A 56,746-nucleotide genomic window follows, 5' to 3' on the forward strand; every position below is an offset into this window, starting at 1 on the left:
GAAGTCGCTCTGGTACCCCTGGATCCTGGAACAGATGTCGACCGTCGTCGACGCGCTGAGCGGGCGCTCCCGGACAGTATCGAAGCCTGCACGGAGCGCCGACCGATATCGGAGTGCTTCGCGGGTCGCGGGATTCGTCGCGCCTTGCTCGTCCTCCGCCCACCGGAATAGCTCATCGGTCGTCGTGACGACGTTCTCGATCTCGGAACTCGCTTGCGCCTCGAGCAGTGGGATCGCGTTGATGAGCACCGTCGGGTCCGGCAGGGCTCGTGCCGCCTCGTCCAACCGAGCGAGTTCGGCGCGTGCCGCGATCGTCGCTTTCAGTACCCGCTTCGACTCGAGGTCGACGGGTGGGGGCAATGCGGGAAGCGCGTTGTACGGCTGCTCCGGCCACCAGATCCCCACTCCGCGAGGATACCGACCATGTAAACTTTTGGGTCATTTGTTTACAACCGGTGGAAGTGTTGTAAATCTTCTTGGCGCGACCTGCGCCCTCTGTTCAGGGCCGGTGGAACGTGAGGGCAGCCAGCGTCTGGCGCTCCTCGCCGCTGCTCGCTTCGATGTCGGCCGCCGTCGGGTCGCGCCCCAGATTGCGTGCGGCGCGGAGGTATGCGTCGAGCCCCTCGCGACGGCCGACCGCGATGGGTTGGACCGCCACGACCCTGAAGGCTGCTCGACCGGAGCCAGTAGACCAGCCGGAACCGAGGCTTGATGTCCCTCCGTCGGGGTCGCCGGTAGTGCGCTAGAATTCTGTACATGACCACGTTGTCAACCGCGGATGCCCGCGCCGGGTTCTCGAAGCTCGTGGAATCCGCTTCCACGACGCACGAGCGGTTCGAAGTCACGAGGAACGGTGCGCGCGCCGCAGTGATCCTCGGTGCGGACGACTACGACGCGCTGATCGAGACGATCGAGGTGTTGTCGGACCCGGATACGGTGCGCGACGTGCGCCGCGCCCTCGGCGAGTTCGCGTCAGGCGACACCGTGTCCAGCGATGAGATGCGTGAGCGGATGAAGGCCGCCGGACGCCTCCGGCAGTGACCGGTCCGTACGAAATCCGACTCTCGTCCTCGGCAGCCCGTGCGCTGGAGCGTGACCTGCCGGAGGCGGTGGCCGCCGCGGCGTGGGAGTTCATCGACGGCGCGCTACGGGCCAATCCGCAGCGGGTGGGGAAGCAGCTTCGCGAGCCGCTCTTCCCGCTGTACTCGGCTCGACGCGGTGAGTACCGCGTGGTGTACCGCATCGAAGAGCGGGTCCTGCTGATCGCAGTCGTCCGGATTATGCACCGCCGAGACGCCTACCGCGGTTCTTGAACCGGCCGGAGGGTCGAATGATCCCGCCTGGTGGTCTCGGTGTCGAGACTCACGCGTCGTCGCCTCGGTACGCTCGTCAGCGATGAGCGCGCCCGACACGGAGTCCACCGCCGGCGGCCCGGATGGCGGCAGCGGAGTGTCCGGCGAGCCGAGTCGGCGCCGCATCCGCGTCGCGCTGGTCTTCGGCGGGCGGTCCAGTGAGCATGCGATCAGCTGCGCCACCGCTGGGGGTGTGCTGTCGGCGATCGACCGCGACCGGTACGAGGTGGTGCCGATCGGTGTGACGCGCGAGGGGGCGTTCGTGCTGGAGCGCGACGACCCGGCGGCGTTCGCGCTCGATCCGGCCGCCCTGCCCGAGGTTCGCGACGACGGGTCGCGGGTACGCTGGCCCGCCTCGATCGCCGAGCGGGAGCTCATGCTCGAGGCGCCGGACGGGTCGCGGCGCTCGCTCGGGTCGGTCGATGTTGCATTCCCCATACTGCATGGACCATTCGGTGAGGACGGCACGATTCAGGGCATGTTCGAGCTGATCGGCGTCCCCTATGTCGGCAACGGGGTGCTCGCCTCCGCCCTCGGCATGGACAAGCACTTCACGAAGACGCTGCTGGAAGCCGCCGGCGTGCCGGTCGCGCCCTGGGTCACGCTCGGCCCCACGGACCGCACCGGCGACTCCGCCTATCTGCGCCGCCGGGTGGAGGGGCTGGGGTACCCCGTGTTCGTCAAGCCGGCTCGTGCGGGATCGTCGGTCGGCGTGACGCGGGTGACGGGGGAGGAGGGGTTGGACGCAGCCCTCGACGTGGCGTTCGCCGAGGACTCCCGGGTGCTCGTGGAGCGGCAGATGGTGGGGCGCGAGATCGAGTGCGGGGTGCTCGGCGACCTGGCCGGCGGCGCACCGCGGATCTCCGTCGCCGGCGAGATCGTGGTCACCGGACGCGATTTCTACGACTTCGACGCCAAATACCTGGACGCTCCCGGCGTCGACCTGGTGTGCCCCGCGTCGCTCACCGACCGCGAGCACGCGGAGTTGCAGCGCATCGCTGCGCGAGCGTTCCAGGCGATCGACGGGCGCGGGCTGGCGCGCGTGGACGTCTTCCTCACCGAGTCCGGATTCGTCGTCAACGAGATCAACACGATGCCGGGCTTCACTCCGGTGTCGATGTTTCCGCGGTGCTGGCAGCAGTCGGGGGTCGGCTATCCCGAGCTGATCGACACCCTGATCCGCCTCGCGCTGCTGTGATCCGGCCGCCGCACCGCCGTCTGCGCCGTCTGCTGCTCGCTCCGCTCGCCGTCGCGTCTCTGCTGCTGCTGACCGCGTGTGCACCGACGGTCAGCCTGCCGACCGCGCCCCATCAGACCGCCAAGGGCTGCGCCGCGATCAGCGTCCGGCTGCCGGCGACGGTCGGCTCGGCGGCGAAGCGGCTGACCGATCAGCAGGGCACGGCGGCCTGGGGGACCGGGAATCCGCCGAGCGTGGTGCTGCGCTGCGGAGTGACCCCGCCCGGCGCGACAACGGACCAGTGCCTCGAGTTCGGGGGCGTGGACTGGCTCGCCCGTCCCGTCCCTGGGACGCAGCAGTACGTCGTCACCACCTTCGGGCGCACCCCTGCCGTGCAACTGGTCATCGACACCGCGAGGATCGGCAGCAGCGTCGCACTCCCACCGATCTCCGATGCGATCAAGTCCGCCATCCCGACGCAGACGGCCCGCTGCGTGGCGGCCGACCCGGCGACTCCGACTCCGGCTCCGACGCCGACTCCGGCCCCGACGCCGTGAGCGCTGCTCGGATCTCGACGGACTCGGTCGGAGCCGTGGGGGAGCGGGCGGCGCTCGCCCGGATCATCCCGCGCCTGCCGACCGGCGTCGCGACCGTGCTGGGGCCGGGCGATGACGCCGCGGTGCTCGCGGTCGCCGACGGCCGCGCGGTGCTGACCACCGACGTGATGGTGGAAGGGCCGGACTTTCGCACTGCGTGGTCGACCCCGGAGGATCTCGGCCGCAAGGCGGTGGCGACGAACTTCTCGGACATCGCCGCGATGGGCGCGGTTCCGGTCGCCCTGATGATCGCGCTCGCCGTTCCCGCGCCGACGCCGGTGCCGGATCTGGAGGCGTTCGCGGACGGGGTTGCGGCGGCCTGCCGGGACCTGGCTCCGGAGTGCGGTGTGGTCGGCGGCGACCTGACCGTCTCGCCGGTCTTCACGATCGCGGTCACCGCCGTCGGGTCGTTGCAGGGCCGCGAGCCGATCCGCCGTGACGGGGCGCGGGCGGGCGACGTGCTGGCCTATTCGGGCCGGCTCGGCCTGGCCGGCGCCGCGCTGCACCTGCTCTTCGCGCGGGCTGTCGATGAGGACGGGAACCCCGACGTCGCATCGGCTGCCGCCCTTCGTGCCGAGAACCCGGACGCGCTCGCGGCCCAGCTCGCTCCTCGCCCGCCGATCGGGGACGGCCCGCGCGCAGCCCTGGCCGGAGCGACCGCGATGCTCGACGTCTCCGACGGCCTGCTGATCGACGCCGGACGGATCGCGCGGGCGAGCGGCGTGGTACTCGATCTGGATGCGACCGCCTTATCGGAGCACGCGTCGGCCGTCGCCGCTGCGCTCCCGGATCTGGGCGAAGAGCCGATGCGGTTCGTCCTGGCCGGCGGCGAGGACCACGGCCTGCTCGCCTGCTTCCCTGCGGAGGCGACGCTGCCCGGCGGATTCCGCCTGCTGGGTGTTGTTCGTGCGGGGGAGCCCGAGGTGCGGATCGACGGTGTTACACCGCCTTCCGGCCGTGCCGGCTGGGACTCCTTCACAGCCTGACTGGTACTGCGTCTTGCCCTGTGTCCAACCCCGCACTGAGGGCCGTTGTGGAGGAGTCGACGCGCCGGTCGCTGAGGTGCGATTCCGCTGATTGAGGACGGATCTCAGTCCCGGAGGGAGTGTCGGTGGTGGGTGGTTGAGTGCAGGTATGCACACCGCAGCAGCCGCGACCCGCGAAGCGCTGGACGGCGCGTTCGCTGCGGTGCTCGCTGCACCCGTCCTGCCGCGGACTGCGACGGATGGCGAGGTGCTTGCTGCGGTGGAGGGGTGGGAGGCGATCGGTCGGGTCGTCGATGCCCGCCGGGTCCGTGCCGCCGCGGAGGTGGAGTGGCGGTCCCGGGTGCAGTTGAGCCCGAATGGTCTCGCCGAGCAGTACGACGCCCGCGATGGCGCGGACCTGGTCTCCACGGTCGCCCGGATCGGGACGAAGGAAGCGAAGCGTCGGATCGGGGTCGGCACCGCCCTAATGCCCCGCCTCGGCCTGACCGGCGATGAGCTGCCCGGCCGGTACCCGGTGATGACCGCCGCGGTGAACGCGGGTGAGGTGGGTGTCGAAGCCGCCCGGCTGGTGGTGGAGACCCTGAACTCCGTCAGGAAGCGGACCACGATCGACAACCTGGAGATCGCGGAAGCCCAACTGGCTGAAGCCGCCGGGATCCTTACACCGGACCTGCTGCATGTGCAGACCGCGACGTGGGCGGAGTACCTCGATCCGGACGGTACTGAACCCGCTGACGAAGCCCGACGACAGAAACGTGCGTTCCGGCTCGGACGCCTCGGGGTGGATGGATTGACGTCGTTCACCGGACGCGCGACCCCGGAAGTGGCCGCACTCCTCCGGGAAGCGTTACAAGCACACCGGCGTGGGGTGCGGATGACGTACCAGCCTCCCGGCGGTGAGGACGCCGAGGATCTGGAGTCCACCTGGCGGGAAACCGACGGGGACCAGCGGACCACGACGCAATACGACTTCGACACCTTCGCCGCCATCATCACCGCAGGAGTCCAGGCCGAACACGACGGGACCGTCGGGACGAAGGCCGTTCACGAGGTCGTCGTCCACGTCACCGCCACCGACCTGGACGAGCGTTCTGGTGGTGGCTGGCCGGAGGGGATCCTCACCCGACTCCCCGTCCCTACCGTGGAACGGATCGCCTGCGACGGACGCACACGACTGCTGATCACCGGGGAGCAGGGTGAGGCGCTCTACCTGGGGCTCTCGAACCGCCTGTTCACGCCCGCACAGAAGAAAGCCCTCGCCGCACGCGACGGCGGCTGCGCGTGGCCCGGCTGCACCGCCCCGGTCGCGTGGACCGACGCGCACCACATCGCCTGGTGGCACCGCGATCAGGGACCCACCGACATCGACAACGGGGTACTGCTGTGCAGCCACCACCATCATCTGATCCACAACACCGACCGGCACGAGATCCGGCTCCACGCGAAGCGACCGCACCTGGTACCGAAGGGCTGGCGCGGGCCGCCACTACCCCGACACCGCATGCAACGACACCCCATCGACCACGTGCGCGGCGGACCGCCGAAGCGGATGTAGCACCAGCCCGCTCGTCCGCTGTCGAGACTCTTCGCGAGGCGTTCTGAGACAGGCTCCACACCGGATGCAGGACAGAGCTCGAGGTGCGTCCCAGCGCACCGCGCAAGCGTCCTATTAGTCCGGAAGCAGTCCGAGTTCGTCGGTCTCGTGGTTGAGCGGGACCACGGACCCTGCGACCGCCCGCATGCGCTCGCTGTACAGGTCGACATCGAGACCGAACAGGTTCCAGCGCGGCAGGTAGGACAGCAGGAACGCGTTGCTACCCGCGAGGGACAGCTTGCCGACCTCACCGGCGAGCAGCAGCGTCCGCTCCGTTGCCGTCAAGTCGAACTCGTCGAGTGCCGCCTCAGGATCCCTCTGCGCGACGTTGCGAACGCGCTCATCCATAAGACAGGCGCGGCAGAACTTTCCAACCTGGTACGCGCTCATGCGAGACTCCAGAACCCATAGCCGTGCCCGAACTGCGGTTGCATGTCCAGCGTGGTCGGCGTGCCGCCACCGATCGCAGCGATCATCGCCAGCCAGTTCAGCAGCTCACCGCCGACGTTCCCAGCGGCGGCCATGCGCGCGCGTGTCGCAACGCTCAGTAATCGTTCATGGTCACCGGCTGCCAGAAGCAAGTGCACCTGTTCGGCCCAAGCGGGGTCCGGAACGCCGAAGATCTTCTTGGGCTCAATGAAATGGCCGCCTACATCGAGGGAAAAACTGCCGCTCCCGAGTACGACCACGCGCAGGTCTTCGGGCCATCGCCTGATTGCAGCTCCAACGGCCTCGCCGAGGGCCCACGCCCGTCGCGCGGAGGGCAGCGGTGGGATGTGCCCGTTGACGAAGACCGGGACGATGGGCATGTCGGCGGCGGGGCCGAAGAACTGCAGCGGTACCAGCCAGGAGTGGTCGAGTGTGAACTCCTGAGTGAGCGAGATATCGAACCCGGCGAGGATCGACGACACCCGGATGTGCTCGGCGAGTGCCTCATGCACAGCGAGGTCGACGTGCTTGAGGCCCGGGGTCCCATCGTTCGGACCGCTCGTCGACGGGGCGACTCCGACGCTGAGGGTCGGGAAGTTATCGAAGAAGAACGTGTTCAGGTGGTCGGTGGAGAACATCACCAGGACGTCCGCATGCGCGGCGGAGAGTTGATCGGCGATCCCTCGATAGCACCGTGCCGTCTCGTCCGACTCATCGCCAACTCGGACATTCGATGCAAATGCGGGGGTGTGCGGAACACCGATCCCGGCCACGATCTGAGCCACCGCGCCTTCCCTCCGTCGTCGCTCTACGACTATTCTTATACGCAGAATAGCACTCTGCTAGGTAGCGACACTGACCTTCGAGCAGAGGTCAGACACGTCACGCAAGCAGAGGTCCGACTGAGATCGCCGTAGGGCAGATCACAGTGTCCGCCCGGCGACTCAGCGCTCGGGCGGGTCATCCAGCTTGTAACGGTCGACTACGAGGTTCATGATGACCGGCTCCGACTCGACGCTATCGCCAAGAGCCGCGAGCACGGCCGCGAGCGCGGGCGACTTGTCATGTTCATCCGATCCCTGCTGGCCGTCGTAGGTTTCGAACATCGCGACGCTGTCGGGTTCGCCCTCAACCGACATCAGGGTCCACTCGAGCGTGCCAGGCTCGTTCTGTGTGTGCAGTCGATTCACCTCGAGTAGCTGCATGAAGTCCGTCTTTTTTTCGGGACGTACTTTGAGGTAGACGAACTTGGCGAGGTGCTGCATATGATCCTCCATGAGTGTCCTGCTGATCAAGGCTTAGACGTACCGATGAGAGCCGGCGTCGACCGAATAAGCGGCTCCGGTAATCTGCCGAGCAGAATCCGAGGCGAGGAATACCGCCACCGCAGCCACGTCTTCGGGCTCGTTCATACGTCCGAGGGGTAGTTGGCGCAAATCTCGCGCGAAGTAGGTCTTGGTGTCCTCAAAAGTTTTTCCCACCTCGGCCGACATGCTGGTCAGAAAGTCGTCCATCGCGGGGGTCGCCGTCGGTCCCGGTGAAATACAATTCGACCTGATTCCCGATGGACCAAATTCGATGGAAAGACTTTTCGATAGACTGAGGACCGCAGACTTTGTCACTGCGTAATCGACGAAGAAGGGGTCCGGCTGCCGACCGGCATCGCTGGCGATACTAACGATCGCACCTCGTCCCTTTGCCGCCATATGCGGGAGCACTGAACGGGTCGTCCTTACCATGGCGAAGAAGTTGATGTCCATCAGCCTCATCCATTCGGCGTCCGTGACACTGAGGAATCCTGCGCGGTACGGCGCAAGACCGACGTTATTAACTAGTACGTCGATCACACCGAGCGCCGACACCGTGCCCTCAACCCACGCCTCAATCTGGTCGGCATCTGAGAAGTCCACTACCGAGGCAAGGGGTGAGCGGCGGGCTTCGATGGCATCGATCGCCGCGGTGCGCAGGTCGCCCCCGACCACCTGGGCTCCTTCCGCAGCGAACGCGCGAGCAATAGCCAGGCCGATTCCTTGCCCGGCGCCGGTCACCATGACGACTTTGCCCTCAAGGCCAAGCTCCAAAGCCGTGCTCCCCTCCTCAGATGTCCAGCGTCGTCTAGCGCAGGAGCTGACCGCCGTCGATGCTGTAAACCTGGCCAGTAATCCAGGACGCGTCGTCGGACAGCAGGAAAGAAACCGCGGAGGCGATATCCGATGGGAGGCCGAGTCGGGTCGCGTGGATAGAATCCCGTACCTGCTCGTGCCACTCCGGACGCTCGGCAGCCTCCGCCAGGACGACCTCGGTCCGCGTAAGACCCGGCGCTACAGCATTAGAGCGAATACCTTCTTTACCCCACCGAGCTGAGGTGTGCCGCATCAGAGCGGTAACGCCCGATTTTGCGACGCCATAAGCGACGTGCAGTGGCTCGCCCATGAACGCGGCGGTTGACGAGGTGTGCACGATTGCGCCACCACCGCCCGCAATCATCTTCGGAACTGCGTGCCGAACCAAGTAAAGGTGACCTTTCAGCGCGACGTCGAGCGTTCGATCCCAGACCGCGATCGGCACGTTCACGGCGTTGTCGTCGGCGCCGAACGTGGCTGCGCTCAGGTCGGCGGCATTTGCGTGAAGTCCGTCCAGTCGACCGTGTCGAGTGATCACAGTTTCGACGAGGTCACGTACCGACTCCTCATTCGTGATGTCGAACTCGAGAGCGGTCACCTCCCCTCCTAGGTCCCGAAGAGTTGCCGCCGTCTGTTCGGCCCTTGTGATATTCACATCGCCAATAACGACTTCAGCGCCCTCCTCCGCGAGTCGTTCGGCGACTGCGGCCCCTATGCCGGTAGCCCCGCCGGCGACGATGATGACTTTTTCCTGGAGCCCGCGCATGTGTTCACATTCCTTCGTTCGTGCGATCTGATGGTGAGAGTGGTGATGTTATTTGCTAATATTCGCCTTGGCCGGTTGTGCGGTCGACGACTCAGGCGTCGACCGCGAACGCCGGGTTAGCCCTATTCGATCGCCAAGCACGGCGACTATGAGGATTACTCCGGTTACAATCTGCTGCCAGAAGCTCGGCACGCCTGAGATACTGAGCCCGTTCGATAGCACTCCGATGAACAGGACACCCATCGCGGTGCCGATCACGCCGCCAACACCTCCGCTGAGTAAAGTTCCCCCTAGGAGTACTGCGGCTATGGCCTGTAGTGGGAGGTTATTATCCACCTGCGGCGAGGCGACGCCAATACGTGAGATAGCGACGATGCCGCCGATCGCGGCACAGAAGCCCGAGAAGCCATATACCAGCATGATGGTGCGTGGAACTCGGATACCTGAGAGGCGAGCAGCGGTGAGACTGCCCCCGACGGCGTAGACGTCCCGGCCGAAGAACGTGCGTTGCTGGATAAACAAAGTCACGGCGAATAGAATGATCATGATGTAGACAGGCCCAGAGAGCCCAAGAAACCGGGTGACTGCTAGGTCGAGGATAGCGGGTGAGTTAACTGGAATTGACTCGGTATTCGACCAGAGATTCACGATACCTGTGAATCCAGTCATGGTTGCCAAGGTCACGACGAAGAACGAAACGCCGAGTCGACCGATGAGCACGCCGTTGATGAAGGCACCGATAGCGGAGCCGGCGACTAAACTGACGATAATTCCCAGCCACGCCGGGACGCCGGCACCAATTAGCTTTGCGAGCAATATTCCAATGAGCGCACCGACTGGCGCAACGGAGAGGTCGGCGCCAGCGGTGATCAGCACCAGGGTCATCCCCATGGATACAATCCAGAGAACCGACACCGCCGTCAGCAGATTCTGCAGATTAGCGGTGGTCGCAAATGCTGGCTGTGTGACTGCCAGGACGACGAAGACGATAACCAGGACGAACAGGACGGGCCGGAAGGGCCGGGACCCTCGCCAAATCGTCGTCCAGGCGGATGGCCGAGAAGATACTTCAGTGGTCAAGGTGACCTCCCGCTAGACCGGAGAGCAATGCTTCGTCGGCCTCGTCCCTCAGTACCTCAGCGACGATTCGGCCGTGGAGCATGACCGCGATCCGGTCGCAGATCGTGAGTAGTTCGTCGTTCTCAGATGAACTCACCAGCAGAGCTACGCCTCGGTCGGCCAGCTCAGTAAGGATTTGGTGGATCTCCGCCTTCGCGGCGACGTCGACGCCTCGACTCGGCTCGTCGAGTAGCAGTACTTTCGGAGGGTTGACCAGCCATTTGCCGAGAGCGACCTTCTGCTGGTTACCACCGCTGAGGGTGCCAACGGGCACGTTGGCCCCGTTCGCGCGTATCCGCACGCTCTCTGAGACCCGACGGGTCGCCACCACGTCGCGACTTGTGCGCGGAGGTGAGCCACGGAATCGCGAGCTCCCGGCGACCATCATCAGATTGTCGAAGACGGACATGCCGAGTATTACGCCCCCGGTCTTCCGATCGGGAGGCACATATCCGATACCGCGGCTTATCGACGACGATGGATGATCGGACGCCAGCGGGATCCCATCGATGAGGACCGTTCCCGACCGGCCCCTCGAACCGAACACCGCTTCAAGGAGGTCGCTGCGTCCAGCGCCGACCAGCCCCGCCAATCCGACGATCTCGCCACGGTAGAGAGAGAGGTCGACGTTGTGAAGGTCCGGTGCGGACGAGACAGCACTGAGCTTCAGTACGGGATCCGCGTGGCGCTGTCCGTTTCGACCGGAAGATTTACCGCGCGGAACACGCTCGGCCGCCCTCGAATCGCCCACCATTGCGGCCACCAGCGTGTCGGCGTTGAACGACCGTGCCGCCCCGCTTGCAACCGTGCGGCCGTCCCGCAGCACGGTGAGGTCGTCGCAGATCTCGAATAGCTCACTGAGGCGATGCGTGACGAGGATCGTCGACACCCCGCCTGTGCTGAGGTTCCTGATCACCTGGAAGATCGCGCTGACCCCGTCCTCGCTGAGGGAACTGGTGGGCTCATCGAGAATGAGGACGCGTGAGTCCATGGAGAGCGCCCGCGCGATCTCCACCATCTGGCGACGATCCGGACGAAGCGTGCCGACCAGGGCACGCGGATCGTAGTCCAGTCCGAGTCGGTCGAGAATCGAGCTTGCTCGTTCGTGCGAACGGGGCCAATCGATACCGGTCCGTCCTCTGACGAGGCGATGTCCGAGCAGGATGTTCTCGGTCACTGAGAGCATCGGTGCTAGTGCGGTCTCCTGCGACACCATCGCGATGCCGGTGCGCAGCGCATCGACCGGCGACAAGAAATTCACGGGCTTCCCGTCGACCTGCAACGATCCTTCGTCAGGCCGCACCTGTCCAGAAAGGACGCCGAGGATCGTGGACTTACCCGATCCATTTTCGCCGATTAATCCATGGACGGTTCCAGGGCGGTCAATCCTAAGTCGACCGTCCCGCAGGGCGCGGATACCCCCGAAACGCTTGCTGATTCCCTCCAGGTTCAGTAGAGGAGGGACAACCGTCTCGACCGTCACTGGGATGCCGACGAGACGTTTGATTTCGTGATGAACTTCATCGGGGTAGTGACGAAGGGCGGTACCTTTGCCTTCGGACTACCGATGAGCACCATCGCCGCATCCGCCTGATTCGTACCTATCGCCTTGAAGTCGATCTGCGTCACACCCCATAACACGCCGCTCTTCACCCCGGCGATCGCCGCCGGCTGTCCGTCGCTCGCTACGATCCGCACGTCCGTACGTGAAGACCCTCGAGCGGTGGACGAAGCGGCAAGGCCGGTGTTGTCGTTGTAGGCGAAAATTGTTTTCACTGTTGGATATTTCGCAAGGAGTGATCCCGCGGCTGCCGACGCACCCGCTGCGTTGTCAGATTGTGCGTCGACCTCGCCCAGGAACTTGAGCCCAAATTTGTCGGCCCAGTACTTCTGCCGCTTTGCGAAGTACGTCAGACCAGCGACCGGAGCCGCGAGTCCGATGATGGCATACGGACTACCCGGGTCTGCGTTCGCGACCGCCTGAGCACGGAGGAAGGCGTCGTGGTCAAAGCCTTGCACGATGTCCGTACGCAGCGTTGCGATGAGGGGCTGATCCGCGGCGACGGGCGCGTTCTGCGGTATCACAACGATTTGGGCCGCGGCCGCCGCTTTGAAGCACGGAGCCAGCGAGTTCGGATCAAGCGGGTAGAGAAGGATCGCGTTGACCTTCTGCGCGATGAGCTGGTTGCAGTTGTTCACCTGCGTGGTGACGTCGAGCTGGTCGTCCTTCGAGATGAACTTTCCGCTGTGTTTCAGCACCTCGGCCTTCGCGGCTGCCTCGCCGGCTTGCAGCGAAGGGATCGCCGAGTAGATGTTCATGTAGCCGACCGTGAAACCCGTCGGCGGCGTCGACACTCCGGTGTAGGAGGTGGGCAGACCTGCTTCGACGCCGTCGTAAGTCAGTTTCGGCGCACTTGCTGAGGTGCTCGACGATGGCTGAGCACTCGGCCCATCGGTGCTGCATGCAGCAAGAGAGGATACGAGTAGAGCCGAAGCAGTGAGTATAACCGCTCCGCGGACAGATCTTTTCACTGTTGTCCAATCATCTTTGACTCGAGAATTTGTAACGAGCTATATCTTGCGACGCGACGGGGATTGATTGCCATAGACCGATGTGTACCCGGACAGGCCGGAGGAACGCACCGGATCCGTCTACTAGGCGCGGACTAGTCCGCCATCGACCCAAATGGTCTGTCCAGTTACGAACGCGGCGTCCTCGGAGACCAAGAAAGCCATAACTCCGGCAAGATCTTCCGGCCGTTCAACGCGAGGAATCGCCTGCCCCCGAGCGAACTGGACCATCTCCTCGGGGTCCTCGAGCGACGTTGGATCGGCTTGACGGGACATAGTTCCGGGCGTTCGAGTGAGCCCCGGTGCGATCGCGTTGACGGTCACGCCCTGCGGTCCCAACTCCGTCGCAAGCGCGCGCGTGAGTCCGATTACGCCGCCTTTGGAGGCCGTGTAGTGGGTGACGCCGCTGATAACGATTCCGAATACATCGGAGGCTTGGTTCACGACACGGCCCCAGTTCCGCTCGCGCATACCCGGCGTAAAGGCCTTAGCGGTGAGGAACATCGAATCGAGGTTCACGGACAGGACCTTCCGCCAGTCTGAGAACTCGATCTCGTCCCAGGTCTGGAAGGGGTAGATGCCGGCGTTGTTGATGAGGATGTCGCAGCGACCGAGAGTCGAAAGCACATCCTTGCCGAGGTCAGCGACACTGCCCGGGTCACTGACGTCGACGATGAACGACGCCGACGCTCCGTCGAATCCGGCAATCCCGGTTGCAGTGTCGGCCGAGTCGGCGAGATCGGCGAGTGCAACCGTGTAGCCCTCCTTGGCGAGACGAGTCGCATACGCCCGTCCGATGCCTTGAGCCGCACCGGTTACGACGGCGACCTTGCCCTCAGGGTCGTGGTTGGCCATCTTCAGCTCCTTCGCTGTTTCTCGACACGCAGGCCAAGTCGTCGTCCTGATACGCGGCCGCACAATCTGTCCTGCAGAAGATTGTTCTGCACACTGTAGAAGGAGTGACCCTCTCAGTCAAGAAGCGTGTTCAAACGAGGAAGAGGCGCACCGATCCACCAACCCGAACGATGGCGGCACCCGTCCGAGGAGATCTGGGCGATGAGCGACGGAGGTGCTGAAGGCCTGAACCATGTCAGCCCTAAAAAATCTCGCCAGTTAGCGTATGTTTCTGCTGTGCAGAGTTTGCCGTCAGGTGGTGTGGGTCCTGAACCACTCGGCCTGCCGCAGTACCCGATCGAGTCGGTCGACAACGCCCTGAAGCTCATCCTGCTGCTCGGCGAGGAGCCGAACATCCGCCTCACTGACGCCAGCGCGTACCTCGACGTGGCGTCCTCCACCGCGCATCGGGTGCTTGCGATGCTGCAGTACCGTGGATTCGTCCGGCAGGACTCTCAGACCAAGGCCTACGGTCCCGGCCCGGCTTTGACCGGTGTGGCGTTCTCCGTCATCGGACGGATGAACATCAACCAGGTCGGGCGGCCCTTTCTGCAGGAGCTGAACGACTCGCTCAACGAGACGATCCACCTGGGGATGCTCGAGGGCCCGAACGTTCGCTTCATGGACGGGATCGAGAGCCGCAAGGCGGTTCGCGTCGCCTCGCGGCTCGGCAAGTCGCTGCCGGCGCACTGTACTTCGATCGGCAAGGCGATGCTCGCCGAGCTCTCCCCGGCCGAGCTCCACCGGCTCTATCCCGAGGCGACACTGGCGACACTCACGGAGAAGTCGATCTCCGACCGGGCGGAACTCGAGCGCCAATTGGCCAACACCAGGCGCATCGGGTATGCCGTCAATCGAGAGGAGAGCGAGGAGGGGGTGGCGTCCGTGTCGGTCGCGATTCCGACGAGCGTCCCGGGGCTTCGGCTTGCGCTCAGCATCTCCGCTCCCGCGACCCGCCTTCCCGCGCGAGCGGCTCGCGGTATGGCTGACGCACTGTTTCCGGTGGCGAGACGTCTTGGCGAGGCGCTGGGCTGAGGGAGTCCTTGACGGGTCGTCGGGCGAGCCATACAGTTTGCAGAATGCTCTTCTGCAGGACAGACAATGAAGTCGAGTCAGATGCCTGACACATCGGTGGCCGAACGCCCGTGGCGGACGCTGATCGGTGGCGCCCCGCTCGAGCCCGTCGGCGTGTACGCCGTTGAGAACCCGAGCACCGGGCAGCAGCTTGCCGAGGTTCCCGACGCGACCGCCGCCGACGTGGATCGCGCCGTCGAAGCGGCAGCCGCCGCGCAGCTCGCCTGGGCGAGGAGGACGCCGCGCGAGCGGGCGTCACTCGTTCGTCGGCTGGGGACACTGCTTCTGGAACATCGCGAAGAACTCGCTCGACTCGACTCGCTCGACATCGGTGCGCCGCTCCGCTCGACTCGCCTCGATGTCGAGGGCGCGGTCGAATTGATGAACATCTTCGCCGACTACGCGCTCGAACTCGGCGGCCGAACGCTGCCGGTCAGCAACAATCTGCACTACACGACGAGCGAGCCGTACGGCGTGGTCGCTCGTATCGGTGCCTTCAACCACCCGCTGTTCTTCGCCGCTTCGAAGGCCGCCGCGCCGTTGGTCGCCGGGAACGCGGTCATCCTGAAGGCGCCGGATCAGGCGCCGCTGTCGACGCTGCGGTTCGCAGAACTCGCGGCAGAAGTGCTGCCGCCGGACGTGCTCATCGCGATATCGGGCCGCGGCAGCGTGAGCGGTCGTGCGATCGTTCGGCATCCACTCATCCGCCGCATCGGATTCATCGGCTCGGCGGTGACGGGACGAAGCATTCAACGCGACGCGGCCGACGCCGGTGTGAAGCACGTCACGCTCGAACTCGGTGGAAAGAATGCTCAGATCGTCCTCCCGGACGCCGATCTCGCCGCCGCCGCCGCCGGTGCCGTGGCCGGCATGAACTTCACGGCGTCGGCAGGTCAGAGCTGCGGATCGACGAGTCGGCTGCTGGTGCATGAATCGATCGCGACCGACGTGCTCGAGCGAGTCGGAGCGATTCTGGCGGAGATCCGCGTCGGCGATCCGTTGGACGAGTCGAGCGAGATGGGCGCCGTGGTGTCCGAGGCGCAGTACGACAAGTCGATGCACTACATCGAGGTCGGTCTCGGCGACGGTGGACGCCTCGTCGCAGGCGGCGGCCGCCCGGACACGGTCGATGAGCACGGTTGGTTCGTCGCGCCGACGCTCATCGCCGACGTCGGAGCGCACAGCAGGTTGGGTCAAGAAGAGGTCTTCGGCCCGGTGCTCGCCGCAATGACTTTCCGCACGGAGGAGGAGGCGGTTGAGATCGCCAACTCGGTCGACTACGGACTGACCGCATCGGTGTGGACCAGCAACTTGTCCTCCGCGCATCGCATCGCGCGCGAGTTGCATGTGGGACACGTGCTCATCAACAGCGGCAGCCGTCACTTCTGGGGTCTCCCGTTCGGCGGAACGAAGTCGTCCGGTTTCGGCCGCGAGGAATGCCTTGAGGAGCTGCTCTCGTACACCGAGACCAAGACGACGACGGTGATGATTCCGTGAACGATGACGCGAACGAGTCCAGGTGGGGCAGCGATGTCGTCGCCGACTTCCTCCGCGAGACGGGCGTGCCCTTCATCGCCCTGAACCCGGGGGCGAGCTTCCGCGGGCTGCACGACAGCCTCGTGAACCACCTGGGCGCACAGGGCCCGGAGATCCTGATGTGCCTGCATGAGGAGCATGCCGTCGCCCTGGCCCACGGCTACGCGAAGGTGACGGGCACGCCGATGGCGGTCGCTCTGCACAGCAACGTCGGACTGATGCACGCGAGCATGGCGATCTACAACGCCTGGGCCGACCGTGTCCCGGTGTTCATCATCGGCGCGAACGGGCCGGTCGACTCCGCTCGTCGCCGTCCCTGGATCGACTGGATCCATTCATCGGGCGATCAGGCGTCGATCGTGCGCAACTACATCAAATGGGACGACCAGCCCGCGTCCCTCCCGGCTACCGTCGACTCGCTGATCCGGGCGTGGGACATCGTCCGCACTCCTCCGATGGCACCGACTTACGTCGTTCTGGACACCACGGTCCAGGAGGCCAGGCTCGAGCAGCCCGTCGCACTGCCGAAGCCGACGTCCGAGCCGGTCGTCACGCCGCCCGAGGCACCCGCCGGCATCGTCGCCGACGTCGTTGCACGACTCCAGAGCGCTGCGTCCCCCGTGTTCCTGCTTGGACGACTGAGCCGCAGTCCCGAGGACTGGGCACATCGTGTGTCATTGGCGGAGCAGGTCGGTGCTCGCGTCATCACCGACCTGAAGGCCGGCGCCTCGTTCCCGACCACGCACCCGGCGCATGTCCCGGGACCGGCGTTCTTCCTGTCAACCCATGGGCAGCGGGTGCTTGCGGAGGCAGACGTGGTGGTCGCCTTCGACTGGATCGACCTCGGCGGCACCCTCGCTCAGGCACCGGCGGTCGGAGCGCGCTACGTGGTGAACGTCAGCCAAGACGCGCAGTTGCACAACGGATGGAGCAAGGACCACTTCTCCCGCATCCCGGCCGACGTGACCCTGCCCATCAACCCAGATATCGGGGTGGCCCAGCTGGTCGCCGCGTCGTCGGCCGGTGCGCCGCTCCCGTCCGGCTCGGGTGGGTATCGCTCCAAAGCCTCAGGGGGCGCCTCGTCCGTGCTGGAGCGGACCGCGGCGGAAGCCGACGGCGGGCCCGCATCCGACGCGATCACGCTGCCCCTGCTCGCGCAGACCTTAAGAGAGGTTCTGCATGATGTCGACACCACGCTCGTCCGCCTTCCACTCGGCTGGGACGGTGCAGCCTGGCCGTTCGAACACCCCCTCGACTACCTCGGCTATGACGGAGGAGGCGGAATCGGCTCCGGACCCGGCATGCTCGTCGGCGCCGCACTCGCCCTGCGGGGCACGGGTCGAATTGCCGTCGGCGTGCTCGGCGACGGGGATTACCTGATGGGTGTGCAGGCGCTCTGGACTGCGGCGCACAACGCCATCCCGCTGCTGGCGATCGTGTCGAACAATCGCTCCTACTTCAACGACGAGGTGCACCAGCAGAAGGTCGCCGAGACCCGGGGCAGGGACGCTTCGCGCAAGTGGATCGGCCAGCGGATCGACGACCCGGCGCCCGATCTGGCCGGTCTCGCCCGTGCCCAGGGCCTCGAGGGGATCGGGCCGATCAGCGCAGTTCACGATTTGGCGAACGCCCTCCGCACGGCTGTGGACCTGTTCCGATCCGGGCGTCCCGTGGTCGTCGACGTCGTTGTCGAAACCGGATACAGCCCCTCCATGGCCGCCGGCCTCGTCCGCGAAGGATGAGCAGAAGCCGACGATGACGAACGAACAGCCTCCTGAGGAAGGACCTTCAATGTCAGACGATCCACGCGACCTCGTCGCGACGGCATCCCGGATTCTGGGGAACGCCGGGCACAGCGACCTGATCTGGGGCCACGCGTCAGCACGGGACGTGGAGGGACGGGGTGCGTGGCTCAAGTCGGCCCACTGGGGCCTCGAGGAGATCACACCCGACCGCGTCCACCTCGTCGGCTGGGACGGAGCACTGCTCGATGGCGGTGGACAACGGCACAGCGAATACCCGATCCACACCCAGGTCATGGCCGCCCGCCCGGACGTCGGGGGCGTCGTCCATGTCCACAGTCCCTATTCCGTCGCACTCGCATCGTCAGGGGCGTCACTGCGCCCGGTGAGCCACGCCGCAAATTTCTTCGCCCCACACGGTGTCCCGCGCTTCGTCGAGACGACCGACCTCATCCTCACCGAGCAGCTCGGTGACGCAGTCGCTGCGGCACTGGGTGATGCGCGCGCGGTTTTCCTCGTGAACCACGGGATCGTCACTGTCGGAGCGGACGTTCGCGAAGCGACGATCGCGGCGATCCTGCTGGAGATGGCCTGTCAGCAACAGCTCATCACCACCGGGTTCGGCGGGTGGCCGAGTTGGACTTCACCGGAGGAGTCGATCGCGAAGCGCGGGCACATCTATCCGGAGAGCTCCATCCGAGCCGTGTGGGACTACCTGGAACGGGGTCTCACGCCGATCGTGGAGCAGGTGTAGGACGGCGCCGGCTGCGTTACCGCAGATCGAGCTGCAGTATGTCGAGGCCGCCGTTCGCATCGACCACGGCCATCAGGCCATCAGCGGTCACGAAGACATCGTTGGTCTGCCGGACCGCGACCCGACCGGGCCGCGGGTCCAGCAGCGTGCTCGGGGGATCGGCTTCGAATCGGCCCACTTCGGTTGCCTCCCCGTCGGCGGCGACGCGGTAGATGAGCAATCCGGCGCCTTGGTGAGCGCTGAAGACGATGCTGCCGTCCATCCACGCTCCCGCCCGATACTCGTACAGGTTGTGCGGGCCGAACCGCGCACCTGCCACAGGCGACACCTCCGGACTGGGAAGCGTTCCGATACGTCGCGGATCCGATGGATCGTGGACGTCGATCATCGAGACGGACCTTCGCTGGGGCTCACCGGCACTCTCGATGCCTTCCTCGGCCACAGCGACCAACCCCATCTCGGGAAGAGGCAGCGACGTGTGCGCTGCGCTGCCCAGGCCGTCCGGGCCCGGCCAGACCAGGCGCGTCGCGGACCCGAGTGCACCGCTCGTCGCGACCGGCTGCACAGTGATGCCCCCGTCGCGCCACGCGCCGTACACGAAGCCGTCACGAACGATGGGGTGGTGCAGCGAGACCTTGAACTCGTCCGGCCACGTACGCAGAGCCTCCTCGTTCGGGCCCATGCCGGGAATCCAGTACCGGTCGACCTCGAACGGTTCGGTGGGATCGGAGAGATCGAGTACGAGCAGGATCCCCTCGTCGAACCCGTCGGGAAAGGCCGAGACGAAGGCGAGATCCGAACCCTCGAACCAGATCCGGTGCACCCCCTGGCCGCCGACGTCGGCGAACCCGATCTCACGTGGATGACCGGGCTTCGACACGTCGTAGATACGGACGCCCGCGGCGTATCCGCTCACGGATTCGAAAAGCGACCGTCCGGGATCGAAGCCGATCGGCGCGGCCCACATGTCCGGACCGTTCGACACGAGCAGCAGGTCGCCCTGCACCTGCAGGTGGACCGACCAGGAGTTCGGGGGCGCGGCGGTGAAGCTCAGGACTCGAGGGCGCCGGGGGTCGGTGAGGCTGACCTCGGTGAATCCGCCGGAGAACAGATGGGCGATGAAGACGCGATCGCCTGTGCCGACGACCTGGAGACCCTCAGGTCTGCCGTCGAGATCGGAGTGGCCGACGAACTGCACGCCTTCGAGTCGCATCGCCATCATCATACAGAACCTTGATCTGCACGACAGAGAATGAAGTGATACCGGTGACATCATCAGAACTGTTCCCCGCCGACCGACGGTCGGCGCTCGTCCTGCTGCATCTGCAGAACGAGGTGCTCGATCCGGACGGAATCGTCGGCCGGCGCGGTATCGCCGCCGTGGCTGAATCGTCCGGCGTAGTCGAGGCGGTGCTCCGCGCGATGAGCGCGGCGCGAGCCGCCGGCGTACCGATCATCCACGTCGTTCTCGTTGGACGAGAAGGCACCTGCACGTCGACCGCGTTGAACCTGCGGGCCGGGGTGGTCGAGGGCTTCCAGCCGCACAGCTGGGGCGTCCGGGTCGTCGCTCGGCTGGCGGCGGACGACGCGATCGTCATCGAGCACGACACCATGAGCGGCTTCGCGGGGACCGACCTCGCTCCGATGCTCCTCGGACGCGGCATCGACCGAGTCCTGCTCGGCGGCGTGAGCGTGCACCTGGTCGTTGCGGCCACCGCGTTCGCGGCGGCCGATCTAGGGCTGGACGTCGTCCTGCTGCGGGACTGCTGTGCCGCGCCGAATGAGCGCACTTCGGACGCAGCCTTCGCACAGCTGTCCGCTGTCGGAAAGGTGATGTCGACGCTCGAGACGTGAGCTGAACCCTCTGCTCGGCGGAAGCCTTCCCACCGCTCAGCAGCGCGCCCTTGTCCTCACGGGAGCATCCTGACTAACATCCACCCAACAGAGATTGTTTCTGCTTCAAAGAGGAAGTGTTCGCGTGTCGAAGATCGACCTGGGGCGAAAGAGTGCACCCGTGCACGGAGATCCCACACCACGGTCCGACGATCCCACCCGCGACACCCGAGGTGCCGCCGTCCCCAGCACTCGGTCGGCCGCTCGCTCGATCGCCGGGGCCGTGCGGACGTCGTCGCTCTCCGCGCGACTCGGAATCATCGCTGCGCTGCTGATCATCGTCTTCGTGACCGGCGCACAGCACCCGCAGTTCTTGACGGTGACGTCGCTTGCGAACGTGGCGCAGCAGGCGGCGTTCTTCGGGATCATCTCCCTCGGCATGGTCTTCCTCCTCGCGATGGGGGAGGTCGACCTGTCGGTCGGCGGCAACTACATGGTCTGTGCGGTCGTCGGGGCGCTCGCGATTCAGAGCGGACTCGATCCCTGGCTGGCCGGCGTTATCTCGATCGTGCTCGGTGCGGGCCTCGGGTTCGTCAATGGACTGCTCGCGACAGTCCTCCGTGTTCCGGTCATCATCGTCACGCTCGGCACCTTGACGCTCTACATGGGCCTCGGACTCGTCGCCTCCGGCAGCAACTCGATCACCGACAGTCCGTCCGACACGTCGATGTTCGACGTCCTCGGCAGGAGCTACCTCGGCTTCCCCGCGATCGCCTGGGTTCTCGTCATCCTCACCGTCGTCCTCGCTCTGGTCTTCACGCGGAGTCGCTTCGGGTTCGGCGTTCGCGCGATCGGCTCGAACAAGCAGGCTGCGATCCTTTCCGGGTACCCGACGGCACGCATGCTCATGCAGACGACAGCGCTGGTCGGGGGTCTTGCCGGCGTCTCGTCGGTGATGACGGTGAGCTTCTTCGCCGGAGCCGACCCGAACCTCGGCAGGTCCTACGAACTCCTGGTCATCGCCGCAGCCGTCATCGGCGGAACGTCACTCACCGGGGGCTCCGGCACAGTGGTCGGGGCGATGCTCGGCGCGTTCGTCATCGCCGTGATCAATGCCGCCCTGCTCCAATTCGGCGTGTCCGCAGACTGGACGACGCTCGTAACAGGTGCGGTCATCGTCGCCGCGGTGGCCCTCGACGCGATCGTGCGCCGCGTCCGGCGGCAACCGTGAGCATCGCCCCCGCTCCGGCGGAGGTAGCCGAACCGCTGCTGTCGGTGCGCGGCATCGAGAAGCGATTCGGTGGGGTCCACGCCCTCGCCGGCGTGGACCTCGACATCGCAGCAGGCCGAGTGACCGCGCTCGTCGGCGAGAACGGTGCCGGCAAGTCGACCCTGATGCGGATCCTCGCCGGGGCTGAGCGACCCGACGCCGGCAGTCTGCTGCTCGGTGGGGAACCGATCGCCCCCCGAGCGGTCGACGAAGCCAACCGGATGGGCATCTCGATCGTCTTCCAGGAACTCAGCCTGTTCCCGCACCTGTCGGTCGCCGCGAACATCTTCAGTCGGCGTGAGCCCGGCCGCGTCGGCTTCGTCGATCAGCGGTCAATGGCGAGCAGGGCGAAGGTGCTGCTCGATCGGGTCGGCAGCGCTGTCTCGCCGACCACCATCGTCGGCACGTTGAGCCTCGCCGATCGCCAGCTCGTCGAGGTCGCCAAAGCCCTCGCGACCAATGCCCGACTCCTCATCCTCGACGAGCCGAACTCGGCGCTCCGCCCTGCCGAGACGGCCCGACTCCTCGAGGTGGTCGACGACCTGCGCCACCAAGGCGTGGGTATCGTGCTGGTCTCGCACCGCCTCGAAGAGGTCTTCGCCATCGCCGATGAGGTCGTGGTACTCCGTTCCGGCGCTGTTGTGAAGCACACCCTGACGACCGACACGTCGATGGCGGCGGTCGTCGCTGACATGCTGGGCAACCCCTCGGGCGTCGTCGAAGCACCCGCTGCGCGTCAGGCACCCGACCCCCGCGATGAGCGACGGCTCGCTCTGACCAGCGTCTCCGTCGCCGGCCGGATCGACGACGTCTCGTTCGAGGCGCGTCCCGGGGAGATCGTCGGCCTGGCCGGGCTCGACGGGGCCGGGCATGCGGCTGTACTCGACCTGCTGTTCGGCCGGGTCCGCGGTACTGGAACGGTGGTGCTTCCCAACGGCAAGCGGTTGCCGCGCAACGTCCGTCAGGCGGTGAAGCGAGGGATTGCTTTCGTGCCCTCGGACCGGAAGAACGAGGGGCTCATGCTGGCCCAATCGATCGCGGTCAACCTGTCCCATGTCTCGACGGGCTCGATGGGACGATTCGGCGCGCTGGTCACGGCGGGCCGGCTTCGAAAGCGTGCGGAGATGCTGCGGGACGAGCTGCACATCCGGATGGGTGATGCGGACGACGGAGCGAACACCCTGTCCGGTGGGAACCAGCAGAAGCTGGTGTTCGGCAAGTGGTGGTCGATGACGAACGACCTCGTCCTCCTCGACGATCCCACCCGCGGTGTCGACGTGGGAGGAAAAGCCGACATCTACCGCCTCATTCGGGAACTCGGTGATCGCGGCAGCGTCGTCCTGCTGATCTCCAGCGACCTGCTCGAGCTCGCGGAGCTCTGCGACCGCGTCCATGTGTTCCACCAGCACAGAATCACCGGATCCATCGACCGCGACGGCCTGTCGCACAGCGTGCTGCTGCACGCCATCAACACCGGTGCCGTACCCCCGAGCAGTCGATCGACGTCGCTCGACCATCCGCGCCCGATGTCGGACGCGGGCGCAAGTCATGAGGAGACACCTTGAACGGAATCCGTATCCGCCGCACAGTCATCGCCGTCGCGGCGGTGAGCGCCATCGCCGCACTGACGGCCTGTTCGGGGTCGAACAACGGCTCGGCGGCGCCGCAGAAGTCCGCGGCGACGGTCAAGCTCCCGTCGATCGGAAGCGCCCCGGCAACGATGCGGGTCGACCTGCTCACGCTCCAACGTCTGGGTCTCCCGGCCGATCAGAACCTCGGCGCCAAGCTGGCGGCATCCAGCGCGAACGTCAAGTCCTACAACTGGTTCGGTCCTCCCGGACTGAACCCGCCGACCGAGGTGGCCGCGCTCCAGAGTGCCGCCGCCGCCGGGTCGAACGGGATCGTCGTCGGTGCCTTTCCGGCAGAACTGTTTCAGCGCCCGATCGACGATGCGGTGAGCAAAGGGATCACGGTCGAGACGCTCGATGTTCCGGCACCGGCCTCGCAGGCCAGCGCGCACTTCGGGCCATCCAAGTTCGCCCTGGGTGTCGCTCTGGCAGACGACTGGGCGAAGGTGCTCGGCAAAGGAGCCAAGGGATATGTGCAGCCCGGCGTCTGCGTGCCTGGGCTACCGGTACTCGACGCGGTCGTGCGTGGTTTCAAGAGCGAGATGACCAAGCTCGAGCCAGGCGTGACGACGAAGGCTGCGCTGAACGTCACGGGAGACCCGGCGAGCAACTTCACGTCGTGGCAGCGCGTGACCACGCAGGAGAGCGACGCATTGGGATTCTTCGGCGTGTGCGACCAGGACGCGCCGAACCTCGTGAAGGTGAAGAAGTCCTCGAACGCGAAATACCTGATCGGCACGACCAGCGGTGACACGGCCTCGACCATCACCGAGGTGAAGAACGGCACGCTGAATACCGTCGTCTCTCAGGACGGGTTCGTCCAGGGCTACACGTCGATGTATTTCTTGCTCCAGCACCTCATCAGCAAGAAGCCCATCCCGAAGGGCTGGTTCAACACGGGCCTGCAGGTCATCACGAAGTCGAACGCGGACGCTGCCCTCTCCCGGCTGAAGGCGACCGACCCGAAGGTGTCCTACCTCTACTACCAGTCGGTGATCGACAAGCTGCTGACCGAGAAGCCGACCGAGTCCCCGGCAGACGCCCTGACGTCCTCGGCCGCCGGGCCGACGCCCGGTCAATAGCGCCCGTCGTGAATAGCAGGGGGTCGCGCGGAATTCCGCGCGACCCCCTGCTACTTCGTAGCTCACAGCGGGCCCCTCCGTGTGGAAGTGGGGCGCGGCTGGCGGCCGTGCCGTCAGTGCATCAGCGCGACCGCTTGTCGCGCCGGGGCCGCAAGCATGAAATTCGAGAAGAATTCGGTGATCAGGTCGTATGCGCCGAGCGGCAGGACGGCCGCGACGTACTGATCGGGCCGGACGACGACGGCGGCGCCGCGCCGGCGATCGATGCCGCGCAGGTCGAAGACGTCCGTCTCGGACGATCGCAGGTCGGGACAGAACGCCTTCTCGTAATCGACGAGCCCATACCGCCCCTTGCGGGGCAGCAGCACCGCCGGCAGGACCTCGGGCGTGATCTCGTGGTGGCTCTGCTGGAAGACCGCGCGCAGATCGAAGACGGCGTCCACGTCCGCGAACTCGGGGGTGAAGCGCCGGGTCGGCGACTCGGGTGAATCGGCGAGGAAGTCGCACAGGCCACGGAGCCCGCTCGACGCTTCTCGAGGATCGTCGGCGTCGGCGAAGGCGTAGATCCGCCAGCGACCGTCTGCCTGGGCGACGTGTCCGAGTTGCATCGGTTTGGCGTCGGCGAGACGGATCACCGGCGCGGAGTGGAATCGTTCCCCGATGGGGAACCCGCTCGCCAGATTCTGATACGCCGACTCCCCGCGAAGGACGGAGCGCTCGTACCGGGTCGCGACTCCGGCCGTGTAGCGCCCGCTCTCGATGAAGCGGGCCTGGAACTGCTGAGGATCCACCCCGTCGTCGGTCGCCCGCGTCGGATCCTTCGGAGGCGTGCTGAACATCTTCGCGAAATCGCGGTCGAAGTCGATCAACGCGGCAGCGACGGCCTGCCGCTCGTCCGAATAGGTCCTCAGCAGCGAGGGACTGCTCTGTCCGCGAAGCACGGCGGCCAGCTTCCAACCCAGATTGAAGGCGTCCTGCATCGACACGTTCATGCCTTGGCCCGCCTTCGGGCTGTGGGTGTGGCACGCATCCCCGGCGATGAAGATGTGCGGCTCGTCCTGGCCCTCATCGAACACGTCGTCGAAACGGTCCGTCAGACGCTGCCCGATCTCGTAGACCGACCACCAAGCGATCTCCTGCACGTCGAACGAGAAGGGGTGCAGGATACGGCGCGCCGCGGCGATGAGCGTGTCCGAGGTGATCCCCCTCGCCGACACGCGCTCGCCGGGGCCGAGCTTGTCGAGCTCGATGTAGAGGCGAACCAGGTGACCTCCCTCACGCGGGATGATCAGGATGTTGCCGCCGTTCGAGGACTGCACCGCCGTTTTGAGCCGGATGTCGGGGAAGTCGGTGACTGCCAGGACGTCCATCACGCCCCATGCCTGGTTGGCGGCATCGCCGCGCAGCGATCGGCCGATCGCGGTGCGCACCGCGCTCCGCGCGCCGTCGCACCCGACGACGTAGCGGGCTCGAACCGTCGTCGGAGTGCCTGTCGGGGTGCCGTCGGACGCGAGCTGTCGGAGCGTGACCACGACCGGGTGAGTTGCGGCGGGTTCGACCTCGATCCGCTCCACGCTTCGGCTGTAGTCGGGCGTCAGCCGGCTCGGGGAGTTCGCCATCACTGCGAGCAGGTGGTCGTGAACACGGGCCTGATTGATGATGAGGTGGGGGAACTCGGACAGTCCCTCCTCCGTGTCCCGCACCCGACCGCTTCTGACGATGCGCGTCCGGTCGGATTCGTCGGGGCGCCAGAAGACCGTCTCGTTGACCCAGTACGCCTCACGAAGCAGCCGCTCGCTGAAGCCGAACGCGTCGAACATCTCGACGGTCCGGCAGGCGATTCCATCCGCCTGCCCTAGTTCGAGCGGCCCTGCCTTCTGCTCCACGATCCGAGTGGTGATGTCCGGGAATGCCGCGAGCTGGGCCGCGAGGACCAGGCCGGCCGGCCCCGAGCCGACGATCAGCACGTCGACCTCGTCGGGCATCGGCGCAGCGGATGCGGTCGCGCGAGCCGCATCCGCGCGAGCGCGGTCCGGATCGCCCGGCTGGAATCCGTCGAGGTGGAACTGCACAGCGAGCCCTCCATGAGCAATCGGCACGAACGGTCGAGCACCGCCATGCGCATGGGTCGGAGCCCGATCCTTCGGTCCGGCGCCCTCGTCGGCGACGGGCAGACCATCGGTTCCAACCAATTAGTACGTGTACGTCCTACTGTAAGAACAGGACGCGAAGCGTGCAAGGCCGATCTCGTGATCCGGCCGCTTTCGTGATCCGCTGGCTAGAGGAAGGCGTCGAGCGCCATTCCGGCGTAGGCCACCCGCTGCAGGAGTCGGACGAACTCGTCTCGGTCGGAGACGGTTATCGGAGCGAGCAGCCGGTGCTGTACCGCTTCGACGCGAGGCGACGCCTGCTCGGCCAGTCGGATCGCGTCGTCGGTCAGCGAGAGGACATTGCCACGCCCGTCGTCGGGGTCGCGATGTCGAACGATCCGGCCCTGCCGGACGAGACGGTCGACGATGTCTGCACCGGTGGACTTGTCGACCGCTGCGAGCAGGCAGGTAGTTCCCTGGTTGATGTGCGGCGACCGGGCGAGAACGTGCAGGACGGCGTACTGGGGCCCGGTCAACTCCCGACCGAACTCCGCCTTCCAGATCGCAGTGTGCGCCTGCTGTGCCCTGCGGATGTGGTGGCCCGGCACGTCGAGTGCCGCGACCTCGGTTGCTGCGTAGTCGACGTCCGGGGCGGACCGTCGCCGGTCTGCGCGCGGCGAGCCGACGGCGCCGGCTCCGCCCGCGATCAGCCGAAGACCGCGCAGCAGGTCGCCCCGGTCGCCGTCCGCGACCGCCTCGAGGAGACGATCTTGTACTCGTCCGACCTCGGGCACGAGCTGGGCGAAGGCGGCTCGAGCTGCAGGTGTCAGGGCCAACTCGTATCGCCGCCCGTCGTCCGCGTTCCGTCGGCGGGTGATCCATCGCGCGCGCATCAGGCGGGCGACGACATCGGCCGTGGACGACTTGTCGAGCGCGACGATCTCACTGAGCAGTCGCTGGTCGATGCCCGGACGGTCATCGAGTGCCGCGAGCACCCCGTACTGCACGCTGGTGACGCTCTCGCCGATCTCGTCGAGCCAGATGCCCGTGTGAATGCGCTCGCATCGGCGGATTAAGTGCCCGCAGAGGCTTGAGAGCTGCAGGGCCGTCGAAGGCGATGGGCGGTCCGAATCACGGTGTGTTCCGGACACGGTGGGCCTCCCTCCGGACCCGGACGGCCGAGTACCTCTCGACGTCCATTGCGCTTTGACGGGTCGCCCCACCCAACTATGGTGCGAGCGGCGGACGCGGTCGTCCCCTTCCAACGTATGCAGGAGGCCCCATGTCAACCGTCACGGCCGATGCGAACCGCGCAGACCTCACGAGGCTCGACGTGAGCCTCGTGGCTCCAGTCTTCAACAACGTGCCGCTGTGGGTAGCGGACCGACTCGGCCGCTTCGCAGACGCCGGCCTCGACGTGCGGATCGACGTCCTCTTCGGGGTCGAGAACGTCTCGCGGTCGCTGCTCGACGGGTCGACGCAGATCGCGATCGGTACGCCCGAGAGCGTCCTGAGCCTGACCTCCCCGAGCGAGCTGATCATCGTGGGAGGGAACGCCAGCAAGCTGAGCAACGCGCTCATCGCCAGGAGGGGCATCGGGTCCATCGGTGAACTCAGAGGCGGGGTCATCGGGGTCTCGCACACCAGCGAGGGAACGGGTCTTCTCGTTCGGGAGATGATGTCCGCGAACGGACTGCACCACCTCGAGGACTATGAACTGCGATCCATCGGTGTCGCATCCAGACGGTGGGAGGCGATCCTGGACGGGACCATCGACGCCGGCCTGCAGACGTCACCCCACCGGTACCTGGCCGAGCAGCTCGGTTTCCCGAGCCTCGGGCAGATCGCCGACTACGTGCCGGACTACCAGTTCACGACGATCAATGTTCGCCGCGATTGGGCCGAAACCCACGCCGATGCGCTCAGGCGCTTCACTCGATGCGTGTCGTGGGCGACTGCGTGGATGTCGGAGCACCGAGAGGCCACCATCGCAATCGCGTCGGATCGGGTGTCGAGCACCGAGGAGCACGCGGCTTTGGACTACGACCACTTTCGGGCGACCGGCAGTTTGCAGCCGGATCTGCAGCTGAGTGCTGCGGGCATGGCGAACGTGGTCCGGCTCATGGACCGGGCCGGGACATTGCGTGCGGGCACGCCCGAGGAGCAGGCTCGTCGGATCGACCTCTCCTACCTGCCGCAGGTGTGACCGTGACGCGGACCTGACAGAGCGGGATCGATTCGACTCGACACGAGTACGCTGCAGAGCAGAACCATAATCTGCCTTGCATAACAAGGTGCCGGCGCGGCCGAGCGGAGAAGTCATGTATGCGATGCGCGTCAGCATGGACATCAAGCCCGGTCGCATGACTGAGGCCGTCCGGCTCATGGGATCGATCATGGAGCGCGTGCGCAACGAGGACGGCTGCCTCGCGTTCGATGTCGGTACCTCGACGGAGTCGAACACCATGTTCATCTACGAGTCGTTCGTCAACAAGGCGTACCACGACGACGTGCACGAGTCCTACCCCGAGGTGATCGAGCTCCTGGGGTCGATCAACGACTTCGTCGAGGGTCCGATGAGTATTGAGACGATGCAGCTGCGGTACTCACGCGATTCCGGCGCCAAGCTGCTCGGTCCCGGCGAGTGACGTCTTCAAGGAAGTGCACATGAACACGATCAGTACCACGGGGACTGCCGGCGGAAGCCCGGACGGCCCCACCCAGGCCGTCATCAGCGCTGAGATCGCCGACGCTCACAGTGCGGCGCGGGCGGTAGGACTTCCGGTTCGCCATCCGTCGCGGGACTTCCCGCCGTACCGCAGCAGCACGTTGCGGCATCCCACTCATGAACTCGTCCGCGTCGACCCGGAGGAGATCGAGCGCACCGCCCCCACCTTCGGCCATGTTGACGTCGACGAGTACGAGAGCGATCTGACCATTCAGCACGCGGGGGAGCCGCTGGGCGAGCGGATCGTCGTGACCGGCCGGGTTCTGGACGGCGAGGGCCGTGCTGTGCGCGGCCAACTCGTCGAGATCTGGCAGGCCAACGCCTCCGGGCGCTACGTGCACAAGCGCGACCAGCATCCTGCGCCGCTCGACCCGAACTTCACGGGGGTGGGTCGAGCGATCACGGGGGACGACGGCTCCTACCGATTCGTCACCATCAAGCCCGGGCCCTATCCCTGGCGGAACCATCGCAACGCGTGGCGGCCGGCCCACATCCACTTCTCGCTCTTCGGTACCGCGTTCACACAGCGGCTCGTGACGCAGCTGTACTTCCCGGGCGACCCGCTCTTTGCGCTCGATCCGATCTATCAGTCGATCCCCGACCAGGCCGCGCGGGATCGACTCGTCGCAACCTACGATCACGATGTGACGCAGCCCGAGTGGGCCACGGGGTACCGCTGGGACATCGTGCTGACGGGCGAGACGTCGACCTGGATGGAGGCCGACGACGGTGAGCATTGAATCGACGGTGAGCACTGAAGCAACGGTGAGCGCTGAAGCGAGCGGTACGCCGCCTGAGCCGGACGTCGCGCGTCCCACGAGCACCGAACTGCTCGCCGATAATGAGCAGCTCCCGCCGAGGCAGCCGGCCGGTCAGACTCCGTCGCAGACGGTCGGCCCGTTCTTCGGTTATGCACTTCCCTACACCGGAGGTCCGCAACTCGTCCCGGCTGTTCGGCCGGACGCGATCCGGTTGCACGGCACCGTGTTCGACGGCGCCGGCGCTCCCATTCCCGATGCGCTGCTGGAGCTCTGGCAGCCCGATGCGTCCGGCGCACTCGTCCGCCGCGCAGGCAGCAGGCGCCGAGAACGCGGCGACTTCACCGGGTTCGGACGCGCCGCGGTGGACGTCGAGGGGAACTACGAGTTCGTCACGATCCTGCCGGGCCCGATCGGTGGATCCGCTGCGCATTGGGCACTGTTGACCGTCTTCGCCCGGGGTCTGCTGCACCATCTCTTCACCCGCGCGTACTTCGTGGAGCGTGACGGCGCCGTCCCATCGGACGCGCTGCTGCAACGCCTTCCAGCGGACCGTCGGGACACGCTGCTCGCGAGGGAGCACCAGCACGGACGCTATCGGTTCGACATCCACCTGCAGGGCGACAGCGAGACGGTGTTCCTGGACTACCCCGGTGTCGGCGCCTCGGATGGGCGCTGATGCCCGTGCCGGTCGATCTGGGCCTGCTCGATCCGCTCACCGACGACGTCGCGCTCCTCATCGGGGACGCCGCCTATCTCGATGCCATGGTGCAGGTCGAGCGGGCCCTGCTCGGGGCACTCGCCGACGTCGGGGCCGCAACGCCCGGGGTCGAGCACGCGCTCGACGCGGTGGCGGCTCGGCTGGACCTGCCGGCGATCGCGGCGGCCTCGGCACATGACGGCAACCCGGTCCTCCCGCTGCTCGCCGCCCTCCGCCGCGTGCTTCCAGACGAAGCGGCAGACCGGCTGCACTACGGAGCGACCAGCCAGGACGTCATCGATTCCGCCGCCATGCTCGTCGCGTCGGCTGCCCGCCTCGCGGTCCTGCAGACCCTCGCCATCACCCGGGCACAGCTCGCGACGCTCGCCGACCAGCACCGCACGACACCGATGGCGGGACGAACCCTGGGTCAGCACGCCGCACCCACGACCTTCGGTCTCCGCATGTCCGTGCTGCTCGATGGCGTGACCAGAGCGGCGGACCGCCTCGCTGCAGTGGAGCTCCCTGCACAGCTCGGCGGCTCCGTCGGGTCGCTTGCCGTGCTCGTGGATGCGCTCGGTATCGAGCGGACCGAGGCGCTGCGCCGTTCCTTCGCCAGCCGCCTCGGGCTCGCGTATCGATCCGGGGTGTGGCAGGTGGAGCGATCCGCTGTCGCCGAGCTGGGCGCGGCGCTCGCCGGGCTGGTGGTCGCTCTGGGGCGAATCGGGCTGGAGGTCGTGCAGCTCACCCGCACCGAGATCGCGGAGGTGGCCCTGGAGCAGAGTGGGGGCGGCTCGTCCGCGATGCCGCAGAAGCACAACCCCGTGCCTGCAGTGCTGCTCGTCGCCGCGGCCCGTCGCGCTCCCGGGCTGGCCGCCACGCTGCTGGCGGCCGGACTGGCGCTGGACGACCGCCCGGCCGGAGACTGGCACGCCGAGTGGCCGGCGCTCAGGGAGCTGCTGCGCCTCGCCCTCGAAGCTGCCGCGGCCGCGCGGTCGACTGTTGGCGCGCTGCATGCAGATCCCGCTCGCATGCTCCGCAATCTCGCTCTGTCACGTGGCGCCGTCCATGCCGAGCGGGCGCAGCGCGCTCTCGCCGTCTTCTTCGGTGGACGCGGCGCTGCGGATCTCGTCGCCGCAGCGCTCGCGGACGAGGGGGACTTCGTCGACGCCCTCATCGAGTCGGTCGAGCGGACGCCCGGTGTCGACCCCGTGGAGATCACGGCCCGCCTGCGGGAGGTCACCCGGCTCGGCGGCCCGATCGGACTCAGTCAGGAACTCATCGACGACGCGGTTGCCGCCGCCGAGGGGGACGTGAGGTGATCCCCCTTCTCCACGGGGTGACCGATCCGACCGGCTCCTCCGCGTCGGCGACACGGCTGCTCGTGCTCGGACCGTCGCTCGGCACCACCGCCGAGACATGGGACGCGGTCGCAGAACGGCTTCGCCCGACGTGCCGGGTCATCCGGTTCGACCTGCCCGGTCACGGTCGTAGTCCGGCCAGCACACACCCGTTCACGGTGGCCGAACTCGCCGATGCGGTCGTGGCGCTCGTCGATTCCGTCGGTGGTGGCCGGTTCGCCTACGCGGGCGTTTCGCTGGGTGGGGCGATCGGCATCGAACTCGCAGCCGGCCCGCATGCGGGCAGGCTGGACGCGCTCGCGATCGTGTGCTCCAACGCGCGGATCGGAACGCCCGACGGGTGGCGCGCTCGCGCGGCACAGGTTCGCGGTCAGGGCACCGCCTCGGTCGTCGCGGGTAGCGCCGAGCGGTGGTTCGCGCCCGGTTTCCTCCAGCGCGAGCCGGATGTGGGAGGCCGGGCGCTGAGTGCGCTCGTCGATGTCGACGACGAGTCGTACGCGGCGTGCTGCGAGGCTCTCGCCGGCTTCGACCGTACCGAGCATCTCGCCAAGGTGGTGGTTCCCGCCCTCGTCGTGCACGGCGACAGCGACCTGGTCGTGAACGTGGCCGACGCCGAGGAGCTGGCCGCCTCGATTCCCGGGGCGGGACGCGTGCAACTCCATGACGTCGGTCATCAGGCGGAACTCGAGGCGCCCGAACTCCTGGCCGCGGCACTCACCGACCTGCTCGACGGCGTCGTGGCGCCGGACCACCGCTACGCGGCCGGACTCGCCGTGCGGCGAGAGGTCCTCGGCACTTCGTACGTGGACGCATCGCTCGTCTCGATCACGCCCGAGACGGTCGACTTCCAACGATTCATCACCGAATACGCGTGGGGATCGGTCTGGACGCGACCCGGCCTCGATCGCAGGATGCGCAGCGCGGTGACCATATCCAGCCTGGTCACCGGACGTCACTGGCACGAGCTCGAGCTGCATCTGCAAGCAGGCCTTCGCAATGGACTGACCAGGACGGAACTCACCGAGATCCTGCTGCAGACGGCGATCTACGCGGGAGTGCCCGCGGCGAACAGCGCATTCGGCGTGGCCAAGCGTGTCTTCGCGGAGGACGACGAGGCGATCGGTCGCCGATCCGACGTCGCCGAACACTGATCGCGACGCGCGTCTCGCCACTGCAGGTACGAGGTCCACGCCTGGTGCGGACCACCCGTGCGACATGTCGAGTTGTGCGGCAACCCCTTCCGTAGCGCCGGTATCGCCGTCTTGCCCTGTAGATAACGCTGCAGTGAGGGTGGTTGTGGAGGAGTCGACGCGCCGTAGCCGAGGTAGGGGTTCGGCTGATCCGGTGTGTCTCTCGGTCTTGGATCGGCTGTCGGTGGTGGGTGGTTGAGTGCAGGTATGCAGTCGGCGACCACCACCCGCGAAGCGCTCGACGGCGCGCTCGCCGCGGTGCTCGCTGCACCCGTGCTGCCGCGGACCGCGACCGATTCGGAAGTCCTCGCTGCGGTGGAGGGGTGGGAGGCGATCGGTCGGGTCGTCGATGCCCGCCGGGTCCGTGCCGCCGCGGAGGTGGAGTGGCGGTCCCGGGTGCAGTTGAGCCCGAATGGTCTCGCCGAGCAGTACGACGCCCGCGATGGCGCGGACCTGGTCTCCACGGTCGCCCGGATCGGGACGAAGGAAGCCAAACGCCGCATCGGCGTCGGCACCGCGCTGCTGCCCCGCCTCGGCCTCACCGGCGATGAGCTGCCCGGCCGGTACCCGGTGATGACCGCCGCCGTGAACGCGGGTGAGGTCGGGATCGAAGCGGCCCGCCTGGTGGTGGAGACCCTGAACTCGGTGCGGAAGCGGACCACGATCGAGAACCTCGAGATCGCCGAAGCCGAACTGACCGAAGCCGCCGGGATCCTGACCCCGGACCTGCTGTCGGTGCAGACCGCGACGTGGGCGGAGTACCTCGATCCGGACGGTACTGAACCCGCTGATGAAGCCCGACGACAGAAACGTGCGTTCCGGCTCGGGCGTCTCGGGGTGGATGGATTGACGTCGTTCACCGGGCGCGCGACCCCGGAAGTGGCCGTACTCCTCCGGGAAGCGCTCCAAGCCCACCGGCGTGGGGTGCGGATGACTTACCAGCCGGCCGGCGGTGAGGACGCCGAGGACCTGGAATCCACGTGGAGGGAAACCGACGGCGACCAGAGGACCACGACGCAATACGACTTCGACACCTTCGCCGCCATCATCACCGCAGGAGTCCAGGCCGAACACGACGGGACTGTCGGAACCAAGGCCGTTCACGAGGTCGTTGTCCACGTCACCGCTACCGACCTGGAACACCGCACCGGGGGTGGCTGGCCAGAGGGCATCCTCGCCCGACTCCCGATCCCGACGGTGGAACAGATCGCGTGCGACGGACGGACACGACTGCTGGTCACCGGGGAGCAGGGCGAACCCCTCTACTTAGGTCTCTCGAACCGCCTGTTCACGCCCGCACAGAAGAAAGCCCTCGCCGCGAGGGATGGTGGCTGCGCCTGGCCGGGCTGTACTGCTCCCGTCGCCTGGACCGACGCGCACCACATCGCCTGGTGGCATCGCGACCAGGGACCCACCGACATCGACAACGGGGTCCTGCTCTGCAGCCACCACCACCACCTGATCCACAACACCGACCGACACGAGATCCGGCTCCACGCGAAGCAGCCACACCTGGTACAGAAGGACTGGAAGGGACCGCCGCTGCCCCGACACCGGATGCAACGACACCCCATCAACCACGTGCGCGGAACGCCCAAGCGGATGTAGGACGCGGAACGGCCGTGGAACGCCTCCCGACACGGGCGCTGACCCGCGTCCGGTACCCGCTCTGTTGTCACCTGATCCGTCGGCGACTCGAGCGCGCTACTGCTGCTGGCTGCGCCGTCGTGCACTCAGCTGTGCGTGCGCCGGACGATGACGGCGGTCGCCTCGATCTCGTCATCGCAGACCACCTCGGCGGCGAAGCCGTTCCCGCGGAAGAGGCCTGCGCTCACCGGCGCCTGTCGTTCGCTCGCTTCGATCGCGAGTACCCCGTCCGGCGTCAACCAACCGCTCGCATCCGACGCGATGCGCCGATGCAGGTCCAGGCCGTCGGCTCCGCCGTCGAGGGCGATGCGATGCTCGTGGTCGCGTGCCTCCGGTGGCATCAGGGCGATCGCCTCGGTCGGCACGTACGGCGCGTTCACGACCACCAGGTCCAGGGCGCCGCGTAGTCGATCCGGGAGTGCGTCGAACAGGTCGCCTTCGAACACCCGGCCGGCCGGCAAGTTGCGGCGAGCGCAGTGCACCGCCGCCTGATCCAGGTCCGCACCGAACACGGCCGCGTCCGGGCGCCGAAACGCCACCGCCGCGCCGATGCCACCCGTACCGCAGCACAGGTCGAGCACAGTCCCGTGCCGCGGAGCGAGCCCCGCCGCGAGGTCGACGAGCAGGGCGCTGCGCTGCCGCGGTACGAACACACCGGGCTCGACCACGACCCTGATGCCCGCAAAGTCGGCCCAACCGACGATCGCCTCCAACGGCTCGCCCCGCACGCGCCGCCGCACCATCTCCGCCAGCATCGCCTCGTCGAGCACTGTCCCGCCGCCGGATGCCTCGATCAGGATCGCCGCCTCGTCCTCGGCGAACACGCATCCGGCGGCCCGCAGCTCGGCGATCAATGCCCCCGTATCCACGCTCGGTCCGTCAGTCACTCCGGTGCCTCGGCCGACGACCGGACCACCGTCAGCAGGTGCACCCGCGTCTCTCCGTAGTCGCGGGAGCGGACGGATTCGATTTCCGGCGGCAGATGCGGCGACGGTCCGCGAGCGGACCGCTCCAGCACGAGCGTCGCGTCGTCCGCGGCCCGCACGGCCAGCAGCCGCAGATCGTCGGCGACCTCCGTGTCCGGCAGGTCGTAGGGCGGATCCAGGAAGACCAGCGTCGGCGCCGCAGCGTCCCCGAGCGGCATGGAGGCCAGGGCGGGCAGGGAGGCCAGGACCGGCAGGGAAGTCAGGTAGGTGTGCACCGGCCGGCCGACCACGGTCACCAGCGGGCGGTCCGCCTCCGGCAGGGCGTCGGTCACGACGCGCACGTTCTGCCGCAGCACCGCCAGCGCGCCTCCGCTTCGCTCCACCAGCACCGCACTCGCGGCGCCCCGGCTGACCGCCTCCAGTCCGAGCGCCCCGGAGCCGGCATAGAGGTCGAGCACCCGCGCGCCGTCGAGCACGCCCCGTGCCTCGAGCGCGGAGAAGATCCCCTCCCGCACCCGGTCGCTCGTCGGGCGCGTGCCCGATCGCGGGGTGCGCAGCTGCAGCGAGCCCGCCGCTCCGGCGATGATCCTGGGCACGACATCCACCCTGCACCCTTCCCGGCCCGCCCAGACCGATGTCGCGCGTCGCCGCACGGCCCCGTGGAGTTCCTCCAACCGATTCGGCCGCAGGCAGGAGGTCGCCGACACTGATCGGATGCCATCGCCCGACCGCACGCCCCGTCCCTCCTACGTCAAGTCGCTCTTCACGGGTCGCCCGGCCACCGAGCTCGTGCTGCCGTACCCCATCCAGACCGCGCCCGACGCCTCACGAACGGCCGAATTGGCGGCCACGGCTCGCCGATACCTGACGGAGACGTACGACCCGTGGCGGGCCGAGCGCGACGGCTGGGTCGGCGACGACACCGTGCGCGACCTCGGCGAGCTGGGCTTGACCGGCCTGTTCGTGGAGGAGCGCTTCGGCGGCGCGGGACTCAGCCAGACCGGGTACTGCCGGGTGATGGAGGAGTTCGGGCGCGTCGACGGCACGCTGGCGGTCGTGATGGGCGTGCACCAGTCCATCGGCACGAAGCCCATCCACCTCTTCGGCACGGAGGACCAGAAGGCCCGCTGGCTGCCCGATCTGGCCGCGGGCCGCAAGCTGGCCGCGTTCGCGCTGACCGAGCCCAACGTCGGGTCCGACGCCTACCACGTGGAGACCTGGGCGGAGCGGCAGGCCGACGGCAGCTGGCTGCTGAACGGCGAGAAGCGCTGGATCGGCAACGGCGACCGCGACGTGCTGACGGTCTTCGCCCGCAGCGACCTGGGGCATGTGGCGCTCGTCGTCGAGGGCGGGACGGAGGGGGTCGAGACGGGTCCGCGGTTCGAGACGGTAGGCCTGAAGGCGAACCGGCTGCAGCGCGTGCGCTTCACCGACGTGCGGGTGCCGGCCGAGAACCTGCTCGGCGAGCCCGGCGACGGCTTCCGCATCGCCATGGCGACGCTGAACAACGGCCGCATGTCGATGGGGACCGCGATCGCCGGCGGGATGAAGACGTTCCTGAAGTTGTCCGTCGAGCACGCGACCGCGCGCCACCAGTTCGACCACCCGTTGATCGAGTTCGAGCTGGTCGCGGACAAGCTCGGCTGGATGTCCGCGCAGATCTATGGGCTGGAGGCGCTCAGCTACCTGACCACGGGCCTCGTGGACAGCGGCGTCGCGGACTACTCCATGGAGTCCGCCCTCACCAAGGTGGTCGCGAGCGACACCGGTTGGTACGCGCTGAACCGTGCCATCCAGCTCCACGGCGGCGACGCCTACATGGACGACCATCCGCTGGCGAAGGCGCTTCGCGACTTCCGCATCTTCCCGATCTTCGAGGGCGCCAACGACGTGCTCCGGGCCCTCGTGTCGCTGAACGGCCTGAAGGCGGTCGGTGCGGAGCTGGAGCCGCTCGCCCGCCTCGGCAAGGGCGGAGTGGCCGGCGCCGCACGCACGCTGGCGCCGTATGTCCGGGACCGCGCCGTGCGCACGGTCCGTCCGCCGCGCCTCGCGGGCGTGCATCCGACCCTGACGCGAGAGTCGGCCGCGATCGCCGGGCAGACCGCACACCTACGCGCCGCCACCGAGAAGGCCGTGACCCGCTTCGGTCGCAGCGTGCAGGACCGGCAGCTCGTGCAGCGCCACCTGTTCACGGCCGCGGCGGGCATCACCGCGCAGACCGCGGTCGTCGGCCGGCTCTCGGGGGCGATCGAGCGAGGCGACGCGACGATGGAGACCGAGCGGGTGCTGGCGGCGCTGTTCCTGACCGAGAGCGCCCTCAGCGTGGAGGCCGCCTTCCGAGCCTTGGAAGCGGACCCGCGCGGAGCCCGAGAGGGCGCCCGCGTCACCCGCCAGGCGGGCCGCTACCCGTTGGACTGAACGCCAGGATTCGCATCCGGTGTGCTCGAGTCCGGTCCGAGCGGCGAATGGGCGAGTGGAACGGTTGAGAGGCTGATCGTTCGGCCGCACACTCCTCTGTGTGGGAACGCGTCGGGTCGTACGTCGGTTGCTCGCCGTTTTCTCGGGCGGTTTCCTCACAGCTGCGGTCGTCGCCGTCGGCGTGACCGGCTGCGGCGTCGCCCCGGGTGCTTCGCGGGCGGCGGAGTGGCCCGGAGGCCCATCGGCGTCGCCGTCCGTGCAGGTGTCCGGGACGAGCGTCCCCTACGACAAGCCCGATGTGTGGCGCCTCGCCTCCATCTCCTCGCGGGGCTCGAAGGAACTGACCGTGTTCGCGGTCGGGTCGGAGGACCGCGGCGGAGGTGCGTGCGGGCCGCCTGTGATCCGCACGACGGCGGCGGAGAGCGCGACCGAGGTTCGCGTTCTGGTCGCCGCCTACCAGCAGCCGTCGCGCGACGCCATGGCCTGCCCGGCCATCGGCTACATCGCGTCCCCGCACCTGCTCGTGCTGCAGCAGCCGCTCGGCGAACGCAGGCTCGTCGAGGCATCGACGGGTGCGACGCGGTCGGTGCTGGACGGCTCGAGATACCCGGATGTGTCCCAGCCGCCGTCTTCGTTCGGTCGCCCGACGCTGCAGCGGCAGCAGGACCGGCAGTCCGTCGAGCGCGTCTGGAGCGGCTCGGACGGGACCTCCCTGCGCTTGGAGACCATGCCTCCCGCTGCCGTCCGGGAGTTCGGTCCGTACGGGCGCATCGTGCGCCAGTTCACCATCGACGGCGTGCCCGCGACGATCTACCAGGCGCCCGGTGGCCGCTACGGGCAGATCGCCGTGCAATGGACGCCGAATCCGAAGCAGACCATCACCCTCTCGTTGTCGAACACCCCGAAGCGACAATGGAACGCCGATCAGGCCGAGTCGGTCGCCCGCTCTGTCACCGGCTACCACGTCGCGCCGACGGGGCGCCTTCCGCAGCCGAGCACGCCCGGCACGGCCGCAGCGGTTTACAACAGCGCCGACGGCCCGGTCCGGCACGCCGAGAACCTGCTGAAGAGCAGCGGCGTCTACCTCGGCGTCAGCTGTCAGGGCGCCGGCGAGGTCGATATCGCGCTGCGCGGCACCGCCTACATCTTCGACTGCACGGGTACGATGAGCCACGAGGTGCGTAGGAGCACGGGCAAGCCGTTCCAGGAGTTCTTCCTCGATGTCGACGCGTCTCCCGGCGTCCGATGGGCGATCACCCTCGCCCGCGCCTCCCTTGACGGCACATGACCGGCGTCGAGGTTCAGTTCTCGACGGGACCGAAGGCGGATGCGTCGAGAAGTGAACCTCCGACGGGGTCGCCTCCATCCAAGGTTCACTTCTTGACGCTCGTCAGCGCCTCGCGCGTCCAGATCCGAACCTCGACATCGTTCGGTTCGGTGGGCGGAGTCGTCGTGCCGCGGACCTTCTTCTGGCGACGAACCCGGGATACCGTCACGACCCTCTCGCGTCTGCGTCACCGCTGACGGGTGAACGGAAGAACTCGACGCGCGGTCCCGGATCGACCGATCCCGCGAGCCACCGGCCTCGACGACGTGAGGAATTCAGGAGGATTCGAGGTTCGGCGGTCGATCCGGGCCTGGATCGACTGAGTTCCTCGAAACCTCCTGAATTCCTCGGCCCGCTGGCGCCGCAGCACGCCCGGTCGCACCACCGGGGATCCGCGCTTCGCGCAACCACCGGCCTCCGTCGGGCCCCACTCCTACGATGGAGGCATGCCTGGGCCGCTCGATGCCGCGCTCCCCGGGGTGATCGGGGAACGGTCCGCCAAGCTGCTCGCCAAGGCGCTCGACGTGAAGACGGTCGGCGATCTGCTCACGCACTACCCGCGCCGGTACGTGAAGCGGGGCGAGGTCAGCCGCCTCGACGCGCTGCCGCTCGATACCGACGTCACCATCGTCGCCGACGTGCTGCGCGCCGGCGAGCGACCGATGAAGGCCAAGCGCGGCTCGCTGCAAGAGGTGCTGATCTCCGACGGCACCGGCACGTTGCAACTCACCTTCTTCAACCAGTCGTTCCGGGTGAAGGAGCTGGTCGCGGGCGCGCGCGGCATGTTCACCGGCAAGGTCACCCTCTACAAGGGCATGCGTCAGTTGATGCATCCGCGCTACGAGCTGTTCCACGACGCAGGCGCCGAGCCGCCCGATCCCGAGAAGGACCCCGAGGGCGCCCGCGTCTGGGCCGAGCTACCCATCCCGATCTATCCCGCATCCGCCTCGATCGACACCTGGCAGATCCGCCGGGCGGTCGACCTGGTGCTCGAATCGGTGAGCGGATTCGACGACCCGATGCCGCTCGAGGTGTGCCGGACCGCCCGCCTGATGGGCTATGAGGCCGCCCTGCGCCGTATCCATCAGCCGCAGCATGACGGCGACTGGCGTCAGGCCAAGCGCACCCTTCGGTTCCACGAGGCGTTCCTGCTGCAGACCGCGCTGCTGCAGCGCCGCCAGATCCGCGCGATGTTCGCCGCCACGCCGCGGGTGCCGCAGCCCGGCGGCCTGCTGGAGCGCTTCGACGCCGCCCTGCCTTTCCAGCTGACCGACGACCAGCTGGCCGTCTCGGCCGACATCGCAGCCGATCTGGCCGGCGACGTGCCGATGCACCGGCTGATCCAGGGCGAGGTCGCGTCCGGCAAGACGATCGTCGCCCTGCGCGCGATGCTCGCGGTCGCGGAGTCGGGCGGCCAGGCCGCCCTGCTGGCCCCGACTGAGGTGCTGGCGGCGCAGCACCTGCGCTCGATCTCCCACGTACTCGGTCCCGAACTGTCCGCCGAGCTGATGCCGACCCTCGTCACCGGCGCCATGACCGTGGCGGAGCGGCGTCGCGCGGCACTGCGCCTGGTCACCGGCCAATCGCGCATCGCGATCGGCACGCACGCCCTGCTGTCCGACAGCACCGAGTTCTACGACCTCGGACTGGTCGTGGTCGACGAGCAGCACCGCTTCGGCGTCGAGCAGCGCGAGGTGCTGCGCCGCAAGGGCAGCGCGCCGCACACCCTCGTGATGACCGCCACGCCCATTCCGCGCACCGTGGCCATGACGGTCTTCGGCGACCTGGAGGTCTCCACGATCGCGCAGCTGCCTTCGGGCCGTGCCGGCATCGAGAGTCACGTGGTCCCGCTCGCCGAGAAGCCCGGATGGATGGGCGGAGTCTGGCGGCGCGTGGCGCTCGAGGTGCAGCAGAGCCGGCAGGCGTACGTCATCTGCCCGGCGATCGGCGTGGACGACGACGAGGGCGACCTGGCCGACGACCTGGCAGGCAGCCCTCCCGAAGCGGCGCGCGCCAGCGTCACCGCGACCCTCGCCGACCTGCAGACCGAGCCGCAGCTCGCCGGCGCCCGCGTCGCCGCGCTGACCGGCCGCATGCCGGCCGCCGAGAAGGACCGGGCGATGCGGGAGTTCGCCGCCGGGTCGATCGACGTGCTGGTCGCCACGACGGTCGTGGAGGTGGGCGTCGATGTCGCCAACGCGATCGTCATGGTCGTGCTCGACGCCGACCGGTTCGGCGTCTCCCAGCTGCACCAGCTGCGCGGCCGGGTCGGTCGTGGCGGCCTGCCCGGGCTGTGCCTGCTCGTGACGTCGGCCCAGATCGGCACCGTCGGTCGTGACCGGGTGGAGCAGGTCGCGAAGACCACCGACGGCTTCGCCCTGGCCCAGGTCGACCTGGAGCTGCGCCGCGAAGGCGATGTGCTGGGCGCCAGCCAGTCCGGGGCGCGCACCTCGCTCAAGCTGTTGCGCGTCGTCAAGGACGGCGACATCATCGCCGAGGCGCGCGAGGCCGCATCCGCCACCCTGGCCGGCGACCCCGGGCTGGATGCGCATCCGGCACTACGGGCGGCGATCGAGCGCTCCAGCGACGAGGACGCCCGCGCCTTCCTCGACAAGGGCTGAGATGCCCGCCGTCTCCCTCACCGTCGCCGTCGGCGGACCGACTCGATCCGCAGAACCAGGCTCGATCCATAGACTCGGTGCAATGCACAGGGAGCCCGGATCATGACCCGCATCGCCGTGGTTCCCGGATCGTTCGACCCGGTCACGCTCGGGCATCTGAGCATCATCCGACGGGCCGCCGCCATCTTCGACCAGGTGCACGTGCTGGTGGTGCACAACCCCGGCAAGGCGGCCCTGCTGCCGTTCCCGCAGCGGGTGACGCTGCTGCGCTCCGCCATCGCCGACGCGGGTGTGCAGGGAGACATCCAGGTGGCGTCGTGGTCCGTCGGGCTGCTCGTCGACTACTGCACCCAGGTCGGTGCGACCGTGCTGGTGAAGGGCATCCGCTCCTCCGGCGACGTGGCGTACGAGACTCCGATGGCCATCGTCAACAACGATCTGGCCGGGGTCGAGACGGTGTTCCTGATCGGCGATCCGGCTACCAGTCACGTGTCCAGCTCGCTCGTGCGGCAGGTCGCGGCGCTCGGCGGCGACATCGCCCGCTACGTGCCGGCGGCGGTCGCCGCGGTGCTGCAGCCGCGCGGAGTGGGGCACGTGGATGCTTGAGGCGGCCGGCGCCGCTGCCGTCACGGCCGTCTGCCGCGTGTGGGCGCTGCTGCCCGATCGCGGCAACGGCGTGACCGGCATCGACAAGCGCGTCGTGCCCGGCCCCGTCCGGGTGCATCCGATGGGCCTGCACGGCGACGTGCAGGTGGATCGCAAGTGGCACGGCGGACCCGACCAGGCGGTCTACGTCTACGCCGACGAGGACGCCGACTGGTTCGCCCGCGAGCTGGGCCGCGAGATCCCGCCCGGGTTGTTCGGTGAGAACCTGCGCATCCGCGGCCTCGACGTCTCCGGCGCCGTGATCGGCGAACGGTGGCGCATCGGCGCGAAGGCTGTGTTCGAGGTGACCCTGCCCCGAGTGCCGTGCGGCACCTTCGCCCGGCGGATGGCTGTGCCGGGCTGGGTGGACCGCTTCACCGACTACGGCGCCCCGGGCGCCTACCTGCGCGTTGTCCGCACCGGCGAACTCGCTCGGGGCGATCGGGTGCAGGTGCTGTCGAGGCCCGAGCACGGTGTGACGATCGGCGAGTGGTTCCGCCACGCTGCGGCCAGGGATGCGACGACCCTGCTCGACGCGGCGGCGGAGGGACAGTTCACCGTCGCGCCCGAACTGGTGCGGATGGCGCAGCACTCGCTACGCAAGGCGACCCGCACCCCCGTCCGATAACGCCTGCGCCTGCAGCAGTAGCCGCCCTACCTCCGCCCTGCCCCGCACCCGCCCTGCCTCCGCCCCGCAGAGCGCAGAGCGCAGAGCGCAGAGCACGACAGCAGGACCAGGTCCGGACAGCAGGCTCCTGGTCGACTAGCCACCTGCTGTCGGGACCCTGTCCTGCTGTCGGGCCCTCCGAGGAGCCGAGCGGGCCGCGACGGCGGCGGGTCAGCCGCGACGATCGTCCGGGAGTCGGGACCAGCACGCGGCCGCGACGGCACGGTCCTGCCAGGCCATGCCGACCCCCTTGAACACGCGCGGTCGTGTCGGCGATGGATCCGGCTCGCGGCGGATGACGGAGGTCAGTTCGGCGAGGTCGCCCTCGGCCAGGGCGCCGAGCCGGATGGCCTGGATCACGTCGCCCGCCTCGCGCAGCGCGGTCGCGCGTTCCTCGACGACCACGTCGGCGGCGCCCATCAGGTGTTCGTCCAGCTCGCGGTGATCCGGGCTGTGCGATCCCATGGCGATGACGCAGGCGGAGGGGGGAACGTCGTGTCCGTCGAACAGCGGGTCAGCGGAACTCGTGCAGCAGGCGATGATCTCCGATTCGGCAACCGAATCGACGCTCCCGACCGATGAGTCGACTCCCATCCCGCGGCAGCGCTCCACGAACCGGGCGGCCGACTGCGCGTTCCGCCCGACGACCTCGACGTGCGCGACGGGCCGGACGGCCCGGATCGCCTGGACGTGGCCGAGCGCCTGCGGCCCGGTGCCGAAGACGAGCAGGCGCGAGGCGTCCGGTGTCGCCAGCGCATCGACGGCGACGGCGGAGACCGCCGGTGTGCGCAGCGCCGTCAGCCCGTTCCCGTCGAACAGGGCCCGCACTTCCAGGGTCGTCGGATCGAACAGCACGTAGACGGCACTGATCCTGGGGAGCCCGACCGACGGATTCCCCGGCGCCACCGTCACGATCTTCACGCCCACCGATTCGCCCGCCAGGGACGGCATCAGCAGCATCTCGCCGTTGTCCAGGGGCAGCGACGACCGCTGCGGATCGGCCGTGACGTCCAGCCCGCCGAGCAACTCGTCGCGGATCACGGCGATCGCGTCCCCGACGGGGACGGTTCGGGTCAGCAGGTCGGTACCGATCCACGGGGGCCCGTCGTCCGTCATCCCTGGTGCTCCTCGCTCGGTTCGGCAGCCGGTTCGGCTGCGGGTTCGCCGGTCGCTTCGGCGATCGGTTCGGCAACGGCTTCGGCTGTGGCGGTCGACCCGGTGACGTGCAGGTGCACGCGGGGGAGCAGCCGAATCTCGGCGAGCTGCTTGTGGTCCGCGAGCGCGATGGGCAGGGATCGGGAGTACAGCTCCATCGCCGCGATGGCACCCAGGATGATGATGGGGTCGCGGGTGGCCAGGATGATCCCGGCGGTCGCGGTGCCGAGCCGGATCTGCTCGGCCAGGATGGACGACGACGAACTCGACCCGCGGCTCGCCGTCATCACGAGGATGCCGCCGGACAGGTTCAGTCCGGCCTCAGGATGCCGCTCGTCGACGATCGTGCCCTCGAGGCTGGTTCCGCCCCAGAACGAGATCGGCGCCGTGAGGGCGTGCACCCGCCCGGTGCCGTCCCCCGGGTGCAGCGGGACCAGGGTCAGCGTCACGGGCTGTTCACGACGCGGCTCATACGTCCGTCCCGATGACGGAGCGATGCACGACCGTCCCGGCATATGCCGAGTCGACGCAGTCCTGCAGGCTGCCGAAGGCGACCCCGATGCCGAGGTTCGCCGGCGCGTACCAGGCCCATTTGCCCGAGTTGGTCATGACCACGCGGATGGCGGGGTCCAGCACCGCGGAGACATAGGTGCAGGTGTCGGTGAGGATGCGCACCCCGGCACGCTGGCAGGTTTCCGCGTAGCCGACTTCCGCCGCCTCGGCGAGCACCGCGCGGCTGGTGGAGACGTAAAACGGGAAGCCGTCGGGGAGCGGCCCGCGCTCGTCCAGCAGTCCCGCCAGAGCACCGAACTCGGTCAGGGAGAAGTGCGGTGTCCCCACGCTCACCGCGTGCAGCGTCGTGTCGGGCGAACTCGTGAGCGCGCTGCGGGCGGCCCGCCAGTCCGCGACCGCCACCGGGATCGACTCCGGGGGAGCGGCGCCGGAGCGCACCGCATCCAGGGTGGGCGCCTCCGGGGTGACCCCGACGATGTGGAACAGCGCGATGCCTCCCGCGGACGCGGCCGTCGACGCGAACGCCTTCAGCTGATCCTCCGATGGGCGATCGGCGATCCCGGTGATCGCGACCACGCTGCCGCCCGCCCGCCTGCCGATCAGCGCGCCGAGCACGGCCCAGCCCGACGTGTCCTGCAGCAGGGCGGCCGGCAGCGCGGCGCAGTCGAAGACAATGGATGCGAGCCGGTTCTCCGACAGGTGCAGCCCTGCGAGCGGTACCCGGCCCGTGATCGCGGCGCAGATGTCGACGAAGTCGCCGTACCGGTCGGTCCGTGCGCCGACGACGGAGTTGACGAACGAGATCGCGTTCGATTCCGCCCAGGCGATGTGGTCCCCGAAGGCCGGCCGGGTCGCGAGCTGGTAGGGCGCACATGTCCATGTCGGCGCGCAGCCGAGGGCGCGGTAGCTCGCCATCAGCTCTCGTCCCACCCCGGTCTTCTCGGTGGGGCGAATCAGCTCCGGATGCATCAGGTCGAAGGAACCCACGTTCAGGGTCGTCGGCACCGATACCCGGGCGCCGAGCTCCCGCAGTCGCTCGCTGAAGTCCAGACTCACCTGCCCGTTGTAGAGGCAGCCGTCCACGTGCGCGGCGGTGATCGGTTGCAGCGCCTGTGCGCCGAGCGCGTTCGCGAGTCCGACGATCACCCGCATGGCCAGCGCTGTTCCGGGCCCGTCGTCGCCGGCCAGCAGGCCCCGCTCGGCTTCGCTCAGCGCGACCGTGCTCAGGATGGGATCTCCTCTCGCCCGCGGTTCGATGACGTTCGAGCCGGCCCGCGCAACCGAGCGACTCCGGCTACCACTGTGGCAGAGCGCGGCCCCTTCCCGCGTCCAGGACCCCCGCCGCCCGGCGCCCGGCGCGACAGCAGGACCAGGTCCCGACAGCAGGTTCCTGGTCGACCGGCGACCTGCTGTCGGGACACTGTCCTGCTGTCGTGCTGGGGTCGTGAGGGGTGAGGGGGTGAGGGGCCGGGGGGAGGCACGGGGGTGGGCACGGGGGTGGGCGGTGGGAGACTGGCGCCATGTCCGCACCGCAGATCGGCTATGCCGCCATGCTCGAGCAGTTCCACCCCACCGAGGCGGTCGAGCTGTCCGCCTACGCGGAGTCGAAGGGCTTTTCCGGCGTCATGGCGGCGGACCACTTCCAGCCCTGGGTGCCCGCGCAGGGCCAGAGCGCGTTCGTCTGGAACGTCCTGACGGCGGTCGGGGAGCGGACGAAGGGCGACTTCGGACCGGGCGTGACCGCGCCCACCTTTCGGTGGCACCCGGCGATGGTCGCGCAGGCCTCCGCCACGCTCGGCGCCATGTACCCGGGCCGGCACTGGCTGGGCCTCGGCTCGGGTGAGGCGCTGAACGAGCACGTCGTCGGCGGCTACTGGCCGGAGGCGCCCGAGCGCATCAGCCGCATGTTCGAGGCGATCGAGATCATCAACGGCCTGTTCACCGCCTCCCTCGCGGGCAAGGACACCAAGTTCTCCGGGCAGTACTACAAGCTGGAGTCGACCCGGCTGTGGACCATGCCGCAGCAGGCGCCGGAGATCCTGATCGCGACCGCCGGCCCGGTCACCGCCAAGCGGGCGGGCCGCGTCGTCGACGGCCTGATCACGGTGGGGGCGCCGCTGGAGAAGATCTCCGGCCTGTTCCAGAAGTTCGCCGACGGGCGGCGCGAGGCGGGCAAGGACCCCGAGGGCGGCCCCAAGGTGCTGCAGGTGCACCTCTCCTGGGCGCCGACGGATGAGGAGGCGCTCGCGAACGCCATGCATGAGTGGCCGAACGGCGGCATGAAGTTCCCGAAGGGCGATATCCGCAGCCCGTTCGAGCTCGAGCAGATGGCCAAGCTGGTGCGGCCCGAGGACTTCGAGGGCCGGCTGACCATCTCCGCCGACCCCGACGTGCATCGCGCCGCCATCCAGCGGTACGCCGACCTGGGCTTCGACCGCATCTACCTGCACAACGTGGGCCGCAACCAGCGCGAGTGGATCGACGTCTTCGCCCGCGACGTGCTGCCCAAGCTCACGCGGTGACCGGCGCTGCATCCGGCGCTGCATCCGACGACCCCCACGCGGCTCCGGAGCTGCGTTGCTGGGCGCCCGCCGGTCTGCCGGAGGTGCGGGCGGGCGACGATCTGGCCGACCTGGTGGCCGACGCGATCGGGCCGCTTGCGGCCGGCGACATCGTGGTCGTCTCCAGCAAGGTCGTCTCCAAGGCGGAGGGCCGCGCGGTGGTCGCCGCCGACCGCGAGCAGGCGATCACCGACGAGACCGTGCGCGTGGTCGCCACGCGGCGCCAGCCGGACGGGCGGCTCACCCGCATCGTGCAGAACCGGCTCGGCATCGTGGGGGCCGCCGCCGGGGTCGATGCCAGCAACGTCGCCGAGGGCACCGTGCTGCTGCTGCCGGTGGATCCCGACGAGTCCGCCGACCGCATCTGCGCCGCCCTCCGCGAGCGGTTCGGGGTGCCGATCGGAGTGGTCGTCAGCGACACGCTGGGCCGCCCGTGGCGGCAGGGTCAGACCGACGTGGCGATCGGCGCAGCGGGGCTGGCCGTGGTCGACGACCTGCGCGGGCAACCGGATGCGGCCGGCCGGCGGATGGACGTCACCGTCGTGGCGGTCGCGGACGAGATCGCCGCCGCGGCGGATCTGGTGAAGGGTAAGGCGACCGGTCGACCGATTGCCGTCGTCCGCGGACTCGGCCGCTTCGTGGGGGAGCGCGGCGGACCCGGGGCACGCACCCTGAACCGCACCGGTCCCGACGACATGTTCCGGTTGGGGACTGCGGAGGCGTACGCCGAGGGCCGGCGCGACGGCGCCGCGGCAGCGTCGTCCGCACCGGTGTCGGTGGCCGCGTCGGCGTCGGCGTCGGCGTCGGCCGCCGTTCCGGAGCCGTGACCGGCTGGATCGTCGTCGTCCCGGTGCGGCGCTTCGCCGCAGCGAAGTCGCGGCTCGAGGTGCCGGACCGGGAGGGCGTGGCGCGGGCCGTGGCGTTGGACACCCTGCAGGTGCTCACCTCGGTGCCCGCCGTCCGGCGGGTGCTCGTGATCACCGACGACCCGGGGGAGCGGTCGTGGCCGGACGCGATGCGCGCGGTCCAGCAGCGCCGGCGCGGCCTGAGCGGCGCGGTCGCCGATGGGATCGCCGCCGCCCGACTGCTCGATCCGCGCGGACCCGTCGCGGTCGTGCTGGGCGACCTGCCCCGGATCACGCCGACCGCCGTCACTGCTCTGCTCGCGGCGGCGGCGCGCGTGCCGGTCGGCTTCGTCCGGGACGCCGCAGGCACCGGCACGACGACCGTGACGATCGCGCCGGGCGTGCGCTTCGCCACGGCGTTCGGCCGGGACTCCGCCGCGCACCACCGCGCCCTCGGCGCCGTCGAGCTGACCGCGAGCGTCGCGCTGCGCCACGACCTCGACACCGCAGCGGACCTGGCGAGGGCTCACGGGTCCTCGGGCCCGTGCCTGGCGGCCCTGCTGGAGGCGCACCCGCCCGGCCGCTGACCGGGCGTTCGGGTGTTCGGCACCCGAAGTGGTACGGTCTAGTTCGGGTCATTCGCACTCGAAGTCGTCCCGGGAGTCTGGAGCGTCGCCGTGTCGTCCGATCCCGCCCCCGCGATCGCCGTCTCCACGGTGATCTTCGGCCTGCGCGCGATCGAACGCAGCGAGCACGTCGTGCTCTCGCTGCCGCTGGTCAAGCGGGTGCGGGAGCCGTACCTCGGCCGGTGGGCGCTGCCGGGTGGACCGCTCGCCGCGACGGAGTCCCTCCGCGAGGCCGCGCGCCGCAACCTGCGCGCCACCACGGGGCTCGATCCGAAGCACCTGGAGCAGCTGTACACGTTCGGCGCGGTGGAGCGCAGCCCAGTGGATCGGGTGGTCTCGATCGTCTACTGGGCGCTCGTGCGCACGGACGAGGCGGACCGCGCCCGCATCGGCGAGAACGTGCGCTGGTTCGCGGCCGACGCGCTGCCTCAGCTGGCGTTCGACCACGACGAGATCGTCGGCTGGGCGCTGAAGCGCCTGCGCAACAAGGTCGAGTACACCCGAATCGCCCACGCCCTGCTCGCCGACGAGTTCACCCTGGCCGACCTGCGCGAGGTGCACGAGGCGATCCTCGGCCGCCGCCTCGATCCCGCCAACTTCCGGCGCCGCATCGAGGCGACCGGCACGGTCGAGGCGACCGGCCGCCACCTGGAAGGCGGACGGCACCGGCCGCCCGCGCTCTACCGCTCCACCGCCCAGAAGGAACTGCTGCTGTGACCTCCGTGCTCGACTCCCTCGACTCCATCGACGCCCTCGTCCGCGCCGACCCCGCCGCCACCTGCGACCCCGCGCTCGCCGACGGCCCGTGGACCTTCGACCTGACCGCTCCCTCCTACGGTCCGGGCGCCAGCCGCGGCGACGTGATCCCCGTCGGCTCCCCGCGCCAGGGCGGCCTGCCCGAGCTGTACCAGCGCGCCTCGAACGCCGAGCTGCACGACCGCATCCGCGCCGCGAAGGCGACCCTGGGCGACCGAGTCGTGGTGCTCGGCCACTTCTATCAGCGGGACGAGGTGATCCAGCACGCGGATGCGGTCGGCGACTCCTTCCAGCTCGCCGGCGCCGCGCGGGCGCACCCTGCGGCCGAGGCGATCGTCTTCTGCGGCGTGCACTTCATGGCCGAGACCGCCGACATGCTGTCGCGGGACGACCAGGCCGTGATGCTGCCCAACCTGGCCGCGGGCTGCTCGATGGCCGACATGGCCGACATCGACAGCGTGGAGGCGTGCTGGGCCGAGCTGACCGCGCTCTACGGCGCCGAGCCGGATGCGCAGGGACGCGTGCCGGTGATCCCGGTCACCTACATGAACTCCGCAGCGGCGCTCAAGGCGTTCTGCGGCGAGCACGGCGGCATCGTCTGCACGTCGTCCAACGCCGCGACCGTGCTGGCGTGGGCGTTCGAGCGCGGGCAGCGGGTGCTGTTCTTCCCCGACCAGCACCTGGGTCGCAACACCGCCAAGGCGATGGGCGTGCCGCTGGAACAGATGCCGATGTGGAACCCGCGCAAGGGCCTCGGCGGCAGCGACGCCGCGACGCTGCAGGACGCCCGCGTCATCCTGTGGCACGGCTTCTGCTCGGTGCACCGCCGCTTCACGGTCGACCAGATCGACCGGGCCCGCGCCCAGCACCCCGGCGTGCGCGTGCTGGTGCACCCGGAGTGCCCGATGGCGGTCGTCGACGCGGCCGACGGCGCCGGCTCCACCGACTACCTGGTGAAGGCGATCGCGGCCGCCACCGAGCCGACCACGTTCGCGATCGGCACCGAGGTGAACCTGGTCAACCGGCTGGCCGCGCAGTATCCGCAGCATACGATCTTCTGCCTGGACCCCGTCGTCTGCCCGTGCTCGACGATGTACCGCATCCATCCCGGCCACCTGGCGTGGGTGCTGGAGTCGCTGGTCGACGGGCAGGTCGTGAACCGTATCCGGGTGGACGAGCGCACGGCGACGCATGCCCGGGTGGCCCTGGAGCGCATGCTGGCGGCCCGCCCGTGACCCGAGTCGCGGTAGTCGGCAGCGGTGCGGCCGGCATGCTGGTCGCGCTTCGCCTCGCACCGACCTGCGCGGTGACGCTCATCACCAAGGGCGTGCTCGGCGACGGCAACACCCGCTGGGCGCAGGGCGGCATCGCCGCGGCGACCGGGCCCGACGACTCCGCCGCCCTGCACGCCGCCGACACGGTCGCGGCCGGGGCCGGGCTGACCGATCCGGCGGTCGCCGCCCTGCTCGCGGCCGCCGGACCCGCACGGATCGCCGAGCTGATCGGCCTGGGACTCCAGTTCGACCGTGACGAGGACCGTGACGGCGCCCAGCCGGCACGCGGGCTGGAGGCCGCGCACGCCATCGCCCGCGTGCTGCACGTCGGCGGCGACGCGACCGGAGCCGGTATCGCGGCGGTGCTCGTCGCCGCGGTGCGGGCGAGCGGAGTCGTCGTGCGCGAGCACACCCTCGCGGTCGACCTGCTGCTGCGGGACGGCGGGGTCGTCGGCCTCGAAACGCTCGACGCGCACGGTCCCGGGCTGCTCGCCGTCGACCAGGTCGTGCTCGCCACCGGCGGCGCGGGGCAGCTGTTCGCCCACACCACCAACCCGACCGGCGCGACCGCCGACGGCGTCGCGCTCGCCGCCCGAGCCGGCGCGGTACTGGCGGACCTGGAGTTCCTGCAGTTCCATCCCACCGCGCTCGCCGTCCCGGGCTCGCCGCTCGTGTCGGAGGCGGTCCGCGGCGAGGGCGCCGTGCTGCTCGACGCCCACGGCCACCGGTTCATGGTCGACCTGCACCCGGACGCCGAACTCGCCCCGCGCGACGTGGTCGCCCGCGGCATCGCGGCGGCCATGCGCCGCCAAGGCGGCAGGCCCGTACGCCTCGACGCGACCGCCATTCCCGAACTGGCCGCGCGGTTCCCCACGATCGGTGCGACGACCCGGGCGGGCGGCTTCGACTGGACTCGCGAGCCCATCCCGGTCACGCCCGCCGCGCACTACTGGATGGGCGGCGTCGCCACCGACATCGACGGCCGCACCTCGGTGCCGGGTCTGTGGGCGATCGGCGAGGTCGCCTGCACGGGCGTGCACGGCGCCAACCGGCTCGCCTCCAACTCGCTGCTGGAGGCGTTCGTCTTCGCCGACCGCTGTGCGCGCGCTCTGCCGCGTGCCGGCGCTGCCTGGCCGTTCCGCCCGCACGCAGCGCCCCGGAGCCAGTGGAGCACGCGAACGACGCCGACCCGGCAGTCAGCGGTCCCCGTTCCCCAGGGGAACGCGCCGTTCTCGCGCGCCGCCCTGCAGCGGCTGCTCTGGGCCGACGCGGGCCTGGTCCGCTCGGCGGAGTCGCTCGGTCGGGCCGCCGCCACGATCGCGGCCTGGCGAGCCGCCCAGCCGGCCCCGGGGTCGATCACCGGGTACTCCAGCACCGAATGGGAGGACGCGAACCTGCTGCTCGCCGGTGCGCTGCTCGTCGACGCTGCCCTGGAGCGACGGGAGTCGCGGGGCGCCCACTTCCGCAGCGACTTTCCGAGGCCCGATCCGGCGCAGGCCGTCCGTGCCTTCCGTCGTCTGACGGCGCCGCCCGCGCCGCTGCTTGCCGAAATCGACGCGGGCGCCCGGCCGAGCGACAGCGGCGCTCGAACGGCGGTGCGCTGATGGCGCTCACCGCGAGCGTGATCGACCGGGTCGTGGCCGCGGCGCTGCAGGAGGACGCTCCCTGGGGCGACTTGACCTCCGAGACGCTGATCCCGGCCGCGGCGACGGTCGAGGCGCAGCTGGTCGCGCGCGAGCCCGGCGTACTCGCCGGGGGCGCCGTGTTCGCGGCCGCCTTCGCGCTGACCAACGACCGCATCCGGGTCGGCCTGGCGCTGCAGGACGGCGACACCTTCGACCGCGGCACGGTCCTCGCCACCGTCGCCGGCCCCGCGCGCGGCGTGCTGCAGGCGGAGCGGATCGGCCTGAACTTCGTGCAGCGGATGAGCGGAGTCGCCACGCTGACCGCGCGCTACGTCGCCGCCGTGGCCGGCACCCGCGCGCGCATCGTCGACACCCGCAAGACCACACCGGGCCTGCGCGCCTTCGAGCGCCATGCCGTGGTCGCCGGCGGCGGCCGCAACCACCGCTTCTCGCTCTCCGATGCCGTGATGGCGAAGGACAACCACCTGGCCGTGCTCACCGCCGACGGCACCTCGCTGACCGACGCCCTGCGCGCAGTCCGCGCTGCCCTGCCGCACACCGCGCACCTGGAGGTGGAGGTGGACCGGCTGGACCAGATCGACGCCGTGCTCGCCGGCGGCGTCGACACGATCATGCTCGACAACTTCTCGCTGGCCGATCTGGCCCGCGGAGTCGCCCAGGTCGACGGCCGCGCCGTCATCGAGGCCAGCGGCGGTGTCGACCTGCACACCGTCGCTGCGATCGCCGCCACCGGCGTGGACGTCATCTCGGTCGGCGCACTGACCCACAGCGCCCGCGCGCTCGACCTGGGCCTCGATGTGGCGGCCCTCGACGTGCCGGGCCTCGATCGGCCGAGCCGTGGTGGGAAAGGGCGCGAGTGACCGTCTACCTCGACCATGCCGCCACGGCGCCGGTGCGCCGCGAGGTGCTAGCGGCGATGTGGCCGTTCCTGGCCGGCGAACCCGGCAACCCGGGCAGCCACCACTCGCCGGGCGATCGCGCGGCCCGCGCCCTGCACACCGCGCTCGCCGACATCGCGACGGTGCTCGGCTGCCGCCCGGGCGAGGTGGTGCTCACCTCCGGCGGCACGGAGGCGGCCAACCTCGCGATCAAGGGCATCGCGCTGGCCCGGCCACGCGGCCGGCACCTGATCACGACCGCGGTCGAGCATCCCGCGGTCCTGGAGAGCTGCCGAGCCCTCGCCCGCGCCGGCTTCGAGCTGACCGTGCTGCCCGTCGACCGGTTCGGGTTGGTCGATCCGCAGCAGGTCGAGGCCGCGCTGCGCGACGACACGACGCTCGTCACGGTGCAGCTGGCGAACAACGAGGTCGGCTCCGTCCAGCCGGTGGCAGAGATCGCCGCGCTCGCTCACGCCCGGGACGTCCCGGTGCACACCGACGCGGTGCAGGCGGCGGGAGTCCTGCCCATCGGGCTGGCTGCGCTCGGCGTCGACGCCGTCTCGATCGCCGGCCACAAGGTCGGCACCCCCGTCGGCATCGGCGCCCTCGCCGTGCACGCCGGCGTCCCGATCGAGCCGCTGATCCATGGCGGCGGTCAGCAGCGAGGCCGCCGCAGCGGCACCGAGAACGTCGCCGCCGCGGTCGGGCTGGCCACCGCTCTCGTGCTGGCGGACCGCGACCGGGCCGACGCCCCCGCGCTCGCGGCCCGCCGGGATGCCTTCGTCACCCGCGTGCTCGCCGGGATCGACGGCACGGCACTCACCGGGCACCCGGAGCGCCGCCTGCCCGGCTCCGCCTCCTTCGTCGTGGCCGGCATCAGCGGGGAGTCGCTGCTGACGGAGCTGGACGCGCGCGGCATCGCCGTCTCCAGCGGATCCGCCTGCGCCGCCGGCGATGACGAACCCTCGCCCGTGCTGACCGCGATGGGCTTCCATGCCGCGACCGCGCAGAGCGCGATCCGCATCACGATGGGCTTCCACACCGGCGAGGACGAGCTGCGGGCCGCCTTCGACGCGCTGCGGGAGGCGGCCGCCGGCGTCCGTGTACTCGCCTGAACGAACCCGTCGGCCGCATGCTGAGTACCCGCAGAACAGCCTGTTGCATCCGCACCCCGGATCGGGAAGAGTCGGCCCGGCGCTCGCATTGATACCGTCATCTGCGGGTCCCGCCGGACCCACCCCGAACCGGGAGCTCGTGATGTCCGGAACCCTGCTGCATGACCCGTCCACCGCGATGGCGCCCCTGCCGAGCGTCACAGTCGATGGGCTGATCCCGGCGCGCGTGCCGACGCTGTACTTCATCGGCGTCACCACCGGCGGCTCCTCCATCCAGCGGGTGTTCCCCAGCTGGGCCGCGCAGCTCGGCCTGAACGACGCGCGTCTGCAGGGCGTGGACCTGCCGCTCGGCGCCGATCCGGCCGTCTACCGCCACGTCGTGCAGTTCATCGCAGCCGATCCGCTCAGCCTCGGTGCGCAGGTGACCACGCACAAGATCGATCTCTTCAACGCGGCCGGTGACCTGTTCGACGAGCTGGGTCCGCTCGCGACGTTGATGGGCGAGGTCAGCTGCATCATCAAGCGCGACGGGCGGCTGATCGGCCGCGCCAAGGACCCGATCACCAGCGGTCTGGCGTTGAACGCGTTCGTCCCCGCCGACCACTGGGAGCGCACCGGCCGTCAGGCGCTCGTGCTCGGCGCGGGCGGCGCGGGCGTGGCGATCACCTGGAACCTGACCAGGCCGGAGCGAGGGGCCGACCGTCCCGCCGAGGTCATCGTGACCGACAGCGATCAGGGGCGGCTCAGCGCCCTGGTCGCTCTGTACCGGACCACGGGCGCCACCACGCCCCTTCGGACCATCCTGGTGCGCAACACCGACCAGACCGACGCGGTGCTGCACTCGCTGCGTCCGGGGGCATTCGTCGTGAACGCCACGGGGATCGGCAAGGACCGACCCGGCTCGCCCCTGGGGGCGACCGCCCGGTTCCCCGTCGGCGCGTTCGCCTGGGAGTTGAACTACCGGGGCGAACTGCAGTTCCTCAGCCAGGCCCGGTCGCAGGCACTGACGGGCGAGGTGCTCACGGAGGACGGCTGGACCTACTTTCTGCACGGCTGGCTGCAGGCCATCGGCGAGGTGTTCAGCATCCCCGTCCCGATCGACGGCGCCGACTTCCGCCTGCTCTCCGATCTGGCGCTCGCAGTTCGCTGACCCACCGTCCGCCGACGGAGGCGTTCGCTGACCGGCGTTCGCTGAGAGGCGTTCGCTGACACGCCGGTAGCGCAGCCGACCGGCTGTGGCAAGGGGATTGTCCACTCAGGCACGTGCGGGGACAGTGTCGTGTACCGGCCGCCGAATGGGCGCGTGACCCGACCCGGGTGACCATGCGCTTTCGGAATCGAGGCCGGTGAACCGGTCCGGACGACCGGGCGGATCGATGACGCGCCGACAACCGACGGTGCGGCGACCACGACGGTTGGACGGCGAAGATGAAGCGCCTCACGATGGGCAGCCAGGTGCTGATCACCGACGACCGGATCGCCGATCTCGTGCTCACCTACGCGGGCGTCCTCGCTCGATCAGGCAGTGCGGACACGGTGCGCATTCCCGTGGTCGGGGAAGCGGGCCAGGTTCAGCAGGCGCAGCTGCTGATCGGCCCGGCGAGTCAGATCGTCGTGACGGAGGACGGCACGGGCGGTCCCGACCTCGCCCCCGGCCCCGCTCTGGACGAGATCGAGCATCGGATGGCGCGATACGGGTCGCACACCCCGGACGACGGGCTCGACCCGCAGGCCTACGTCGTCCAGTTCGACGACTACGAGCCGGCGGCGCCG

At 68.9% G+C, this 56,746-nt stretch carries 56 protein-coding genes (2 of these 56 running past the window's edge); 36 read left to right on the forward strand and 20 right to left on the reverse strand.

Annotated elements, in window-relative coordinates:
* Positions 1–405: the 5' end (the start) of a Fic family protein gene (locus tag ACFE7H_RS01555; protein WP_375399430.1), read on the reverse strand. Its footprint begins 693 nt before the window's first position; 405 of the gene's 1,098 nt are visible here — the first part of the coding sequence; its start codon is at positions 403–405; the stop codon falls past the left edge of the window.
* A gap of 94 nt (positions 406–499) precedes the next feature.
* Complete coding sequence (locus tag ACFE7H_RS01560; protein WP_375399431.1) at positions 500–658, reverse strand: hypothetical protein; 159 nt, start codon at positions 656–658, stop codon at positions 500–502.
* 98 nt (positions 659–756) lie between these two features.
* On the opposite strand from ACFE7H_RS01560, the gene ACFE7H_RS01565 reads away from it, so the two are divergent.
* The 6 genes from ACFE7H_RS01565 to ACFE7H_RS01590 all read left to right on the forward strand — a co-directional run bounded on the left by ACFE7H_RS01565 (position 757) and on the right by ACFE7H_RS01590 (position 5,666).
* Positions 757–1,041, forward strand: a complete 285-nt coding sequence (locus ACFE7H_RS01565) for a type II toxin-antitoxin system Phd/YefM family antitoxin (RefSeq protein WP_375399432.1) — start codon at positions 757–759, stop codon at positions 1,039–1,041.
* Positions 1,038–1,313, forward strand: coding sequence for a type II toxin-antitoxin system RelE/ParE family toxin (locus ACFE7H_RS01570; protein WP_375399433.1), 276 nt, complete (start codon positions 1,038–1,040; stop codon positions 1,311–1,313). The genes ACFE7H_RS01565 and ACFE7H_RS01570 overlap by 4 nt, the downstream gene beginning before the upstream one ends.
* An 82-nt stretch (positions 1,314–1,395) precedes the next feature.
* Positions 1,396–2,550 carry a D-alanine--D-alanine ligase family protein gene (locus ACFE7H_RS01575; RefSeq protein WP_375399434.1) on the forward strand — a complete coding sequence of 385 codons (1,155 nt, stop codon included), beginning with the start codon at positions 1,396–1,398 and terminating at the stop codon, positions 2,548–2,550.
* Complete coding sequence (locus ACFE7H_RS01580) at positions 2,547–3,086, forward strand: DUF3515 family protein (RefSeq protein ID WP_375399435.1); 540 nt, start codon at positions 2,547–2,549, stop codon at positions 3,084–3,086. The genes ACFE7H_RS01575 and ACFE7H_RS01580 overlap by 4 nt, the downstream gene beginning before the upstream one ends.
* Positions 3,083–4,111 (forward strand): thiamine-phosphate kinase, encoded by a 1,029-nt coding sequence (locus ACFE7H_RS01585; RefSeq protein WP_375399436.1) that lies wholly within the window; start codon positions 3,083–3,085, stop codon positions 4,109–4,111. The genes ACFE7H_RS01580 and ACFE7H_RS01585 overlap by 4 nt, the downstream gene beginning before the upstream one ends.
* Positions 4,112–4,259: 148 nt before the next feature.
* Entirely contained in the window at positions 4,260–5,666 is a 1,407-nt protein-coding gene (locus ACFE7H_RS01590; RefSeq protein WP_375399437.1) for a DUF222 domain-containing protein, read from the forward strand.
* Between the two features lie 114 nt (positions 5,667–5,780).
* Here the strand turns inward: ACFE7H_RS01590 and ACFE7H_RS01595 are convergent, their stop codons facing one another.
* The 9 genes from ACFE7H_RS01595 to ACFE7H_RS01635 form a co-directional block, all read right to left on the reverse strand.
* Positions 5,781–6,053 carry a hypothetical protein gene (locus ACFE7H_RS01595; RefSeq protein WP_375399438.1) on the reverse strand — a complete coding sequence of 91 codons (273 nt, stop codon included), beginning with the start codon at positions 6,051–6,053 and terminating at the stop codon, positions 5,781–5,783.
* A 38-nt stretch (positions 6,054–6,091) separates the two neighbouring features.
* Positions 6,092–6,907, reverse strand: coding sequence for a hypothetical protein (locus tag ACFE7H_RS01600; protein ID WP_375399439.1), 816 nt, complete (start codon positions 6,905–6,907; stop codon positions 6,092–6,094).
* A 171-nt stretch (positions 6,908–7,078) separates the two neighbouring features.
* On the reverse strand, positions 7,079–7,399 hold the full coding sequence (locus ACFE7H_RS01605) for a putative quinol monooxygenase (RefSeq protein WP_375399440.1): 321 nt from the start codon (positions 7,397–7,399) through the stop codon (positions 7,079–7,081).
* Between the two features lie 33 nt (positions 7,400–7,432).
* Positions 7,433–8,185 carry an SDR family NAD(P)-dependent oxidoreductase gene (locus ACFE7H_RS01610; RefSeq protein WP_375399441.1) on the reverse strand — a complete coding sequence of 251 codons (753 nt, stop codon included), beginning with the start codon at positions 8,183–8,185 and terminating at the stop codon, positions 7,433–7,435.
* A 64-nt stretch (positions 8,186–8,249) separates the two neighbouring features.
* Positions 8,250–9,023: an SDR family NAD(P)-dependent oxidoreductase gene (locus ACFE7H_RS01615; protein ID WP_375399442.1), complete on the reverse strand. Its 774-nt coding sequence runs from the start codon at positions 9,021–9,023 to the stop codon at positions 8,250–8,252.
* A 48-nt stretch (positions 9,024–9,071) separates the two neighbouring features.
* Positions 9,072–10,103, reverse strand: coding sequence for an ABC transporter permease (locus tag ACFE7H_RS01620; protein ID WP_375399443.1), 1,032 nt, complete (start codon positions 10,101–10,103; stop codon positions 9,072–9,074).
* A complete protein-coding gene (locus ACFE7H_RS01625) occupies positions 10,093–11,625 on the reverse strand; it encodes a sugar ABC transporter ATP-binding protein (protein WP_375399444.1) in 1,533 nt (510 codons plus the stop codon). Before ACFE7H_RS01625 ends, ACFE7H_RS01620 begins: the two co-directional genes overlap by 11 nt.
* Positions 11,622–12,461: a sugar ABC transporter substrate-binding protein gene (locus tag ACFE7H_RS01630; protein WP_375399445.1), complete on the reverse strand. Its 840-nt coding sequence runs from the start codon at positions 12,459–12,461 to the stop codon at positions 11,622–11,624. The genes ACFE7H_RS01625 and ACFE7H_RS01630 overlap by 4 nt, the downstream gene beginning before the upstream one ends.
* 336 nt (positions 12,462–12,797) lie before the next feature.
* Complete coding sequence (locus tag ACFE7H_RS01635; protein ID WP_375399446.1) at positions 12,798–13,568, reverse strand: SDR family NAD(P)-dependent oxidoreductase; 771 nt, start codon at positions 13,566–13,568, stop codon at positions 12,798–12,800.
* Positions 13,569–13,769: 201 nt separating this feature from the next.
* Here ACFE7H_RS01635 and ACFE7H_RS01640 point away from each other — a divergent pair, with 201 nt between their 5' ends.
* The 4 genes from ACFE7H_RS01640 (at position 13,770) to ACFE7H_RS01655 (ending at position 18,713) form a co-directional block, all read left to right on the forward strand.
* On the forward strand, positions 13,770–14,642 hold the full coding sequence (locus tag ACFE7H_RS01640; protein WP_375399447.1) for an IclR family transcriptional regulator: 873 nt from the start codon (positions 13,770–13,772) through the stop codon (positions 14,640–14,642).
* An 81-nt stretch (positions 14,643–14,723) separates the two neighbouring features.
* On the forward strand, positions 14,724–16,178 hold the full coding sequence (locus tag ACFE7H_RS01645; protein WP_375399448.1) for an aldehyde dehydrogenase family protein: 1,455 nt from the start codon (positions 14,724–14,726) through the stop codon (positions 16,176–16,178).
* Positions 16,175–17,959, forward strand: coding sequence for a thiamine pyrophosphate-binding protein (locus ACFE7H_RS01650; protein WP_375399449.1), 1,785 nt, complete (start codon positions 16,175–16,177; stop codon positions 17,957–17,959). The genes ACFE7H_RS01645 and ACFE7H_RS01650 overlap by 4 nt, the downstream gene beginning before the upstream one ends.
* A gap of 49 nt (positions 17,960–18,008) precedes the next feature.
* Positions 18,009–18,713, forward strand: a complete 705-nt coding sequence (locus ACFE7H_RS01655) for a class II aldolase/adducin family protein (RefSeq protein ID WP_375399450.1) — start codon at positions 18,009–18,011, stop codon at positions 18,711–18,713.
* A 16-nt stretch (positions 18,714–18,729) separates the two neighbouring features.
* Here ACFE7H_RS01655 and ACFE7H_RS01660 read toward each other — a convergent pair whose 3' ends face one another.
* On the reverse strand, positions 18,730–19,926 hold the full coding sequence (locus ACFE7H_RS01660; RefSeq protein WP_375399451.1) for an LVIVD repeat-containing protein: 1,197 nt from the start codon (positions 19,924–19,926) through the stop codon (positions 18,730–18,732).
* Between the two features lie 53 nt (positions 19,927–19,979).
* Here ACFE7H_RS01660 and ACFE7H_RS01665 point away from each other — a divergent pair, with 53 nt between their 5' ends.
* From ACFE7H_RS01665 to ACFE7H_RS01680, 4 genes are all read left to right on the forward strand, one after another.
* Positions 19,980–20,567: a cysteine hydrolase family protein gene (locus ACFE7H_RS01665; protein WP_375399452.1), complete on the forward strand. Its 588-nt coding sequence runs from the start codon at positions 19,980–19,982 to the stop codon at positions 20,565–20,567.
* 160 nt (positions 20,568–20,727) lie between these two features.
* The gene (locus ACFE7H_RS01670) at positions 20,728–21,777 is read left to right on the forward strand and encodes an ABC transporter permease (RefSeq protein ID WP_375399453.1); all 1,050 of its coding nucleotides are present in this window, start codon (positions 20,728–20,730) and stop codon (positions 21,775–21,777) included.
* Complete coding sequence (locus ACFE7H_RS01675; RefSeq protein WP_375399454.1) at positions 21,774–23,381, forward strand: sugar ABC transporter ATP-binding protein; 1,608 nt, start codon at positions 21,774–21,776, stop codon at positions 23,379–23,381. Before ACFE7H_RS01670 ends, ACFE7H_RS01675 begins: the two co-directional genes overlap by 4 nt.
* 155 nt (positions 23,382–23,536) lie before the next feature.
* A complete protein-coding gene (locus ACFE7H_RS01680) occupies positions 23,537–24,526 on the forward strand; it encodes a sugar ABC transporter substrate-binding protein (protein ID WP_375399455.1) in 990 nt (329 codons plus the stop codon).
* Positions 24,527–24,639: 113 nt separating this feature from the next.
* Here ACFE7H_RS01680 and ACFE7H_RS01685 read toward each other — a convergent pair whose 3' ends face one another.
* On the reverse strand, positions 24,640–26,598 hold the full coding sequence (locus ACFE7H_RS01685) for an FAD-binding monooxygenase (RefSeq protein ID WP_375399456.1): 1,959 nt from the start codon (positions 26,596–26,598) through the stop codon (positions 24,640–24,642).
* Positions 26,599–26,804: 206 nt separating this feature from the next.
* Entirely contained in the window at positions 26,805–27,767 is a 963-nt protein-coding gene (locus tag ACFE7H_RS01690) for a MarR family winged helix-turn-helix transcriptional regulator (RefSeq protein WP_375399457.1), read from the reverse strand.
* Between the two features lie 131 nt (positions 27,768–27,898).
* Here ACFE7H_RS01690 and ACFE7H_RS01695 point away from each other — a divergent pair, with 131 nt between their 5' ends.
* The 7 genes from ACFE7H_RS01695 (at position 27,899) to ACFE7H_RS01725 (ending at position 34,961) form a co-directional block, all read left to right on the forward strand.
* Positions 27,899–28,822, forward strand: coding sequence for an ABC transporter substrate-binding protein (locus ACFE7H_RS01695; protein WP_375399458.1), 924 nt, complete (start codon positions 27,899–27,901; stop codon positions 28,820–28,822).
* Positions 28,823–28,937: 115 nt separating this feature from the next.
* A complete protein-coding gene (locus ACFE7H_RS01700) occupies positions 28,938–29,264 on the forward strand; it encodes a putative quinol monooxygenase (RefSeq protein WP_375399459.1) in 327 nt (108 codons plus the stop codon).
* A gap of 19 nt (positions 29,265–29,283) precedes the next feature.
* The gene (gene pcaH / locus ACFE7H_RS01705; protein ID WP_375399460.1) at positions 29,284–30,084 is read left to right on the forward strand and encodes a protocatechuate 3,4-dioxygenase subunit beta; all 801 of its coding nucleotides are present in this window, start codon (positions 29,284–29,286) and stop codon (positions 30,082–30,084) included.
* 7 nt (positions 30,085–30,091) lie between these two features.
* Entirely contained in the window at positions 30,092–30,781 is a 690-nt protein-coding gene (gene pcaG, locus ACFE7H_RS01710) for a protocatechuate 3,4-dioxygenase subunit alpha (protein WP_375399461.1), read from the forward strand.
* Positions 30,781–32,124 (forward strand): lyase family protein, encoded by a 1,344-nt coding sequence (locus ACFE7H_RS01715; RefSeq protein ID WP_375399462.1) that lies wholly within the window; start codon positions 30,781–30,783, stop codon positions 32,122–32,124. The genes pcaG and ACFE7H_RS01715 overlap by 1 nt, the downstream gene beginning before the upstream one ends.
* Positions 32,121–33,314 (forward strand): alpha/beta fold hydrolase, encoded by a 1,194-nt coding sequence (locus tag ACFE7H_RS01720; protein WP_375399463.1) that lies wholly within the window; start codon positions 32,121–32,123, stop codon positions 33,312–33,314. The genes ACFE7H_RS01715 and ACFE7H_RS01720 overlap by 4 nt, the downstream gene beginning before the upstream one ends.
* 246 nt (positions 33,315–33,560) lie before the next feature.
* Positions 33,561–34,961, forward strand: a complete 1,401-nt coding sequence (locus tag ACFE7H_RS01725; protein ID WP_375399464.1) for a DUF222 domain-containing protein — start codon at positions 33,561–33,563, stop codon at positions 34,959–34,961.
* Between the two features lie 125 nt (positions 34,962–35,086).
* Here the strand turns inward: ACFE7H_RS01725 and ACFE7H_RS01730 are convergent, their stop codons facing one another.
* A complete protein-coding gene (locus ACFE7H_RS01730) occupies positions 35,087–35,869 on the reverse strand; it encodes a putative protein N(5)-glutamine methyltransferase (protein WP_375399465.1) in 783 nt (260 codons plus the stop codon).
* A gap of 14 nt (positions 35,870–35,883) precedes the next feature.
* Positions 35,884–36,522: an RsmD family RNA methyltransferase gene (locus ACFE7H_RS01735; RefSeq protein ID WP_375399466.1), complete on the reverse strand. Its 639-nt coding sequence runs from the start codon at positions 36,520–36,522 to the stop codon at positions 35,884–35,886.
* Positions 36,523–36,640: 118 nt separating this feature from the next.
* On the opposite strand from ACFE7H_RS01735, the gene ACFE7H_RS01740 reads away from it, so the two are divergent.
* The gene (locus tag ACFE7H_RS01740) at positions 36,641–38,344 is read left to right on the forward strand and encodes an acyl-CoA dehydrogenase family protein (protein WP_375399467.1); all 1,704 of its coding nucleotides are present in this window, start codon (positions 36,641–36,643) and stop codon (positions 38,342–38,344) included.
* Positions 38,345–38,444: 100 nt separating this feature from the next.
* Positions 38,445–39,632 (forward strand): hypothetical protein, encoded by a 1,188-nt coding sequence (locus ACFE7H_RS01745; RefSeq protein WP_375399468.1) that lies wholly within the window; start codon positions 38,445–38,447, stop codon positions 39,630–39,632.
* Between the two features lie 85 nt (positions 39,633–39,717).
* On the opposite strand, the gene ACFE7H_RS01750 is transcribed toward ACFE7H_RS01745, so the two are convergent.
* Entirely contained in the window at positions 39,718–39,840 is a 123-nt protein-coding gene (locus tag ACFE7H_RS01750) for a hypothetical protein (protein WP_375399469.1), read from the reverse strand.
* Between the two features lie 277 nt (positions 39,841–40,117).
* Here ACFE7H_RS01750 and ACFE7H_RS01755 point away from each other — a divergent pair, with 277 nt between their 5' ends.
* The 3 genes from ACFE7H_RS01755 (at position 40,118) to ACFE7H_RS01765 (ending at position 43,565) form a co-directional block, all read left to right on the forward strand.
* Positions 40,118–42,292, forward strand: a complete 2,175-nt coding sequence (locus ACFE7H_RS01755; RefSeq protein ID WP_375399470.1) for an ATP-dependent DNA helicase RecG — start codon at positions 40,118–40,120, stop codon at positions 42,290–42,292.
* A 102-nt stretch (positions 42,293–42,394) separates the two neighbouring features.
* Complete coding sequence (gene coaD, locus ACFE7H_RS01760) at positions 42,395–42,898, forward strand: pantetheine-phosphate adenylyltransferase (protein ID WP_375399471.1); 504 nt, start codon at positions 42,395–42,397, stop codon at positions 42,896–42,898.
* Entirely contained in the window at positions 42,891–43,565 is a 675-nt protein-coding gene (locus tag ACFE7H_RS01765; RefSeq protein ID WP_375399472.1) for an MOSC domain-containing protein, read from the forward strand. Before coaD ends, ACFE7H_RS01765 begins: the two co-directional genes overlap by 8 nt.
* Positions 43,566–43,775: 210 nt before the next feature.
* On the opposite strand, the gene ACFE7H_RS01770 is transcribed toward ACFE7H_RS01765, so the two are convergent.
* Genes ACFE7H_RS01770 through ACFE7H_RS01780 form a run of 3 tightly spaced genes read right to left on the reverse strand, consistent with a single transcriptional unit; the run spans position 43,776 to position 46,529 of the window.
* Positions 43,776–44,720, reverse strand: coding sequence for an ornithine cyclodeaminase family protein (locus ACFE7H_RS01770; RefSeq protein WP_375399473.1), 945 nt, complete (start codon positions 44,718–44,720; stop codon positions 43,776–43,778).
* Positions 44,717–45,208: an aconitase X swivel domain-containing protein gene (locus ACFE7H_RS01775; RefSeq protein WP_375399474.1), complete on the reverse strand. Its 492-nt coding sequence runs from the start codon at positions 45,206–45,208 to the stop codon at positions 44,717–44,719. The genes ACFE7H_RS01770 and ACFE7H_RS01775 overlap by 4 nt, the downstream gene beginning before the upstream one ends.
* Positions 45,209–45,227: 19 nt before the next feature.
* Positions 45,228–46,529, reverse strand: coding sequence for an aconitase X (locus tag ACFE7H_RS01780; RefSeq protein ID WP_375399689.1), 1,302 nt, complete (start codon positions 46,527–46,529; stop codon positions 45,228–45,230).
* Positions 46,530–46,792: 263 nt separating this feature from the next.
* Here ACFE7H_RS01780 and ACFE7H_RS01785 point away from each other — a divergent pair, with 263 nt between their 5' ends.
* The 10 genes from ACFE7H_RS01785 to ACFE7H_RS01830 form a co-directional block, all read left to right on the forward strand.
* On the forward strand, positions 46,793–47,794 hold the full coding sequence (locus tag ACFE7H_RS01785; RefSeq protein WP_375399475.1) for a TIGR03557 family F420-dependent LLM class oxidoreductase: 1,002 nt from the start codon (positions 46,793–46,795) through the stop codon (positions 47,792–47,794).
* The gene (locus ACFE7H_RS01790; protein ID WP_375399476.1) at positions 47,791–48,660 is read left to right on the forward strand and encodes a coenzyme F420-0:L-glutamate ligase; all 870 of its coding nucleotides are present in this window, start codon (positions 47,791–47,793) and stop codon (positions 48,658–48,660) included. The genes ACFE7H_RS01785 and ACFE7H_RS01790 overlap by 4 nt, the downstream gene beginning before the upstream one ends.
* Complete coding sequence (gene cofC, locus ACFE7H_RS01795) at positions 48,657–49,265, forward strand: 2-phospho-L-lactate guanylyltransferase (RefSeq protein ID WP_375399477.1); 609 nt, start codon at positions 48,657–48,659, stop codon at positions 49,263–49,265. The genes ACFE7H_RS01790 and cofC overlap by 4 nt, the downstream gene beginning before the upstream one ends.
* A gap of 90 nt (positions 49,266–49,355) precedes the next feature.
* Positions 49,356–50,021 (forward strand): NUDIX domain-containing protein, encoded by a 666-nt coding sequence (locus ACFE7H_RS01800; protein ID WP_375399478.1) that lies wholly within the window; start codon positions 49,356–49,358, stop codon positions 50,019–50,021.
* Positions 50,022–50,026: 5 nt separating this feature from the next.
* The gene (gene nadA, locus ACFE7H_RS01805; RefSeq protein ID WP_375399690.1) at positions 50,027–51,295 is read left to right on the forward strand and encodes a quinolinate synthase NadA; all 1,269 of its coding nucleotides are present in this window, start codon (positions 50,027–50,029) and stop codon (positions 51,293–51,295) included.
* Positions 51,292–52,938, forward strand: coding sequence for an L-aspartate oxidase (gene nadB, locus ACFE7H_RS01810; RefSeq protein WP_375399479.1), 1,647 nt, complete (start codon positions 51,292–51,294; stop codon positions 52,936–52,938). Before nadA ends, nadB begins: the two co-directional genes overlap by 4 nt.
* Complete coding sequence (gene nadC, locus ACFE7H_RS01815) at positions 52,938–53,840, forward strand: carboxylating nicotinate-nucleotide diphosphorylase (protein ID WP_375399480.1); 903 nt, start codon at positions 52,938–52,940, stop codon at positions 53,838–53,840. Before nadB ends, nadC begins: the two co-directional genes overlap by 1 nt.
* Complete coding sequence (locus ACFE7H_RS01820) at positions 53,837–54,973, forward strand: cysteine desulfurase family protein (RefSeq protein ID WP_375399481.1); 1,137 nt, start codon at positions 53,837–53,839, stop codon at positions 54,971–54,973. The genes nadC and ACFE7H_RS01820 overlap by 4 nt, the downstream gene beginning before the upstream one ends.
* A gap of 142 nt (positions 54,974–55,115) precedes the next feature.
* Positions 55,116–56,123, forward strand: a complete 1,008-nt coding sequence (locus tag ACFE7H_RS01825; RefSeq protein WP_375399482.1) for a shikimate dehydrogenase family protein — start codon at positions 55,116–55,118, stop codon at positions 56,121–56,123.
* Positions 56,124–56,401: 278 nt separating this feature from the next.
* On the forward strand, positions 56,402–56,746 hold the 5' portion of the coding sequence (locus ACFE7H_RS01830) for a hypothetical protein (RefSeq protein WP_375399483.1). It continues 24 nt past the right edge of the window; the window shows 345 of its 369 coding nt (coding positions 1–345); the start codon lies at positions 56,402–56,404; its stop codon lies off the right edge, out of view.

The sequence above is a fragment of the uncultured Amnibacterium sp. genome, assembly GCF_964250715.1.
Classification (GTDB): Bacteria; Actinomycetota; Actinomycetes; order Actinomycetales; family Microbacteriaceae; genus Amnibacterium.

Bases quoted from the DNA above. Each gene is read 5' to 3' on its own strand.
- ACFE7H_RS01615 (WP_375399442.1), bottom strand. From the start codon at position 9,023: ATGCGCGGGCTCCAGGAAAAAGTCATCATCGTCGCCGGCGGGGCTACC.
- ACFE7H_RS01595 (WP_375399438.1), bottom strand. From the start codon at position 6,053: ATGGATGAGCGCGTTCGCAACGTCGCGCAGAGGGATCCTGAGGCGGCA.
- ACFE7H_RS01725 (WP_375399464.1), top strand. From the start codon at position 33,561: ATGCAGTCGGCGACCACCACCCGCGAAGCGCTCGACGGCGCGCTCGCC.
- ACFE7H_RS01645 (WP_375399448.1), top strand. From the start codon at position 14,724: ATGCCTGACACATCGGTGGCCGAACGCCCGTGGCGGACGCTGATCGGT.
- ACFE7H_RS01770 (WP_375399473.1), bottom strand. From the start codon at position 44,720: ATGACGGACGACGGGCCCCCGTGGATCGGTACCGACCTGCTGACCCGA.
- ACFE7H_RS01610 (WP_375399441.1), bottom strand. From the start codon at position 8,185: ATGGTGACCGGCGCCGGGCAAGGAATCGGCCTGGCTATTGCTCGCGCG.
- coaD (WP_375399471.1), top strand. From the start codon at position 42,395: ATGACCCGCATCGCCGTGGTTCCCGGATCGTTCGACCCGGTCACGCTC.
- ACFE7H_RS01700 (WP_375399459.1), top strand. From the start codon at position 28,938: ATGTATGCGATGCGCGTCAGCATGGACATCAAGCCCGGTCGCATGACT.
- ACFE7H_RS01655 (WP_375399450.1), top strand. From the start codon at position 18,009: ATGTCAGACGATCCACGCGACCTCGTCGCGACGGCATCCCGGATTCTG.
- ACFE7H_RS01635 (WP_375399446.1), bottom strand. From the start codon at position 13,568: ATGGCCAACCACGACCCTGAGGGCAAGGTCGCCGTCGTAACCGGTGCG.
- pcaH (WP_375399460.1), top strand. From the start codon at position 29,284: ATGAACACGATCAGTACCACGGGGACTGCCGGCGGAAGCCCGGACGGC.
- ACFE7H_RS01590 (WP_375399437.1), top strand. From the start codon at position 4,260: ATGCACACCGCAGCAGCCGCGACCCGCGAAGCGCTGGACGGCGCGTTC.
- ACFE7H_RS01755 (WP_375399470.1), top strand. From the start codon at position 40,118: ATGCCTGGGCCGCTCGATGCCGCGCTCCCCGGGGTGATCGGGGAACGG.
- ACFE7H_RS01765 (WP_375399472.1), top strand. From the start codon at position 42,891: ATGCTTGAGGCGGCCGGCGCCGCTGCCGTCACGGCCGTCTGCCGCGTG.
- ACFE7H_RS01660 (WP_375399451.1), bottom strand. From the start codon at position 19,926: ATGCGACTCGAAGGCGTGCAGTTCGTCGGCCACTCCGATCTCGACGGC.
- ACFE7H_RS01680 (WP_375399455.1), top strand. From the start codon at position 23,537: ATGCGGGTCGACCTGCTCACGCTCCAACGTCTGGGTCTCCCGGCCGAT.
- ACFE7H_RS01825 (WP_375399482.1), top strand. From the start codon at position 55,116: ATGTCCGGAACCCTGCTGCATGACCCGTCCACCGCGATGGCGCCCCTG.
- nadC (WP_375399480.1), top strand. From the start codon at position 52,938: ATGGCGCTCACCGCGAGCGTGATCGACCGGGTCGTGGCCGCGGCGCTG.
- ACFE7H_RS01715 (WP_375399462.1), top strand. From the start codon at position 30,781: ATGCCCGTGCCGGTCGATCTGGGCCTGCTCGATCCGCTCACCGACGAC.
- ACFE7H_RS01640 (WP_375399447.1), top strand. From the start codon at position 13,770: ATGAGCGACGGAGGTGCTGAAGGCCTGAACCATGTCAGCCCTAAAAAA.
- ACFE7H_RS01740 (WP_375399467.1), top strand. From the start codon at position 36,641: ATGCCATCGCCCGACCGCACGCCCCGTCCCTCCTACGTCAAGTCGCTC.
- ACFE7H_RS01565 (WP_375399432.1), top strand. From the start codon at position 757: ATGACCACGTTGTCAACCGCGGATGCCCGCGCCGGGTTCTCGAAGCTC.
- ACFE7H_RS01785 (WP_375399475.1), top strand. From the start codon at position 46,793: ATGTCCGCACCGCAGATCGGCTATGCCGCCATGCTCGAGCAGTTCCAC.
- ACFE7H_RS01605 (WP_375399440.1), bottom strand. From the start codon at position 7,399: ATGCAGCACCTCGCCAAGTTCGTCTACCTCAAAGTACGTCCCGAAAAA.
- ACFE7H_RS01575 (WP_375399434.1), top strand. From the start codon at position 1,396: ATGAGCGCGCCCGACACGGAGTCCACCGCCGGCGGCCCGGATGGCGGC.
- ACFE7H_RS01695 (WP_375399458.1), top strand. From the start codon at position 27,899: ATGTCAACCGTCACGGCCGATGCGAACCGCGCAGACCTCACGAGGCTC.
- ACFE7H_RS01630 (WP_375399445.1), bottom strand. From the start codon at position 12,461: ATGAACATCTACTCGGCGATCCCTTCGCTGCAAGCCGGCGAGGCAGCC.